The following is a 57,671-nucleotide window of genomic DNA, read 5'->3' as shown; positions in this document are numbered from 1 at the left end:
CGCGGGCGTCGGTGAGGGTGACGAGGTTGCCGGACTTGTCGTAGCCGTAGGTGAGGGTGCCGCCGCCGGAGGTCGCGGTGCGGGTGGCCAGGTGCCCGAGGTCGTCATAGGTGTACGTGCCGGTGCCGGTGGCGTCGGTGCGGGTCCCGACCCGGCCGAAGCCGTCGTAGGTGTACCCGACGGTGTGAGTGCTGTCCGAATAGGTCACCGAGGTGATGCGGTCGGCGTCGTCGTAGCCGTAGGTGGTGGTGATGTTCCGGCCGTCCTTGGCCGTGGCCAGGCGTCCGTACTTGTCGTAGCTGAAGGTCTGCCCGCCCAGGGAGCCGCCAGCCACCGGAGTGACAGAGGTGGCCTGGTGGGTGGCGGAGTCATAGCCGTAGGTGGTGCTGTCGCTGTTGCCCGGGTCGGTGGAGGTGGCGACGGTGCCGTCGCTGTTGTAAGTGACCTTGGCAGCAGCGGCGTTGGCGTCGGTGGTCTGGTCGCGCTGCCCGGTACCGGAGTAGTGGTAGGTGCTGCTGTTGGACTGCGCGTCGGTGGACGCCGAGGGCAGGTACTTCGTCGCTGCGGCGGTGTTGTCGTACAGAGCTGACTGCGACGAGCCGGTGGGGGAAGTCGTCTTGGTCAGCGACTCACCGCCGTTGGCGTTGTACTCGTTCGACGTGGTGGACGCGCCGGTCCCGGCACCGATGGTGCTGGTGGAGGTGTCGAAGTTCGCGGTGTAGGTCTTGGAGCGGACGTTGCCGTCGGCGTCGGTGGCCTTGGTGACGTGCGCGGTGTTGTCTGCGCTGAGGTCGTAGGTGGTGTGCGGCACCGTGGAGACCGACTGCGTCTGGTCGGTGTTCGGCGCGGCCAGCAGGGTCTGCGTGGCAGACGGGTACGACAGCCGGGTGACGGAGTCGCCGGGGGAGCCGGCGGCGGTGTTGTGCTGGGAGACCGAGGCCACTCCGCGGCCGCCGTACGCGAACTCCGTGATGCCGCCGCCGGGGTTGGTGATCGACGTCAGCTTGTGCGCGGTGTAGCCGAAGGACGTGGTGCGGTTAAGGGTGTCCTTGACCGAGGCCAGGTCGCCGCTGCTGTTGACGGTGTAGGTGACGGTGCGGACCGAGCCGTCCGAGGCGGTCTGCTTCAGCGTCGTCACATGACCCGACGCATTGGCGTACACACCGGTCCGCTGCGTGGTGGTGCCCCGCGTCGCCACAATCGAGCCAGGCAGTGCGCCGGAGTAGCCGAGCGTGGTGGCGTTGCCGTTGCGGTCGGTGATCTTCGTGAGTTTGCCGGAGGAGTCGAACGTCTGCTTGGTCTGGCTGGAGTGGTCGGTCAGCGTGTAGGTGCCGTCGCTGTTCTTGACCAAGTCCGCCTTGAACCCGCCCGGCGCGGTGAAGCCGGTGCCGGTGGACACGAACAGGCCCGTCACACCGGCCCGGCCGCGGTAGGTCACCGATCCTTCCTCATGCACCGTCAGCGAGACGTCGTACGGGGTGAGCAGCCACCCGTACCCCGCCGGAGCCGACGTCGAGGTGAACCCGGATCCCACCGACTCGCTGTTGTACGACGCGCCGAGACCGACATCGCCGTTGATCCCGGGCAGCGTCAGATCGCTGGTGGACACCAGTACATTCCCCGAGCCCACGTCGACCTGCGCCGAGACATGGTCGCCGGCGGAGAACGACAGCCGCGTCGCACCCGGCCGTGCACCCGCGCCCAGCATCGGCGAGACATGCGTGTCCTGAAGCGTCGTCAACGCCGAGCAGGTGCCGCTTTGGCAGGCCTGCACCTGCCAGTCGAACTCCGTACCGATCGGCATCGACACCGGCAGCGTCAGCCGGGCCACCGAGCCCGAAGCGACCGTCACCGTACCGCCGTTGACCAGATCCCACGCCCCGTTCGCGGCATACGTCCCCGCGAAGAACTTCGCCGTGACCTGCCCGCCCGACGGGCTCGACACCTTCGCAGTCAACACCGGCTTCACACTGTCCACCAGCGCAACAGCCTGCGTCGGAACATCCGGCGCGGCAGCCACCACCGGCGCCCCCGACGCGATGACCACCCCCGTGGTCACCACACCAACAACCGCTCCCCAGCGGCCGAACACACATCTACGCACCCGCAGCCCACCCCCGTCAGATTCAGCGCGCCGTCCGGCGGCACGCCTGAGACATCCTGAGGCAGGCCACGTACGGAACGTTGCCGTCCGGCAACTGATTGCGGAGCGTGATGGGGGTGGCGTTCGGTCATCTCGGGAACATTCCGGCGGTCTGCCAGTGATCCACGGGGCAACAGGGATCCTGCCGATGGAGGCCCGGCCCGCGGGAGTCATTGACCGGGGATTGAGCCGGGCAACGAGGAGGAGAGACCTTCCTCATGACATGACCCGCGTCATCCGGGGGAAAGCCCGCAGCCATCGGGGCGCCCCCACGCGGGCATCGAGTCCTCACCGCAGCCGGGCCGACATCGCGGGGCGGCCGAAAGATCCGTGTTATGGCCGGTACCGTCCTGCCGGCCACGGGCCAGTGGCCGGGCGCGCAGGTGCGGCTGCGGGTCAGCGCCACGGCGTGGGCGGGCCTGGACCGCGGGCACGGGATCCTGCGCGGGCGCCGGGCCCCGGGTGACTGCCGCCGGGACCGGCATCCACCCGGGCCGCGCCGTCGAGGTGTGGCTGCCCGGACCGGACGGACGCGCCGTCCAGGAGTTCGACAGCGAGGTGTTCGACCTCTTGGACGGCGGCCTGCTCAGGACCGGACACCCCGCCACCACGCCGCGCCGCGGTCGACACCTGGACGGCCGGACCGGGGGTGCATCGGCGGTCACCGCGGTCTGACTTTCCGGCGCCTGACGGATCGAAGGGGGCGGCTCCTGGTTGGCGACGTGCCCGGCAGGGGTGACGGTGCCCGGTGCGGGACGGGTTGTCCGGTACGAAGCGGTCATGATCCTTTCTTCGATGCGGCGTACGGTCTTCGCCTCCGGTGCCGCTCTGGCCGTCCTGACCCTGCCGCTCGCGGGCCCGGCTGCCGCGGCTTCCGTGCCCACATCCGGCACGGCGGGGGAGACGGTTTCCCTTCCGGTGAGCCAGGCGCTGGCGGCGCTTCCGGTCCGGGCGGAGGACCGCACCGGGTACGAGCGCAGCAAGTTCCGGCACTGGATCGACGCCGACGGCGACGGGTGCTCGACCCGGCAGGAGGTGCTGAAACGGGACGCGCTCACAGCCCCGGTCCAGGGCCCGCGCTGCGCGCTGACCGGCGGCACCTGGCTCAGCCCGTACGACGACATGTACATCGACGACGCGAGCAAGCTCGACATCGACCACCTGGTATCTGCACCTACGGCGAGCTGAGAACGCGATGTCCCAGGTACAGCTGTCGACGGCATGGCGCCCACAGAACTCGCCGCAGGCACGCGCCTTTCCGCTCCTCCTGACACTGGAGCTGTGAGCGCTGACGCCCAGGTTGGCTACCAGTGCTCAGTAATGGTGCCGTCAGCGTTGATCTCCTCGCGTACCGTCGCGGCGTGCCGCTTCCAGACCGGCATCTCCGCTTCCGCAGTCGCACGAAGCCAGTCTGTGAAAGAGGCATGGCTGCGGAAGGGAACGTCGCCGTTCATGCCCTCGGAGTAGGACCAGACCTCGGGGTCTGGCCCGGTGCCGCGCATGAACTCGAACTGGTAACCCTGATGCATGGTGAAGACGCGGTCAGTTGGTTCGAAGTGGAAGGGGGAGTCGTTCTCCTCGAGCAGCTCGCGGGCCGCCTCTCCCAGTCCAAGAACGCGGGAGTAGTAGACGTCTTCCCCACGCATGAATCGACCTGCGCCACCGCCGATCAGCGAGAGGAACTCTCGGTAGGCATCTGCCATCGGAACCTGCTGGTCACGCTCGACCGCCAGCACGGCCTCTGCCGGCAGGCCCCGGATCTGCTCGGGGCGGGCCGTGGTCCCATCGGTGATGGCGTGGACGACAGCGCGAACCCGCTGCGCCGCTGTAAGCCTTCCAGGTTCGTCCCACGCGGTCGGCCATCGCTCCGTCGGAGAAGGTACGGCTGAGTTCTCTTCCCGGCGTCGCTTCCACCACATCTGGCACCTCATGCCCTTTGACGACTCGGTCACAGGCTGTCTACCAGAGCGCGAGGTGCCTGGGTCCGTCAGGCCTCGTAGTGGGCCAGGCGCCTGCGCAGGTCCAGATTCTCACCTTGGGCCACCTCCAAAGCCTTGCGAAGCCGGTCAACCTCTGCCCGATGATCCTGCTGTTGGCGTGTGAGGCGCGCGCTCAGCGCCCGCACCGCAGCTGAGGTTGACCGATCTTCCAAGGGTTCTGTTGGCCTCGTCAGAGTCTGCCCGGCCTTGTCGCGGTGCCGTTCGATCTGGGCGCGTAGGTCCGGGCTTCGATACAGGAAGTCGGTGCTCACCTCGGCCTCCCGGGCCACGGCGGTGAAGCTGATGGGCCTTCCCGCCTTGGCCAGCTGGGCGAGGGCGGCGCGGGCCCGCTTCTCGGTTTCCTCGGTCCGGGCACGGATGGCTTGGCGGAGATGTTCGGGCAGCGGTGTCATGCGGTCGGCTCCTGCGGTGGGGTGGTGGCCGGCAGTTCGGGGCGGTCGGCCGCACCGGCTCCGCGTACCGCCCGCAGTTGCCCGTCCTCGTGGACGCTGACCTGGTCCAGGGCGACGAGAACCTTGGTCAGTGCGCGGGTCTCGGACAGGCGACCGGCGAGCCAGATGTTGTCCTCACCCATCGGCTCGCCGTGGCGAACGGTGAACTGGGTCTGACGCCGGGTGATCAGCGCCTCCGACTGTTGAAGCTGGTGTTGGAGTTCCTCGCGATGGCTGGCATCGGTGACGAACTTGTCGCAGCTCAGGCAGGCGTTTCCCTTCGAACAGACTTGCCGGGGCGGCAACATGCACCAGCCGTTCGGCAGAACCCGGTCAGCGCGCTGGTCCAGGTGCAGGAGGTCGTAGAGGTCGCTCGGATCGACCTCGGCGGTCCGGCCGTCACCTTCTTGTAGCGCAAGAACTCGCGCTCGGCCGTCACCGCCAGGGTCTTGGCGTAGTGCATGGTCATGGTCGGAGTGATGTGGCCCAGGTAGCGCATGACGACGTGGATCGGCACCCCGGCGTTGATCAGGTCGGTCGCCCGGGTGTGCCGGAAGGTGTGGGTCTTGGACACCTTGACGGGGCGGCCGACACTGTCGGTGATGGCCAGCTCCTCGGTCAGCACGCCAAGTCGACTGTGGAACGTCGCCGAAGCGTAGGGCCTCTTCCCGAGCCGGTTGTTCTTGGTCTGCAGGAAGAGATACGGCGGGTCCGTTCCCTCTGGGGCGCCCTGCGCGGCGATGAACTCGCGGGCCCACTTCTGCTGGAGACGGCCCCGGTACAGGTTGCAGAAAATGTAGGCGTCATCCCAATCGTCGAGTTCGACGTCGGCGCCGGCCTCGCACAGCGCCCACACCCAGTCCCCGTACAGCCGGTCCAGGGATGAGCCGACGAAGACGCGTCGGTAGCCGCTCTTGGCTTGCAGACCGTGCGGATGGTCCTCGCGGTGCACCACTTCGACCTGGGCGGTGGTACCCGTGCCGGTCTTCCAGTCCCGGTGCCGCAGCCCCAACGCCTCGCCCAGCCGCAGACCGGTCTCCTCCAGCAGCGTCCACAGCAACCGGTACCGCAACTCACCCGACCAGGCACCGACAACCGGATCCCACAACGCCTCCGACTCGCGCAGTGACGCCATCTGCCCTGGCAGAAGAACAGGGACGGGCTTCACCCGGACCCGGACCTTCACGACACTCGAATGCCGGCCCTGCTTGCGGGCCACATGCTCCAGGAACGGCAGATAGTTGCCCGGCCTGGCATGTACCGTCTCGTACAGACGGCCCGCGACCTCGACCCCACGTGCGGCCTGGTAGCGGTAGAAGCCCAGCACCGCCCGCACCCGACTCGCCACCGTCGCATCGGCCGCCCTCTCCGCGGCGCGCAGCGGGACGACGGCCTCCGCGACCCCACCGCGACGCAACTGCCCTACGAACGTGCCGAGTTCGGTCACGCCGACCGTGTCCCATCCCTGCGAGCGCTACTCCAGGAACGACCACCACAGCGCCAGGCCCCGGGCATAACTCCTGATCGTGTTCGGTGACCGGTCCGTCCCCCGCAGGTACTCCAGATACTGCTCAGCCGGCTCCGCGACCCGGAAGTCACCCGCGACCACCGTCCACGTCGGCCCGGCCCCGGTCGCCACCCGTTGGGTGCTCGCCACCACATCCCCCTGCCTGTCATCACTGTCAGCGGCAAATAGCCGCTGCACCGGATAACGCAACGCTCACAGAAAGGAAACCGGGCAATCGCCCTCTGTCACGGATGTCAGCGGCAGGCACGTGAGGGGGCGGATAACACCTGGTGCCGCTCGCCGAAGCCTGGGACAGCGGTGCCTCGGCCTGGACGCCCAAGGAACGACAGGACTACGCGAACGACTTGGGGGACCCGCGGGATCTGGTCGCGGTCTCCGCGAAATCCAATCGGTCCAAGGCCGACAGGGACCCGTCGCAGTGGCTGCCGCCGGCCGCCGGTTACCGCTGCACCTACGTCACCGACTGGATCGCCGACAAGACCCGGTGGGGCCTGGACATCGACACCGCCGAACAGGAAGCGCTCGCCCGCACCCTCGCCGACTGCCCTGACACTGTCATCACCGTGACCACAGCCCGGTGACCGCCGGTCTCTGGCCGCTGCCCTGCTTGAGGATTCGGCGGCGGGTCCTCCGGGCGGCGTAGCAGGCCGTGCCCTCCCGGTTCGGCGGTCGTTGGCCCGGCCATGAAAAAGATGATCATGCGCGGGGCGCTGACGGCCGCGGCGGTGGCTTTGGCCGCCACGGCCGGTGCCACTCCCGCCTTCGCGGACAACGACAGCAACTTCGGCAGCGGCGTGAACGCCGCGAACAACTGGAACTTCACCGCCGCCGCGGTGTGCCTCCAGGAAGTCGCGGTCGTCCCGGTGCTGGGCGACTACGTCAGCGACCACGCCAACAACTGCTCGAACGGCAACGTCATCGACCACACCGCGAGAGCCGTGCAGGGAGTGGAAGGAGATGTGACCAGCGACCTGACCGGCCACTGACACTGATCCGTTTCCGCCGGGCCTGGTGCGCAGCTGGGATCCGTCGGCCACCGTTCCCCTCACCTGACAGCAGCCCGTGAGGGGAACGGCGTGGTCGCCAGCGTGCCGACTACCGGCGGGCGTTCGGCCGGCGGTGGGTGCGGCGGCCGCGCCTGGGCTGGAGTTCGCGCAGGGCGGCGCGGATCTGTGGTGCGGTCGGTGCGGGGCGGCCGTGTGCGGCGAGGCCGTCGAGGAGGTTGTCGACCAGCCGCGTCAGGTGGTTGATCCTCGGGTTGCGCCTCATGGTCGTCTCCTTCGGTCGGGGTAGCGGGGGCCGGTTGCTGCCCTCGTCCATGGGCCGCCCGTGACAACCGGCGGCGCTTCCCGGTGGCAGTGAACAAATTCGAGGTGGATGTGACTGGTGTGACGTCCGGACGGCGGCCGCGCCGCAGGGCCTCCACGGCAGGCCACCCCTTGACCACGCCGCGCCGTGGTCGGCCGGCGCCCGCGTTTCTCCTGGACCGCTGGGGTTGCGGGGTGGGAACAGGTCGCGTACGAGGGGTGCGCGTGCAGGCTGCTGCGGCCCGCCGGCGGTGGCTGCTGGCGGGTCGGAAGGAGGGTCGCGGTGGTGGACACGGTGACGGGTGCGCGGCGGTGGTCGGCGGGGCTGGCGCGGGGTGCAGGCTGGGGAGACCTGCCGAGCGGCACGGAAGGGCACTGCTGCGGCGCGGCAAAGTACGGGGGGAGCGGCGAGGGCCGGGGTTCGGGCAGGTCAGCGGGCTGGGTCAAGTGCACGGGGTTCGGGTCGGACGGCACGGCGGGCCCCGGCTGGCGGCCGCCGGCGGCGGTCGTGTGCGCGATCGGCCCGTCCCGGGAGCAGGTGCGCGGGCCGGCTACCGCCGGTTCCCCATGGGTGTCCCCAAGCCTGTACCCAGGAGTGCACCCGACCCCTTCCCGCCCGGACGGATCGTTGCCCCTGGTCAGGCCCCTTGTCCCGAGGTCACCGGTGCTGCCAACCCCTCTGCCCTCCACCCTCCTTGGCCGCACCGATGAAAAGGAGACGGCGCGGCTGGGGCGGGTGGAAGGGCGCGAGGGGTCCACGCGCGGATTGGGCCTGCGGCGGGCCCTGGCCGTGCCGCTGGCCGCCGCTGATGCGCCGGCCGGCCAAGGGGGGCGCCGCCGGGCTGTCGGCGGCATCGGCGACCATGGACAGCCTCCACAGCCCGACGTCGCAGGGGAGGCACACGTGGCGGACACGGCAGGCCCGGTGACCAAGCCGGGGGAGAACAAGGCGCGGCGGCCGCGGTCGACGGTCCGCGACCAGGAAGACGTGCTGCGGGTACTGGGTGTGCTGAAGGTGGCGACCGCGACGCAGATCATGGAGCTGGTCCGCCCGCACCTGTCCGACAACAAGGCGATCCGCAACGCCCTGCTGGTGCTCCAGGCCCAGGGCAAGGTGCTCTCGGAGGGCAGCCCGGCGGGCCCGGCGGGGAAGTTCGGTGCGCCGGACCGCCGCGGTGAGCCGTCACAGAAGCTGTGGGGCCTGACCCCGGTCGGACTGGACTCCGCAGCCGCCCACCTCAAGCGAGAGCCGGACGTGATGGGCGGCCGCGCGCGGGGAGCGGGCACCGGGGGCGCTCCGCACGCGATGGCGGTCAACGCCACGATCGTGGCGTTCACGAGGGGCGGCAGGTCGCCGGGCGCCCCGGCCGGGATCGGCGGCGTCACCTCCTGGCGCACCGAGGTCCCGCACCCGCTGACGTCCTCGGGAAAGCGCAACGTCCGCGCCGACGCGGTGTTCCAGGACAAGGCCGCCGGACTGCCGCTGCTGATGGTGGAGGTCGACCGCTCCACCGAGCCCGCGCACGTCCTGGCGGACAAGGTCGGCGCCTACGCCGACGTCTACGCCCGCCGCGTCCGCGACCCGGCACTCCCCTCGAGCACGGGCCGCGGCGCAATCGGCGAGGCGAACACGGTGCCGTTCTGGACCACGCTCTACCCCCGCACCGGGCTGCCCGGCCTGCCGCCGCTGGCGATCGTGCTCACCGGGGCCGGCCCCACCGCCCTGACCAACCGCATGCGCACCGTGGCCGACCTCTCCCGCGAGCACTGGGCCGCGCAGAAACACGCCGACCAGGGCTACGGGCTGCACGGCTACGCATCGACCATCGACGAAGACTTCTACCTCAACTTCACCGGCAAGGTCCCGCTGGTAATGACAACCCTGGACCGTCTGAAGGAGCACGGACCCATGGGGCCGGTGTGGTTCCGCGTCGCGCAGGAACGCGGCGGTGAGCCCGAACCGCTGCTCCAGGCGCTCACCGACACCCACACGGCAGCCGAGTACCGCCAGCGCGAGAAGCAGCGCCAGCGCGCCGCCGAAGCCGAGCAACGGCACCGTGAGGCAGACGAGCAGAAGCGGCTGGATGACGAGTGGGCGCGCTCAGAATGGTTCGACACGCGGGAGCGCGAGATGAAGAAGCTCGCCCGCCTGTGGGACGACGCCGCCACCGGAGACGAGCGGTGAACCCCTGGCCCGCGCATGTCGGCCTGGTGACAGCGGCGGGGGCCGGATGTGTCACTGCCGCGACAGTGCCGCTGAGCTGCTCGCTCCAGCCTTCGCGTCCGCTCGGAGGAGGCCCTGGAGCGTAGCGGGGGCGTCAAAGGCCGTCCAGGTCTGCGACAGACAACCCGGTCCGACGATACGACCGGGACGCCCCGGCAAGGCCGCTGTACGGCCCTGTGGCCGGCTGATGGCAGCAGCCGAGCGTTGGCCGCTTCGTGTCAGCGGGGCACCGCTGGGAATCCGGTCGGTTAGTCGGCGGACACTTCCCTGACGAGACGTGAGGTCCAGTCGCACCAGATCCGGCCGGGGAGGAACGCGCCGCCGGCCTCATCCAGGTACTCGTTGACGTACGGGATGGTCGCGTCGCAGACCTCGATCCCATGGGTGAAGAAGCGGGTCTGCTCGGGGTCGGCGTGGAACTCCCACTTGGGGTTATAGGAGGCCGTGCTCTTGACGATCCGGGTGATCACGTGGGGCTCTTCGGTCGACTTGCCGTTGAGGAGTTCGCGGGCGTGCTCGATGTCCTCGCTCTTCGTCAGCTTGATGGTGAACTCCGCCTTCGTGACGTCGGTCATCACGAAGTACGCCGGGCCCGCGGCGGCCGCGCGGCCTGTCTCCTGCTGAGAGGCGCTGGCCTGGGAGGGCTGTGCCGCGGCGAGGGCGAGTACACCGACGGCGGCCAGTCCGGCCGCCTTGGTGAAGACACGTCGCATAAGAGTCCCCTAGATCGTGGGTCGCCGCGCCCATCGCGGACGACTACAAAGAGTATTCAATCAGTTACTCAAAGTCTTCTGGCTGATATCAAGGCTCGGGTCGCCGAGGGACGCTACCCGCCTACCAGCGCATGCCCAGCTCGGTCAGCTCCTGGCGCCGCTCGGGGCTGAGCTTGTCGGCCCGCCTGCGGGCGTTGTCGACGAACATGCCGAGCTTGTGTTCGACGCCGTCCACGACTTCTACAGCCTTCCTGGACGGCTGTAGGTGGCCCTCACGGGCGTGGAACTGCCGGGCCGCCGCCATGTTCGCGTTCCACTTGTCCGCCTGCGTACGAGATGCCGGCGGCCGCTCGTCAGGCCCGGCGGGGGACAGGTTGAGCATGTGCTCGAGTATGTCGGCTCACTCAGAATGGCGCGGTCTGCTGATCTAGATGCTCTCTGACCTGGAGCGCCCCAGGTTCTGAGAATTGTGGAGCAGACTCGAAGCATGGCGTCTGGCCAGCGCTTCACGATGTTCGTGATCACAGGCTTGAGGGTTGCTATGCCTCTGACCTGTGGTGCCCCAGGATTTGAGATGGTGCCCCGATCTTGGCGATGGGACGTTCAGGTGCAGGGTTCTTGGGTGGCTTCTTGAGCCTACTGGGCTGGGCCGGGGGAGTGTTGTGGGCTTGGCTCCCTGTTTTGCAGGCTGGGGCCGGGGCTTCAGAGGACTTCGGCGGGTACTTGGTGCGCGGTGAGGAGCTGGAGCAGTGGCTCTGCTTCGTCTTCGGGTACGGCCAGGGCGGCAAGGCGTCGTGCGCGGGTGAGGGCGACGTACCAGATCCGCAGTTGTTCGTCGGTTGCCGGGTCGCTGGTTGCCCAGCGGTTGATGTTGCCCGGGTCGGGGAGGAACAGGAGGACCGCGTCGGCTTCGTCCCCTTTGACCTGGTGGACTATTGCGGCCCGCATACCTGTGCCCGCGGTGGGTCTGGCGAGAGTGACAGTGCCGCCGAGGCGGCCTTTGAGACCTTCGGGCGCGGCTTTGGGTAGGGACGGCCACGCCTTCAGGGCCTGCCATACGTCGGCGGCCCAGTCTCTGTGGGGGGTGGGGAGTTCGTAGAGGAAAGCGAAGGAGGTGCGGTGCAGATGGACGAGGGGGATGCCGAGGTTGACGCAGATTCTTTCGGGGCTGCTGGTCTCCTGAGGGAACCAGTAACCGAGCAGAGTCCGGGAAGCCACCATCGTGGCCCGGGCGAGCTGGCCGCTGTCGATTCCAGGGGTGTGCACCACGGTGTGAGCCCAGGCCAGGGCGCTCAGGGCGTTGGCGCCCGGCCGTTCGCGGGTCACTCCGGGCAGGGTCGCGTAGCGGTGTGCGGTCAGTAGGCAGCCCTCGGGGAGGATGCTGTGCCGCTGGGCGTGGGCGCGGAAGACGTCGACGACTGGCTGCCCGCTGCGGGCGTGCTGGTGCTGACTGCCTCTGGCGGCGAACCGGGTAGGGAAAATGGTGACCGGGATGCTGTCCCGCCGCACTACTGCGGTGTCGGGCGGGCGGGAGCCGGCACGCAGGGTGCTGGCGAGCCGGCAGATCACGGGAGAGCTGCGTCGGTTGCCGGTCAGGCGGACCGTGGCGGCATTGATGCGTGTGGCGAAGTCCTGCAGAGCTTGGGGCTCGGCTCCACGCCAGGCATAAATGGCCTGGTCGGGATCGCCGACAAGGATCAGCGGTAGTCCGGCGTCGTGCAGGTGCCCGAGGATCGCCAGGTCGGCTGCCGAGCAGTCCTGCGCCTCGTCCACGATGAGCTCGGCGAACCGGGAGAGCAGGGGAGGCACCAGCCACTGGGCCTTGGCGGGTGTCCGCAGGTGCCACAGAGCCCGGTAGCGGGCCTCGTGGCCGGTGTAGTAGCCCCGCTGGCACCAGTGGTTCCGTGTGGTGAGGATGGCCTCCTGCCACGCCGTGCGGTTGTAGGCGCTGTCGGCGAGTGTCCGTTCGGTGTCGGCGTCCACGAGTTCCCACGCCACGCGTTCGTTCATCCCGTTGCCGGTGACTTCAATGGCCAGGGGAAACTGGCCGAGCAACATGGCGCGGTCGAGGCCGGTCACGGGGGCTTTGACAGCTCCCCAGGATTCCAGGAGCCGTGGTGCTGGGTCGGCCGGTCGCAGCGGTTTGACCAGGAATTCCCATACGAAGGAGTCGAAGGTCCCGATGAAGTGCGGGACTTGCACAAGGTCGCTGCGCCCCGCTTGGCGGCAGCGTCGGGCGATCTGGTCGCGTGCTACGCGTGTGAAGGAAATCAGTGCCCGGCCGGCGCGCAGCGGTACGGGCGTGGACTGCAGGTGCCGGGTGGCCACGACGTGCGTCTTGCCCGCTCCGGGGCATGCGGGCACGTAGGCCGGGGCGCGGACGCTGGCTGCGGCCGCTTGCTGGCCCAAGGCGGCGGCGCGGAGTTGGGTCTGCGATTGACCGTTGTCATCGTCCGCAGGCTGCCCGGTCTCGGGGGTGGTCATTGCTGTGCGGCCTGGTCTGTCGGCTCCTCAGCGGCGGGGGGAGGCCCTTGTGGGGCGTCGGTGCACAGGAAGCGGATGGCATCGGCGAGATACCCAGGAACTGTGAACGGCATGGCGCTGTCGTCGAGGACGTCGGCGAGTTCCTGGGCGAAGTGGCCCTTGGAGATCGGGGTGCCTGGCGGTTGTTGCCCGGCCCTGTCGGGGGTCCGTTTCTCCTTTTCGATGAACAGTTCACCGAAGGCCTGGGCGGGGTCGGTGCTGGCGATGACGGCGTTATCCCATCGTTTCTGGGAGTTGGGGGCGCATCGCAGGAACGCGGCGTGCAGAGCGTCCCGGTTGCCGGCGGACCACAGGGCGGGCTCCAGGGTGCGCGGTGCGACAGCCAGGTGCATTTCCCCGGGGGAGTCCCATTGCTGGGGAAGAGCGCGCAGGGTGGTGAGTCGTTCGGGTTCGGGGTCGCCCGGGGCGACGTCGGTGTCGGTGATCGCGGCGACCTTGCGGGCGAGGCAGATACCGTCGACCGGGGCCAGCAGCACCTTCAGGTACACCTCGAATCCCACGCCGTCGACGATTACCCGGGTGGTGCCGAAGAACCGCTCGACGGCCTCGAACGCAGCCTGCCGCTGGCCGGGCGTGGGGTTTCCGGGCGGCGCAGCCAGGACCCGTTTGGCCAGCGCCGGCAGGAGCAGCAGCTCGGATATCCCCTCGACCAGGAACGCGCGGGGCGAGAACAGCAGAGCGCTCTTGGTGGCGTCCAGGTAGCGGTCGAGATGCCGGATCTGGCGCCGGTCCAGCCCGAGTTGGGGAATGGGCAGTGGCCGGGCCTGCCACGTGCCGGATGCGGCCCGAGGGCACCGGGTCATGACCACGAGGTGCTCGACACTTGCTGCGGCGGACAGGATGGGGGAGTGGGTGGTCACCACGATCTGCAGGTGTCCCGCGGGCTGGGAGGGGTCCTCGACGGTGCGGTTGCGTGACCGCTCTGCGCGGCGCTGGAGGTACCGCAGCAGCAGGGTCTGCAGTTGCGGGTGAAGATGGGCCTCTGGCTCCTCCACCAGCAGTACGGTCAAGTCGGCCTCGGCGGCTGCGTCCAGTTCGGCCATGACCGTGGCGATGAACAGTGTGTTGGCGTAGCCCAGACCCGAAGCAGTCAAAGGAGCCGCAGCCGCGCCGGTGTCACCCAGCAGCACCCGCAATGACCTTGCGATCGACGAGAAGGTGGGTTCTGCCAGCGCCAGGTCGCTCGCCTGGGGATGTGCTCCTGCCGTCAGATCGCCCAACGGAATGTTGATCTTGTCGCGGACGGCTGTGACATCGACGTCGTCAGTGACCGCCTTGAGGCGGCCGCCGACGCGCTCGACGAATTCCTCCACGCGCTTGTCGTCCCCGAGCAACCCGCGCAGGATCATCCTCACCTGGTCCCCGCCTGCCGAGGCCAGCTCCCGCTCGGCATCCCGGAGCGCCGGCAGGTACACATGCCGCACACCGCCGCGCACTGCAGGCTCGCCCGTGACCGGCTGCGATGCCCCCTGGGCCCAGGCGCTGCTGCCACGCCGGCCACTGCCCTGCGGCGGCGTGTAGGACACCTGCCATCGCGCCCGCCGCCGGTCGGTGGGACCGCTCTCGTGGACAAGAGCTTCGAGATAGGCCCCACTCTGGCGGGGACTGATGTCGGCCACATCCAACTGCAGACTCGGACCGGGCATCTGCGCCGTGGCCGACCGCAGGACGTCGCTCTCCTCGAAGTACCGTGATCGTCGTCCGTCCAGCGGATCGGTGAGAAGCCGCAGTGCCTCGATGATTGTCGACTTGCCCGCGTTGTTCTCGCCGACGAGGACGGTGATGTCCTCGCGCAAAGGAACGCGGGCAATCTCGCACGACCGGAACCGCTCGATCAGCACCTCTGACACGTACACGCTGCGTCCCCCCGGACCGGTCAGGCCCCCATCGCGCAGGAGCGATAGGCAGCGGATCATGGTGCCGGGACTGATCCGGCACCGGTAGCGCTGCGTGCCCGACGGGGTCAGACACTAGTTCAGCGCCGCGTCGGCGGCGGGCTCCTGCGCGGGATGACTGGTCCTCATGATGTAGGCAGTAGCCCGCCGTTCGGCCGGTGCCGCATCCGCACCCGGCCCGGGAACGTGCGATGCCCGTTGTCAGCCGGAGCGGCGGGAGTTCGGGGCGCCGCCGCGCCGACCGGGCTTCGGGCCGGGCTGCTGAACCCGGCCGGCTACCACGCGCCGCGGCGGGCCGGGGCTGTGCTCCGTGGGAGTTGTCGGGATGCGCTCCTGGTGCCGTCAAGTCTCCGGCGGCTGGCGGGTGTTGTCTCGGATTGCGGGTGGCTGCCCGTCAGGTGGGGACTCAGCAGGCCGTAGAGACGTTCTTCCAATCTCCTGCCGGTAAGTGATCCACTGCAATTTCCGCTCGGGATCTGTTACCTGATCCACGGTCGCATTGAACTTCTCATCCAGCAGACTTCCTTTCCGCTGCCTTACGTGGTCCAGGATCAGGCTCGTCATGGGAAGGGCGAGACTCCCGGCCAAAACAATGAGAGCTACGGCCCACCACGGCGCTCCTGTCATGGATCCGGCCGCGGCAGCCGACAGTCCTGTCAGGGTCCCCTTGACGGGAGCAGAAGAGGGGAGGTTCACCGATGTGCCCTTCCGGCACATGGCGGCCCCGCCGCCTCGTGCCTGACAAGCCGACAGCGGCCGGCGATGACAAGGAGAGGCGGCGCGCGAGCGCCGAGGCGTGCGGGCACGCCAAACACCGGCGTGGCCCAATGCCATGCCGGTGCTCTTCGAAGCATGTATGCGAAGCGCCCAAGTGCAGGCGCGAACCCCGAACCGAGAGGTTATGCGAGTGTACTAGCGGGGGAGATACTAGGGTTTTTGGGCGCGGCCGGAAACTACTGCACGTTAATAGAACGAGCAGTGACCAGACTCCACGGCCTATTCACTAAATCTCTACCTGTGCGCTTTCGCTCTTCTCGGAACAGGCTGTCCGTCCTGTGCTGCGGACACGCCTGACGTGGGCTCAGTATGCCCCACGGGGACGGGCGTTGACGCACGACGAGCGAAAATGGGGGGTGGGGGTGCGAGCTGCGCGTCATGGCCTTCGGATCGGCAACAAGGGCCGATTCGGGTTTTGGACACACCGGTACTGCTGGCAGCATGGTTGCGCTAATTTTTGCAAGCGGTAAGCGGTAAGCGGTAAGCGGCAAGCGGCAAGTGCGCAGGTCACAGGCCTGGTCCTGTGACGTTGCACCGTAGATGGCCATGATCCAGGGCTGATGACCAAAGCTTTCACGCTGCTTGGCCTGCCTGAAGACCTCACCGGCCAGCGTCTGACGCTGCCCTGGAGTCCTGCTTCCCGGACATCGCTCGCCAGCTGAGCTGGTACTGCAAGGTGACCGTGCCACCGAGGAGACCATCGTTCGCGTGCTCGGCGAGCCGGGCGGGATACTACGCGCACCATGTCAGATCCGCTGGAGCGTCGGCCGGGCCGGGTAAGGGACTCAGGCAGCCGACCGCTCCACTACGCTCCTACCCCCGGCCACCTCGACGCGAAGGGCCTTGCTGATGCTTTCTTACCTCGGCCCGGAACAGCTCCCGGCAATGGCGTTCGCGTTTCCGGCCGACGCCGAACTGCCCAGCGCGGCAACCTTCCAGGAGATCCGCAACCAAGCTGACCTTCCTCGGCCGATGGGGGCTCGGCCGATGGGGGGTCTGTGGTGTTCCCCGGTTGTCCCCCGACTACCCGAAGGCGCTCCGGCAACGACCGACTGGACCAACTGGTGCAATGCACCCGAGCGGATTCCGCACCCCTTCCTCCACCAGAGTTCGGGACGGCCATACGACACCGCCGTCATCATTGAGCCGCTTCCCGGAGCACGGGTGTACCAGATCGACACGGCGGAAGACCTGGATCGTCTGTGCTCGACCTACCCGCTGCGCAGGCCGAGCCCGTTGTTCCCCATCGGACCGGACTGGGAGAAGATGACGACCGATGGACTCGCCGCTGTCTACGTGTCGGCCGCCGGGCTGGCCGCAAACGACCAGCGTTTCTTCGTGAGAGAGCCCTCGCTGTATGGCTGGGACTGCCCGAGCGTGCTGTGGCTGAAGCCGGCCTTCAGGCTGGGTATCGAGTGGCAGATCGCCTCGGCCGAGTGACGGCAGCGCCGCCTGCTGGAGCTCATTCGCGCGAAGCCGAGCCACCCAGCCCCAACAGCAAATTGCCGCCCCTGGCTAAGCGCCAGGTACGCCTGAATACCACCCTGATCCGCCCTCTGGACATAGCCACCTGGCCTGCAAACTTTGGACAGCTACGCAGCACAGTCACAGGTCTGCCTCGAAGCAAGTGGAGTTGCGGCTGGGGGCGCCGGCGGGGGCCGAGTCGGGACCGGATCCCAGCAAGGCAGCCAAAGGGCCCGGCGGCCACGCTGCTGGCCCCTGCCGCTGGCGGCTTTGGCCACCGGCGCTGACCTTCCGCCCTGAGCGTCGCCCAGATCAGCGGTCTTAGCCTTCGCCGACCCGCGGCCCGGCTGGGGAAGCCAACTCCTCAAGAGGGCTGTCCAGGTCTACCAGCAGCTCCGGTTCTTCCTGCTCTACGGGCAGTACGACGCGGCCTCCACCGTCGAAACCTTCTGCGGCCGATGATACGGCTTCGCCTCGCTCGCAGCCCGGGGGACTGGATCTGTAGCCGCTTCTTGGCCCTTCCAATTGGGCACGCGCCCGGAGCCACCGAGGATGTTCACCACCCGCGATGCAAGGCAGGAATTCCACGACGCCATGCTGAGCTGCTTCGCTAACGTGACCGGGTGAACCCTCGAACCACATTCATCCGATCGACGGGCGGCCCGTGTGACGTCTACCGCTTCCCTGTTCGCCTGCCGCGCTGAAGACGTGACCCTGGAACGCGTGCGAGAGCTGGTCGCCGTCGGCCAGCCTGAGAGCTTGACCTTGGAGTACAAGGAGAGCTACGCGCAGAAGATCCCCGACTCGGCCGCAGCGATGGCCAACAGCTACGGCGGGCTCATCCTGGTCGGCGTCACCGAACGCAACGTGCCCGACCGGATCACGGGCGTCCCGGAGTCCACAATCGTCCAGATCGTCAACGCCTGCCACCAGAAACTCGAGCCGCCCTGGGAGCCGGAGATCATCCCGGTCGCGTTGCCGGGCACCGACGGCCTGATGGTCCTAGTCGTCCGTGTCGACCCCGCGAAAGCGCCGCGCCCGCTACTGATCGGAGGCGCAGCCCCGATCCGCCTTCACGGACGCAACGCGGTCGCAGACCTGCCGCGTCTGACACAGCTGATCAGCGAGACCGCACCCCAGATGATGGCCACCGGCATGCGGCTGCCGCCGGCAGAACTTCCCCTCCGCGGCGACGGCCAGGAAGCAGCCGACTTCGTCGTGCGCACGGGCATGTTCGTGCCGGTCGATGCCTCGGCCACCTGGCGCCCGCTGTCCGAACGCGGCGTGCAGGCACTCGCCGCCGCCCTGAACGCCTCGCCCCTGTACCGGACCTTGCTCCACTGGTCCGCATCGCTGGGGACCGGAGGCATGAACCCGTTCCACCGGTCGGGCTTCAACCGCGCCCGCAACGTCCGCCTTCTGTGGCAGGGCGGGCCGGGCGGAGAGCCGCCCTTCCCGCTGGAGGCCATAGCCAAGGTCGACCTGCCAGCCGCCTACGGTGCTCCCGTCTCGCACCTGCAGGTCTCCCTGGAAGTCCTTGTGCGCATCAGCCACACGACCTCAGGACAGCCAGGCAACCTGCGCCTCTCCGTGGCACGCCTATACGAACTTGTCGACGCCCTGGCGGCCTCGCTGGTCGACCCACCGGTCACCACCGCGCTGGCCGCGCTCGCCGGCGTCGACCCCCTGGTGGTGCCGCAGCCGATCGGCCTGGACTTCAAGAGCAGCACCGACGTACCGGTTCTCCTCGAGGGCAACGGCCTGACCTCGATCCTGGATGCCGGCACCTCCCGCGGGGCCAGCCTGCTCGCCGATCCCGGTATCGACCAACGCGACCCAGCGGAGCGCCAGGCCCTCATCGACAGCTGGCTCCAGCAGATCAGCCTGGATGCCGGGTTGCTCGGCATGGAGAAGATCCTGGAGCAGCTCCACGCCAGTCCTTCCCACTAACCGGTCGCGTAGGGCGCCTGGCCCGGAGCGTTCATACTGCCGGCGCGCGGCGATGCCCAGGGGCCGGACCGGTCGGCGGACACAGCAGGGCGCGCGCCCCTGCTGGGCGCGCCAGGACGGCGCGGCGGATCTCGGCGTCGGCGAAGTCTGCGCCGCCAGGGACGGGGCAAGCCGGGGACAGAGAGTTACCGGGGGATCTCATCGGCATGGTTTCGCTCGGCGCATGCCGGAGGACGGCCGGATCTGCTGACGGCCCGCCGGGTGTCGGTGCCTGCTTCTAGGCTCGGTACCACTGCCGGTTTTGGGGAGGCTTGGTGCTGGGTTACTCGTTAACGCCTGATGTTCCGCTTGGTCCGTTCGAGGGCACGCGGGTGACGGTGTACGCGGCCGGGGGCAAGCAGGCGAAACTGCACGCCGTAAGGAAGTGCAGCTATCTGCGGGGACGCGAGGCGGAGGCACTCCGGGTGCTGCTGGATGCGTCGGTGGTCGGCAGGCTGTGCACGCACTGCGCAGCCGGCGGACCTCGGGTGCGGCGGGAGACCGGCCTCGGGATTTTCCTGGAGGCACTGGGCGGCCTGGGCCTGCTGTACCAACTCGGCTCCTATATCGGGGCGGACGAGAACGAGGACTGGGACCACGAGGAGGTCGAGGCGGCCGCCACACTGCTGCACTCCGCACCGCCGGACCCTGATGTCGAGGATGACGACGATGCTGATGACGTCAGCGAGGCCCGCCAGGAAGCTGAACGGCTGCGGGACGGGGTGCTGGCCGAGTGGCGCAGCGCTGCGACGAGCCTGCACCAGGCCCGGCAGGCAGTCCTTGCTTTTCCCTGGCTCGGGCAGTGGGCCCAACCGCGGCTCCTGGTGAAAGAGCAGTATCTGGCTGCCCTGCGCGGCCAGGGGGCGCTATTCGTTGATCGGGCGGGACTGCTCACCGCCGCCGCGGTGGCCGCCATGGAAGACCCGCAACTGCCCTACGACGACGAGGCGTTCACGGTCCTGGGCACGGCGGCCGACATCACCCGCGGACTGCGTTCACTGTGGGGGAGATGGCAGCGGGAGGCCGCGGACGGCTGGGACCACCCGGACAAGCACTCGTGGATCGTCCACTACCTCTTCGACGGCATCAGCAGCAGGCGCAAGGGCCGCGACCAGGCACTGGCCGGCGCCGAGGTCCTCCTCGCTACCTGGGCAGACCGCGCGCAGCAGACGGCCGCGTCCGCCGGGGCTGCCCCGGAGGTCCTCGTGTCCGTGACACTTCCCGACGCGGCAGAAGAGGAGCCGCACGCGCGCGGCCGAGAGTGGCTCGACAGTCTCGGTACATGGGAGTTGGGGGTGCTGGTCAGCTACCTGGAGGACGCCGACTGGGGTCGTGGCATGGTGACCGTGCGCGTCCCCGAACTTATCGCCGACCGCCTGCTCGACCGCCGTTCGGCACTCGCCTGCACACCACACCAGGCCGCGCCCAGCAGCACCGCGGACGCGGACAGCGACCGGCCCGCGACCGCAGCAGATGGCCCCATCGGTCCGGGGATCTTCGACGACACCCCCATCGCCGACCGCCGCCCGGTCACCGCCGCCCACCTGCAAGCACTGCGCGCTGCCTCGGGCAATGCCGACCAGCTCTATCTGGTCTTCTCCGCCGAACAGGGAGCCGAGGTAGTGCCCCTGAGCGCTCTGGAGAAGCGCTGCACGAAGGGATGGCAGGGAATCATTGTCGCCGGTGCGTCCGACCTGCCGGATCACCTGATCGAACCGTGGAAGACCCCCACAGCCGACGAGCCCGATGACGCATCCGACCAGGCGCACCCCTCCGCCGCGTATATCCGTGACCACAGTGATCCGTCCTTCGGCGGGCATCTTGGCGTCGACGATGGTCTACAGGCCATGGAGCGCCGGTCGTACTCCGACCGCGACCGGGAACACCGCCTTCGCTGCCTGGCCATGGCACGCGGCGTGAAGGACCTGCGCACCCTCGACGGCGGCTACGACAGGGACGGCCGCCGTTCCCCCGCCTTCCCGTACGCGGTGTGGCACGGCCTGCTTGCCATGTCCACCATCGACCTCAAGCCGTTCCGGGCCCCCAGCGAGGATCGCTGGAGCAGCGGTTCCGGTATTCCGCTGGCCCCCCTGGCCGATGTCCAGATCTACACCACCAACGCCGACCCGCTCGTCCAGGGCAAAGGCCATTCACCGGATTGCCGGCACGCTGGCGACCGCGGCGTCAGCCGCCACGACGACGTGCTGACACTCGGGCAGCTTCTGCGGATCGAGGGTATGCACTGGTGCGGCAAGTGCGGCGGCTACGCCGTCCGTCGCCTGACCTCCGGGCAGGTGTCCTACTACCGGGCCGCACACCGCCTGCACTACATCGCCACCACGCTGCGCGGTGAGAGGCATCGCACCCGCTACCCGCTCGACACCAGCACGCTGATATCCGAGCTGGATGAACTGGCCGCCTGGCGCCTGGAGGATGTCGGTACCTCCGTGACGGTCGCGGACACCTGGCGGTGGAAGGAGATCGTGGACAGCCTGAGCGCCAAGGCACACGCATGGGATCGGGACCAGGCACCGCAGTAGATGACGGCGGACCGTTCTGGCCGGGGCGGGGGAATGCCTGCCGGCCCTCGCTGCCTGAAGGCGGAGCCTGCGGGAACAGGCGCTCTACCGGCCGCAGCAGACGGCAAAGCCGCCAGCGCTGCCCCTGGACGTCTTCTCCGCGCTGACGAGGAGATTGAACTGCTTCGGGACGCGTCGGCCCCGGATTGTCGCAGGTGGTTCGTAGACTCGCAGCCATGACCGAGAGCACCTACACCGCGGCATGGGTTCCCTATGAACCGGGCGTCGACTGGGACGAGCACGCCGGGCGCTTGGCGGCGGATTGGGTGCGTGAGCAGGCAGCCGGGCTGGGGGTCAAGCCTGTGCTGGTCACCGAGTCCCAGGCCCAACAGACGATGGGTCCCGATGTGATCAGGGCATTTGCTGCTGCCCACCTGACGGTCACGCGCAAGGGCGGGACAGCAGGCGGATATTGCGGGGCTGTGCTCGCATACGTGCCTGATTTCCCCGACATGGACCTCGCCAGGCAGCATGCCCGCGGGTACGCGATGGCCGTGGTCGAGCACTCCGCGACGCCGATGATCGGCTGGGCGATGCAGACCGGCGCCCTGGACCTGCGGACAGGCCGCATCACCCAGGACACCCGCACCTCCGACCAGATCACCGCCCTCAAGGCCCTCTACACCAACGGCAACAACGGCTGGGCCGATGACTTCGGGGCCGCGGGAGCCCGACGGGTCCTTGCCGAACTGCCGACCGCGGACAGGCCTGACCGGGATGTGATCGCCGGATACATGACCGCCCGAGGCAAGCACGTCGAGGCCATCACCCGGCTGATGGCCATCGTCGACGGGACGCCGTAGGACACCGCAGGTCACCGGCTGAGGACGCGAGGTCCTCACCGCCGGCTATTCGACGGCAGGCGTTCCGGGAAAATCACCGTCGGCCGGCCACGCCGGCAGAGCACCGCGGTGCGGCTCGAGACGGTGCAGTTCCCGCAGGCTACGGACGCGGGCGGCCGCCTCGTGGAGGGCCTGCTCGGGCGACCACATACGGAAGCCGCCGAAGCGCTCCGCCATCTGCTGTGCCTTGTTCAAAAGGCGCCGTTCACGGGTGACGAAGCCCAAGCCCCCGTACCGGATGGAGATGGAGACATGCATGGCGTCACGGATGTGATTCCTCCGTGCGGTCGTCCGGTCCGCGTTGGGGAAAAGGACGGCGAAGACGTCATCCATGCGGATGCGGTCCTCTTCGCTGCCCCAGACAGCAGAGTCCCAGCGAGAGTGCCCCCACACCATGGGCCCGAGAGCTTCCGGGTACTCGGCGCTGGCCTCGGTGAGGTCCGCCCATTTCTCGGCCGGCGCGTCGGCGAGTTCCGTGTCCATGGTGTCGGTCCGCTGGAGGTTGATCCACCCCTCTTCGCGGAGGCGCCTCAGGCATGCGGACGCGTCATCGGCGGCATCGATGATGTGGGTGTCTATGTAGAGGGTGAGCCCGGTGAGGTTGTACGGCTTCGGAGCAGCGGTCATGCAGGGAACCGTAGGCCCCGGTCGTCCGGCGGAACCGGAGAACCAGCTCAGCCCGTTGCGCTCGCCGACGTCGGTCTGGCCGTATGCGGATGAGAAGTGCGCTCTTCGCCGGATGCAGTCACGAAATGATGGGCCGTCACTTCTTGACCAGCAGTTTCAGGGGTCACGCCGGTGCGGGGGCCGTTTACGGCAGGCCTCCGAAATCCTGGTCGAAAGCCTCAGCGATTCCGGGCTCGCTGACAGTGCGCCTGAAGATCGCGGTGGCGGTATCCAGCCGCTCCGCCCGCTCAGCGTCGTCCACCAGAGCGGCGACGTACGAACGCATCGTCAGACCGCGCGCCCGGGCCAGAGCCTCCAGCCGGTCCCGGGTGGCTACGTCGATCTTGAGCGTCGTGTCTTTCATGCCTGCCAGTATGGCGCTGGGCACTTGGCGGAACGTGCTGCGGGCGATGTCCCGGCCGACTCCTGGTGGGGGGCACCCCCTTTCGGGCTCTTCGGCGTCGGCCCGGGCGGACATCTGCCCGGCGTGCATGCTGCCCGCAGGCGACGACGGTGCCGGTGACAGGAAGAAGCCGAGTACGAGGGCTGCGCCGGTCTCGGCGATGGCCCCGCCAAGAGGCGGGAAGCGGTCTGGCTACTGGGGCGGTGCGTAGTCGCGGCCGATGTTGATGTCGTCGAGGAGTTCACGGGTGATGGCCTCGGACTTGTTGTCGATGGCTTCCTGGGCTGCCTGGCAGATGAGGTGGTTGAGGCTGTCGATGTAGCCGCCGGTGCGCTGGTGCAGGTACTCGCTGAGGCTGACCAGGCTGCCTTTGGCGTGCTTGAACAGGCGCAAGTCGTCGTCGAAGGCGCTGACGACGCTTTCCCACTGCCCGGGGTCCTTGGGGCTGTAGGGGATGCGGTTGACCCACAAGATGGGCAGTTCGCTGTCGTAGCTCGGGCGCCTGCCTGCGGATGTGACGGGCAGGGCCGCGCGCCGGGAGTCGTTGCGGGCGTCCTGGACGATGTCGCTCGCGCCGGTACCGCAGTAGATGAGCGTGGCCTGAGTCTGGTCCTGCAACGCCTGGAAGTAGTCGAATGCGGTACGCATTTCCGCTTCCCGGATGCGTTCGACACCGTCGATGAGGACCAGCCGTGTGCTGCTGTGCCGCATGACATGGGTGATGGCGATGGTCATGTCGGTGCTGCGGTAGTCCTCACGGCCCCGACCGGTGGGGCGGGTGTGGTCCAGGCCGAGGTATTCGGCAAAGGGCAGGGACCAGTGCAGGGTGCTGTCACGGTTGGCCGGGACGTTGACGTAGAGGACCGGGATCCGGTCGGGATCGGGGCCGGACATCTGCTCGATCAGGCCCTGGTGCCCGCGGCCGATCAGGGCCAGCAAGGTGGATTTGCCGGCGCCGCGCTCACCGTCGATCACGATGGTGAGGGGCCGGCCGACGGAGCGGGACCGTCCTGCGCGCAGCATCCGCCGGGCGTCGAGCAGGCCCCGGCGTAGTCCCGGGGTCATGACCGGCAGCATCTCCGTGTGGTACGACATCCGCCGGTCGTCTGGTGGTATGCGTTTTAACCAGACGTCTGCTTGACATATGCAGCAGATAAGGGGTCACATACGGGAGTTGTTGATGCCCGAAGGACGGGTGTTGCGCATGGGATCTGATGGCCGCAAGCGGACGTCCTTCCTCCGGTGCTTTCCGCGGAGTGATGGCGACGCTCGCGCCGACCTGCCCATAGGCAGGGCCCGTTGCCGGACCTCTGAAGCGAGAACGTGGAGGGTTCCTTCCCGTCAGACCCGCGGTGCGGGTGGGCCCTTGGGGGTAACGGCTCTCAGGCTGTGCCAGCCGTGGTCCCGAGGTGGCGATTCGTGGCGACCGGCGTAGCGATGCGTGATGACTGCAAAATAGGCAGCAGTTACGCTGTTTTCTGCTTGACGATTACGGGTAAGAAGGGTGTACTGGGTTCACTGCAAGAAGCGGTGCGGGACCGTGGGAACCCGTGGGAGAACCGGGGGGCTGCAGGCGGCGGGGTGCCGGCCTGCGGCCGGCAACCCGATGTGGGGAGGGGCATGCCGCGGGGTGTGGCTGCCGTGTCCGGGTTGTCAGGGGGGAACCGCCACATGCAGGCATGTGGCCCGTCTCCGTGCGCGGTTGGGCCGCGTGCGGTGCGACGAGATTGAGGGAAGCGTAGAAGATGACTGCCAGTACAGCATCCACCCGGCGTGAAACAACCACCGCAGAACGCGTGACGGTCAACCTCAGCGCCCGTTCGTCCGCGGCCCTGGAGACAGCGTCCGGCCTGTCGGGCGACACCAAGACCGACACCATCAACCGTGCCATCCAGGTCTACGCCTACCTCGAGGAGATGGCCAGCCGCGGCGGGGAGCTCTACGTGCAAGAGCCCGGCGAAGCCTCGCCCGTACGGCTGCGCTTCTTCTGATCCCGACGGCAGTCCTGGCACGTCAGGCCGCCGCGGCCACGCCCTCACAGGGGCGTGGCCGCGGCGGCCTCGTCGTGGCGCCGACCGTAGTGAAGGAGCGCGCTGGCAAAGAGCGTTGGCGCTGTTGACGTCATTGCAGTGTGTGGGCGCGACCTTCGATTCATCCGTCTCCGAACGTCGCTGTGGGCGACGGTCGGCGCGACCTTGCGGGGTATGTCTGCCCTGTAAATCGGAGATGCTGATGAGGGCGAAGGGGGCCAACGGTGCGTGATTTCGGGGTGGGAGAGTCGGTGGTGCGCAGGGATGTGCTGCATGGCGGGGGTGTGTGGAGCGAACTGGCGCTGCGGGTGGTTGCCGACACGGGGGAAGCATTGGTGACCGCCTGCATGCCGGGAGCTGAGGCACGGCTGCCTACCTTGTATGCCAGATCCCGCCGTGTCGGGGGTGAATCGGTACGGGCTGAGGCGTTCGCGGCGATGGCGGCCGGACGGTGGGAGCTGGAGCACGGCGTGTGGCAGGAGACCGAGCTGCTGCTGTGGAAGCCGCCCGGCGTGTGGTTCAGCATCAACGCCTTCTACACCGCTTCGGGGATGCGCAACTGGTACGTCAACTTCGAGCGCCCGATGGCCCGGACCACGCGCGGGTTCGACACGTTCGACCTCACCGTTGACCTGGTGATCGACCCCCACCTTGAGCGGTGGCACTGGAAGGACGAAGACGAGTACGCGCATGTCCGCCGCCTAGGCATCGTGACCGACAGCGAGCACCGCGCGGTGGACGCTGCCCGCGCACAGGTCCTGGCGATGCTCGCAGACCGCTCCGGCCCATTCGCTGATGCCGCCGCCTGGAGGTCCTGGCGGTGGAACCCGCAATGGCCCGCGCCGCGCTTGGGTACTGACCTGGCGTAAGCCAGAGGCCGGGAGCGATCGGTGCTAATGCCCGTGTGACGCTCAAACCGCAGGCGTTCCACCACGGTTGGGTGCAAGAGAAGACTGAGGCTGCCGAGCGGGGGTCGAGTGAGCAAGTGGGGTCCCGTCCCCGGGGCCCTTGCGCTTTGCTGGGTACAGGGGGGTGCTATGGCAGACGACACGGATGTTCTCCTCGAGCTGTGGAAGGGCCAGCGTGAGGAGGCCCACCAGATGGAGAACCAGCGGGCGGCTCTCACGACGGTGGTGATTGCCGTTGCCGCCGCGGGATTCGGCTTCCTTGCGCAGCAGGGAACCCTTCGTACGTCCTCGCTCGGGATCACTATGCCGATGTTCTTCCTCGGAGCATTCGGCGCCGTGGCGTGCGCCAAGTACGCAGAACGATGGGCGGTCCACTACGGGCAGGCCAGCGCTCTGCAACGAGCAGTGGAGCTGCGGCACGGATCGCTGAACCTGCCTGCCCTCGTCGCGGCGAATCGAGCAGAACACCTGGCGGAGTTCCCGCGCATCGCGAAGGTGAAGATCTGGGTGCTCTGGGTCGGACTCCACACGGGAATCTCCATCGGCGGACTGGTCTTGAGTCTCCTGGTCCTGGCGTGAGGGCATCGAACAGGCTGCTGTTCCGAAGATCAATCCCGATGGGACTGGGCGTATACGGCAAGCGCCGTGGGCTCACCTCGACCACAAGCTGGCGGCCGACCGCCTTGGCGGGCCAGCCCGACCAGGGGCACCGGCTTCACGTACCGTCCGCGTGCGGAAGGCAGCCCCCCTGGCAGGTGCCGTCCTGCGCATGGCAGAACGGGCAGGCACTCTCCCAGACAGCTGGCTGCTCTTCCTCGGCGTCCGCGCGTGACGTGGCGGACGGGAGAGAGCAGCGGGCGGCTGCGGGGGGAGCGTGGTGGGGGACCGGCGCGGTATGGGGTGTGGTGACGGTGCACTGGTGGCACAGGTCGGCCAGCCGCCAGGTGCCCGCGCTGGGACTGCGGACCAGGGCGAGCAGGATCGGCCCGGAGCAGCCGCGGGTACGGCCGTGCCAGGGGCAGCCGCGGCGGCCGCACTGGCAGGTGCGCAAGTGCGGGGGCGTGACGTCACGGCGGGCGTGCCGGGCCAGATGACGCAGAGCGGCAGTGCGAAGCGCCCGGTCGGGGAAGCGCGGGAGAGGCCCGCACGTGTGGCACACCGCGGCCGGCGCCGCGAAGCGCGTGCAGATGTCGACCGTCCAGATGCGCTGGGGAAGGGAATCGGCCCGGACGGGCTCCATTGGGTGTCCTCCTGACTCGTCGTGCCCGCGGCGGTCGGCGCCGGGATGCGGCTGCCGGGTGATCGGCACCGGAGCGCCGACACCGTAGTGCAGAGCCCTGCCCTTGTGCAGAGTTCCCTCGCCTGCCAGCAAGTAGGGCAGAGGTCTGCACTGACAGTGCAGTGGTCTGCACCATCGGATGGACGGGTGACGATCTACCCGCCCGACCCGGACTTCGACGCCCTCCGCATGGAGCTGGCGCGGCGACGGGCGGACCTACGACCAACTCGCCGAGCGCACCGGCCTGTCCCGCCGCACGCTCATCGAAATCGAGCAGGGCCGCACCATCGGCACCCTCAACACCTGGCACGCCCTCGCCCACGCCCTGGGCATCTCCTTCGACCAGCTCCTCGGCAGCATGTGCGCCGGCCACGAACCGCCCGGCCCGCCCACCGTCTAGAACCCGCCTGCGCCGCGGCGGCCGGCACCCGGGCAGGAGACGCGGTGCGCGGTGTAGCCGAAGCGGTGACTGGAAGCGAATAGGTGTCCGGACGTCAGAACTCCCGTGCGGATGATGCCGTCCGGGCGGGGGACAGGTGCGGCCCCGGTCCGCAGGACGCGGCGTGTCGGCTGACATCTTCACCGCCATGCACCCCGCGAACGATCCCCGCCGCCGGTGGGACGGCAGCACACCCCGCTCCCACCACCCCCGCGTCCTACGGGTGGCCGCCGGCAGCCCCAGCCGCCTGCTGCGCACCGCCCAGACCAGTACCTGCCGCCACTGCGGCAACCGCATCGAGTGGTACCCCCGCGCCGATCACCAACGCCCCGTCGCCCTGCACCCTCGCAAACTGCCCGCGGCCGCGGTCCCATCCCGCTGCCGCTGGCACGTCGGCGCAGGCATCGCCCACCCGGCCGGCGACGGCAGCACCTGGTGCCGCATCCCGCACCATGTCCTGTGCCCCGGCCGGGAAGCCGACCCCGTCCTGGCACCGCACCTGGCCCTGCTGCGCCGCGAACTGGCCGTGCGCACCCGCCGCCTGATCGACACAGGCGCGTTCACCCCACTACCCGCCCACGCCCCGCTACCGTCCCCCGCTGACCGTCGCCCGGCACGCCCGGTCGTGCAGATCCTCGGCATCCGCTACCTCGCCCGCCACCCGGTCGAGGACATCCGCTGCGTTTGCCAGACCCGGCGCCGCGCCCGCTGCCCCCGTTCCGTACTTGCGCCCGGCCAGCCCGCAGGCACCTGGTCCCTCCAGCCCGCCGCAGCAACCACCTGCCGTGGACAACTGGCCCTGCCCGAGACGGCAATCGCCGTCTACGACCTCACCGCGCTCCCGTACACCGAGCAGTTGCGCTGGCGCACCCAACGCTGCCCGGCCCACGCCGCCACCAGTAGCGCCGCCGACCTCGCCCTGGCCGACTGGGAGCCCTTCGACCCGTTCACCCACCGCCAGCACACCCACACACGTCTGCCCGCGCCCGCCGACCGGCCCGGACCCGCCCACGTGAAATCACGACTGCTCCCACCGCGCCCCGGCCTCAGCGCAGTGCGGACCCCACGCACCACCGGGCACGCCCGGGGAACTGCGACCTCATCGTCCAGGGAGAGCACGTGACCACCCCGACCGATGAACAGGCCGCCGCCTTCGACGCCTTCCGCTCCGGCGAGCACCTCGTCCTGCAGGCAGGCGCCGGCACCGGAAAGACCACCACGCTCGCCCTGCTCGCCCACGGCACCACGCGCCGCGGCCGCTACCTGGCCTTCAACAAAGCAATCGCCCTCGACGCCGCTATGCGCTTCCCGCGCACCGTCACCTGCAAAACCGCACACGCCCTCGCTTTCGCCCACACCGGCCACCGCTACGCCCACCGCCTGTCCGGCCCCCGCCAGCCCAGCTGGCGCGCTGGCCAGACCCTGGGCATCACCAAACCCCTGCGCATCGGCGACCGAGACCTGTCGCACAACGCCCTCTCCGCGACCGTGCTGCGCACCGTCACCCGCTACTGCCACTCCGCCGACCCCGCTATCGCACCGGGCCACGTCCCCCGCCTGCGCGGTCTCGAAGCCTGCGACCTCCACCGCCAACTCATCGACGTCCTGCCATTCGCCCACAAAGCATGGGAGGACCTGCAGCGCACCGACGGCACCGTGGTGCGCTTCGAACACGACCACTACCTCAAACTGTGGGCACTGTCGCAGCCGGTCATCGCGACCGACTTCCTCCTGCTCGACGAAGCCCAGGACACCAACCCCGTCGTCGAACAGGTCTTCACCGCCCAGCGCGATCACGCCCAACTCGTCATGGTCGGCGACTCCGCCCAGGCCATCTACGGCTGGCGCGGCGCCCGCGACGTCATGACCGGCTTCCCCGGCACCGTCTTGTCCCTGTCACGGTCCTTCCGCTTCGGCCCCCGCCTGGCCGACGAGGCCAACCGGTGGCTGGCCATCACCGAAGCACCCATCCGCCTGACCGGCTCGCCCGCTATCCCCACCGACCTCGGCTCCGCCGCCCGCCCCGATGCGGTGCTGTGCCGCACCAACGTCGGCGCCATGGCAGAAGTGATCACCCTCCTTGGTCAAGGCTGCTCCGTAGCGCTGGCCGGGGGAGGAGACGCCTTGCGTGCCCTGGCTACCGCCGCCCGCGACCTCAAGGAAGGCCGCCGCACCGGCCACCCGGAGCTCTTCCTCTTCCGCTCCTGGGGAGACCTTCACGACTACGCCGAGCACGACCCTGCAGGCGGCGACCTCCAGCCCTTGGTCGACCTCATCGACACCCACGGCCTCGACACCCTCCTGGCCGCGCTGGGCCAACTCGCCGACGAGCCCCACGCGCAGGTCACCGTCTCCACCGCGCACAAGGCCAAAGGCCGCGAATGGCCTGCCGTGAAGATCGCAGACGACTTCCGCCCACCGAAGGACACCGACACCCGCGATGAGACCGGGCGCCCCGTACCCGGCCCCATCGACCTTGACGAAGCACGCTTGGCCTACGTCGCCGTGACCCGCGCCCGCACCCTCCTCGACCTCGGAGGGCTGGGCTGGATCCGGGACCACCCCGACGGCACACCGCCGTTGGATCCCTGTCCTGCGCCGACCTCACCTGCACCGCTGAACGTCTGACGAGTGCCATCGAGGCTCGGTCGGCAGGAACGCGCCGGATCGTCGGCAGGTCGCCGGGTGGACAGTGCGATGTTCACGGCAGCTGTGCCCGCGCCCGTGCCCCCCTGCGTGGATCTCCTCGCCGGAGTCAGCCGCAGACCCCTTTGGAGGAGTTCCGTGCCCGGGCTTTGCCCAGGGCCGGTAGCTTGCCGGTGATGCTGATCGCTCGGCCCCAGCGGCGCGATCGTCCTCATCGTCGGCGTCTGCCCGGTGCTCCGCGGCGCCACGCCATCACCGGGCCGTGCTGCCGACCGTGGGGGGGCGCCGGTGAGAGGCGGGGCCGGCCGCGCTCATTGCCGTGCGCCGGTCAGTTGATGATCGAGTTGAAGAACATGATCGCGGCGGCGAAGGCACCGCCGCCGGTCAGGACGCCGCCTGCGACGGTCCCTCCGGCCAGGACGGCCAGGGTGCCGGCGCCGAGTGCGGTGAGGGCGCCGAGCAGGAGGATGATGGCCGAGCGCTGGTCGAGGAGGGGTCCGCCGGGTTGGCTCACCGTCAGCTCCGTTAGGTCGGGGACGGATTGCCGTCCCGTTGGTGTCTGGTGCTGAGGGTGTAGGGGGCGGGACCGCATCTCCCCACGTGTGACATGGATCACGCTAATTCGGGGGAAAAGCCGGCTCCGGAGCGTGGGGAGAACGCCGCGGGCGCGCCTATGACCCTTGAACGTGAGGCCGACCCGCAGCATCTTGGGAACCATCGCGAGGCAAGGGAGCCACCGTGCTGGATGAGACGACGGACGACAGCGCTCCCGCCGGTCATGACCCAGTACCCCTGGACCAGGACCTGCAGGACCTGCCGTACGTGCCGGGCGCGGCCTTGCGCGACTTGGAAGACACGCTGACAGGGGCGGTCGGCGCGGAGGACGCGCAGGCGCGCGCCCGTCGACGGCAACACGAAGCCGTACTCGTCGAGCAGATGCGGGCGGATGGCTTCGCCGGCCCCCGCTACGACCGGATGATCGCCCGGCTGACGGAGTACAGCTACGGCGTCCTGGTGGCGTGGAACGGCAACAAGACGATCTTCAGGAAGTCCCGGCAAGCCGGCCGCCCGGTCCCGCCGGAGAAGATCACTTACGACTGGGACTCCGATGAACGCCGGGACGTCGCAGTCGACACGATCATCAACGGCGCGCGGATCTTCCGCGAGCATGGCCTGGTCCGGGGGCGATGGCACCCCGACGGCGGAGCGGGGCTGCCGACATACTTCGTCGGCGCGGCCGTTCTGGCCTTCCGCCCGGTTTACCTGCGCTGGTACAACGCCCGGGAGGAAATGCGGGCCGCACTCGAGGCCGCCCGTGGCGAGAGCCCGGGCAGCCTGCTGGCCGGAATCCCCGACCAGCGTGCCACCGATCCGCAGGACGCCGCCGAGTTCAGTGACCTGATCGCCCGACTCGCCACTGCCAACGGACAGACCCGCAGTGGCCTGATCTTTCACACTCAGGGATACACCCAGCGCGAAGCGGCAGTGATGGTCGGGCTGTCGCCCCGGGCGTTTGAGGGACGCATGCGGCGACTGCGCCGCAAGATCGACATCGACCCGGGGGAAGAGGGAGCACGATGACCGTCCGCAACGAGCGGCTCGAGGTTGTGGCCGCGACCGACGAATACGACGACTTCGATGCCCTGCTCGATGCTTCCAGCCTGGGCGCTCCTCATGTCGCCGCTGTACGCGAGACCGTGCCGGAGACGATGCGCGAGCACCTGCGGGCCGCCCTTGCCGCCTCCCGCAACGACCCGGCCGGACCGGGGCTGCGGACCGGGATGTCCGACGCATCTGGCGCCCCCCTCCCGCAGACGCAGATCGACGCCGCCGACCCCGCACTGGACGACGAACACCTCGTCGGGCCCGGCTTCGGGACTGACCGCTCCACGGTCACGATGGAGGGTGTGCGCAACGCCGGCGATCGGAACCAGGCTGACGTCTCGTCCGACAACGGGGAGCCCCCGCCGGTGACCATCACCTTGTGGTGCACCACGGGATCGGGCAAGACCGAGAGCTTCGCGAGGCAACTCATCGACTGGATCTTGGACGACGTCATGGCATGCCGTCGTCGCGTGCGGGTCGTCATGCGCGACTCCACCTACTTCGACAGCGTGTGGTCCGCTTTCCGGGACGCGCCGGAGGGCCGCGGCGCGGCGAAGTTGGTGGCTGACCGGAACCGCGATGAACTGGTCCGCGAGTTGCGCCTGGCGCGCGCGGAGGCCGGCATGACCCAACGCGAGGTTGCCCTGGTGCTGGACTGGTCCCTGTCCAAACTGATCCGTATCGAGACTGGCGCGCTGCTGGCGTCGCAATCCGACCTGCGCCAACTGCTGGACTTCTACGGGATCAAGGACGCTCCGCGCGAGCGCATGCTCCGTGGGGCTGAGCGTGCTGCGGCTGGGCGGACGCGTTGGTTCGACAAGTTTCCGGTGGACGCTCGGCCGCTGCCGTGGTGGCTGTTCGAAGGAGGACAAGACGAGCAGCCGTGCGACCTCGAGGGCTTCGCCCGGGTCACGGCGGTCCGACAGCAGGTGGGGCGAGGCGATGACGTTGCGTCCGGCCGCATGGCCGGCGGTCCCGGAAGCGACCGTCGGGAGGACAGCACTTGGCTGCTGCCGACGCATCTGTTTTCTTCCGGGAGCGCGCGGGGCGACAGCACCAGCCGGCCGACACGAAGCAGCACGATGCACAGGAACGTGCTGGAGGTCGGGACAGGACACTGGCACGAGGACCTCGCACTGCGAGCGGGCACCTGGTCCCGGCGCGCAGAGCACTGGCTGGGCTCTGTCCGAGACCGACTGGGACACTGCCCCCACGAGGCCACGGTGCGAGGATCCCTGACCTTCGATGAGCTCTGGGGTCACAAGCTCGTCCGCGCGTATCTGGCTCTGCTCACCAGCCCGGAGAGTGCGGCGGGCATCGCTGTCCTGTCGGGCGACGGGAGGCTGGATACCGGGGGACTCGGGCCTGCGAACCAGTGGCACGCTGCCCGACGACACCAGGGGAACGGAGCCGAGGCGGCATGGGCAGACCGGGCGGCGGTCCCCGTGCCGTACCGGCGGCAGGCGGCTGCCATAGCGGCGTATGTCGCCGGCGCCCTGGCCGAACCCGAGAGCGTGTGGGCAGCGGCGAGCAGGGCCCGCTGGCCGTCCGGGGTCGCCGATCCGCGAGTACGAGGTGACAGCCCCTTCCTCCGGCCCATGGCGGTCATGGGCTTGCCACCGAATCTTGCGGCGCACTCCCACGCGCGGTGGCCCGCCGCAGGAACGCCTCCCGAAGCGTTCCGCTCTGTCGCCCTCACACACACCTGGGACGAGCACGCCACCGGCACGCAAACCGCCCGCGGCGCTGAGCGGCTGTGCGCGCCGAGGGAACGCCGCCAATCCCGGCGTCGGCGCGACATCGACAGTGAGATGACGGCGCGGTTGCTGAACGGGCGGGGGCATACCGAGGGGATCCGGGTCCGACTCCTCTACAAGGCCGCCGATCCCTACGCGGTGTGCCTGGTCTTCGGCACCTCCCGGGGTGAGGTGGTGTGGAATCTGTCCCGGGATCTCCTGGCGGAGGCGCTGGAGCGGCGAGCGGGAACCGGTGACGTGATCGCCTGGAGCCAGGACGACAGCCACAGCTCTGCGGAGGATCGCAGCACCTTCTTGATGCTGCGGGCACAGGGCCGCATCGCCGTGGTGGCGGTGCCCCGCGAGCGTTTGCGCGCGTTCCTCGCACGGACATGGGCGGTCGTCGCAGCAGGGGGGGAGTTTGAGGTGTGCGCGGTGGAGATGCAAAGCATCGAGCAGGATCTGTCCACCGCTGCCTGGGCACCGGACCGCAGCTGACATCCATCCGCATCGGGGGAAGCAGAGTCAGCCGTGGCCGTACTGCCGGGGACCAGACCGGTGGTCACCGCGGAGCGTGACCGCCTCCTGGGAGTACACTCCAGCCCCTGCCGATCGTCGCGGCACCACAAGGCGGTCACGCAGGTGAGGCGTTAGGGAGATCGCGCCTGGATTGCCGGCGGTTGACTGCTCCGGACCGTGACGCCGCGGGAGCGGCGGCCAAGGGCCGGGGCCGTCGGTCAGGCAAGCCAGTCCATGGCTTTCATCGCGGCGACGACCAGCCGGCTCGCGTCGGGATGCGTCGGCGTCCTCAACTTGTGAGCCATCTTGTCATCGCCACCCTTGAGCAGGGGTCGGTCGAGGACCGCTTCTACCGCTCCTTGAAGGAATCAGCCGAACGCAGGATCGAATGGTCCGTACGGGAGGACACCGAACCCGACCACCGCGCCTGGTGACGGGACATCGCCGCCTCGCAGGCGGCGGGCGCCCTGCGAGACGGCTTCGCCCGAAGGTACAGGGCCAGGGCTCGTCAGCGCTCCTTCCAGGCGCTGTCCCGAACAGCCCCGCACCGGTGCCCCGGCCGTCTCCTGTCCGCCCACGACCGTGAAGCGCGGGTCGGCAACGGCACTGTCGGCAGGACCGAGGCGGTGGCCGGTCACTGTGTGCTGCCACGGCCTGGCCGGTCTGCCCACGCCGCCTGGCCGTGGCCACCGCCACGGCGGTTCTGCCAGCCGCTGTCAGCGGCTGGATCCATACTGGCCGATTAAGCCACAACACGCGGTCCGGTCAGTCCCGTTGGTACAGGTCGCACGCTGTGTGGAGAAGACAGGGGCAATGCGGCCCTTGGAGGGGAGTGCCATGCTGGTGACGTCGGTTGAGATCGAGGCGTTCCGCAACATCACGAACAAGCAGACCATGGATGTCGACCCTGAAGTCACGTGCCTGATCGGCAAGAACGAGTCAGGCAAGACGACGATTCTCAAGGCTCTGCATCGGCTGAACCCAGCCAACAACGCGGACGACTTCCACGTCACCACCGACTACCCGCGGCGGCACCTGTCCAGGGACCGACGCTCCAAGAACCTCGACAGGCTCGCCCCCGTGACGGCCACGTTCGCGTTGGAAGCCCCGGATATCGACGCGATCGAGGAGGTGGTCGGCGTACGCCCGCCGGCAGGTACCTACGTCACGGCGTCACGCAGGTACGACAGCAGCCTCCGGGCCGAGGTCTACTGCGGCCTGGCAGATGTCCTGAGCCACGTCTTTGAAGAAGTCGGTATCGACAACACCGACGACCGCGAGGGCATCGCCCGGGACTGCCTGAGCATCACACAGGTGAGCGCCGCGGCGAAGGCATGGGCCAAGGAAGTGGGCGGTGGCACCAAGACCGCCCGAGTCAAAGCGATCGAGAAGGTGCCCACCGAGCTCGCCCGCTACGCGCAGTACGTCGAAGACGACCTCACCAGCGAGCAGCATGAGCAACTGATCGAGTTGCTTCCCCGGTTCTTCTACTTCTCCACCTACGAACTGCTTCCCGGCGAGTGCGACCTCCACGCGCTTGCAGAACGTACGAAAACCCGGCAGTGGGAACGCGGAGACGAGACCATGACGTCCCTGCTCCGTCTCGCCGGCGAGGGACCGGAAGACTTCCTGGACGAGGACTACGCCAGCCGCAAGGCCGAACTCCAGGCCGCCAGCTTGGACCTGAGCGATCAGGTCTTCGAGTACTGGAAGCAGAACGACGCCCTCACGGTCGTCTTCGACACCGACTTGATCCCCATGCCACCGGACCCCAACGGACAGCCGCAGAACCACCACCGGCTCCTGAAGATCGAGCTGCGTGACGACCGTCACGGCGGTGTGGAGACCAACTTCTCCACCCGCTCCACCGGCTTCCAGTGGTTCTTCTCCTTCCTCGCTGCGTTCAGCGCCTACCGTGACACCGAAGAGCGAGTTGTGGTCCTGCTCGACGAACCGGGCACCAGCTTGCACGGTGAAGCCCAGGGCGACTTCCTCCGATACGTCTACGGAGAACTCGGACCCAAGCAGCAGGTCCTCTACACCACGCACTCCCAGCACATGATCGACCCCACGCGGTACGAGACCATGCGCGCCATCCATGACCAGGCGACTCGAGAAGACTCGGGCCTGGGCGTGGTCATCACCTCGGTCAGCCTGTCCGCAGACCCCAAGACGATCCTGCCGGTGGAGGCGGCACTGGGATACTCCGTGTCGCAACACCTGTTCCTCGGAGCCGGCCCCCTCCTGGCGGTGGAAGGCAGCAGCGACTTCATCTTCCTCATGCGCATGTCGGACTACCTGATCAGCCAGGGCCGAACCGGCCTCGATCCGCGACTGGCCATCATCCCCGTCGGCGGCATCGGCAATATGCCTGCGTTCGTCGCCGTCATGGGACGCCGACTGTCCGTCCGCGCGCTCATCGACGGAGCCGAGACCACCAAGGTGACCACCAAGGTCCTCAGCGCTGCCCAGGCTGCCAATGTCGACGCCAGCCACATCACTGTCATCGGTCAACTCGAAGGACTCCCGGAGACGGCCGACATCGAGGACCTGTTCTCCGCCAAGGACTACCTTTGGCTCCACAACAAGGCTACCGGGGTCACCATCAACGAGGCAGACCTGATCAGTCCGGACAAGCCTCTCCCGATTCTCAAGCGCATCGGGATCGCGCGAGAAAAGCAGAACAAGCCCCGGGACTTCGATCACGTCGGACCCGCACACCAGCTCACCCGCGACAGGGACGCTTTCTTTGAGCAGGTCGACGACGAGACTCTCGACCGCTTCGAGACAGTCTTCCAGAAGCTCACGGCCTGACCCTGCCGACAGCGGGAGGCCCCGGAACTCCTCAGCGCAGTCCCGGGACCCCACGCATACCGGACCCGGCCAGCATGGCAACCCCCGCAGGCAACTGGCATCACGCCCACTCCATCCCCAGCTCCCGCAGCGCCTCCACCTGCCCAAGGAGAGCTTGCCGCGGCGCGGCGGCTTTGGTGTTGGAAACCCACACGCCGAGCTTTACGACCACCGGCTCAGCTTGGTCGTCGACGGTGATCTGTTCGCTGAACCGCGGTACCGTCCGGCCTGCGCCTTCCCGCTCGCCCCATTGGGACTGGGTTGTCAGGCCACGCTCGAACGCCAACCGCGCCTTGCCCGCCCCCTTGCCCGCGGTCTTCACCGCGGGGGCGGCAGATGGCGCATGGGCGGGGCCAGAATTAGGAATACGAAGAAGGTGCGGCCGTGCCGCCTTGGGCGGTAGAAAATGGCTGTGCAGCAGTCGCTGCGGCCTGGGTGGTGGTCAGCCGCCATACCTGGCCCGGAACCACCACGCGAGGAACGCGACCAGGGAGGTTCCCGCCCCGTAGGACAGGCCCTTCAGGAACTGATGCGCCATGATGCGACGGCGTCGCGCCAGACCGGACGCTGCCCCGCGCATCCAGCCGCTGAGTGTTCGGGCCGGGTGTGACCGCGGACGCGCGGGATCAGGGGACTTCACTGTTTGACTCCTCGGCGTGATCGGATATGCGTGTCCTGGCAGATCCGGTTCGCGGGGCACGATGCACCGTGCGTGGAGCCGGTTTAGGGCACATATACAGCGTGTCGATCACGGCCCGTTCGGGCTAGGACAAATGTCCCTCCTGCGCCTCGGGAGTCTGACTTCGCCGACGCAAGCCTTTACGGGTATTCGGCCCTGACCGCCTCGTCCAGGAAGAATTGCCAGTTGCTCGCGACGTAGCGGACCAAGTCGACGAAGGGCGTGCGGCTTTCCACCAGTCCTACGTCAAACTCCATGAGACCTGCATACATTTCGGGGATCAGTCTGCCAACCGTGCGCGGAGCGTAGCCGGCAAGCCGGCCGATCTCTTCCCGTGTGGTTGCACCAAGGGCGACGGCTCGCCAGATGGCTCTCTTGTTCTCTTCCTGCATCAGGATCCCGCTGGTGGTGCGGGCGTTGTCAGCCGGTAGGTAGGGGTTGATGACGGGGTCGACGTATGTGCGGCCGTGGGCGGCTTCCCGCGCGGTCTTCTCGAGGATGTCCAGTCGCCCGTTTCCCGGACTCTTGGAGCAGTAGCTGCGTACGCCGAGGTTTTGATAGGCGTACAGGAGGTGGAGCCGCCGGTTGGCCTCGCCGGATGTCCAAACTACTACCGGGACCGCAGGTGTACGGGCGTGCAGGCTGCGGATCGCGGTGAGGCCGCTGATCAGCAGGGTGTCCTTCCGGATCGAGAGATTCTCGGAGCGTCTGAGAGCGTCGAAGGACCTGTTCAGGTGCTCGTAGAGGAGATCGACAATCGCTACGTCGAATTGCTCGGTGTCCAGGAGCGTGTCCAGGTTGACTGGGTCGTGCAAGGTCGTGACCTCGTGGCCGTACTCGCGATGCAGCTCTCTGCTCACGGTGCCGGCCAGGAGGTCTGCATCCTCGATGAGCAGGATGCGTAGCCCATGTCTCATGTTGCCTTCTTGCTTTGCAGTGGAATGGTCAGTTGCATGACTGTGCCGCACGTGTCTGCGCTGGGCGCGGTCAGTTCGCCGCCGATAGACCGGGCGGACGAACGCAGGCGGTTCAAGCTGCGGGCCTCGTCCTCTAAAATTCCGTCGGGCAGGCCCGGACCATTGTCTGCAACCTCTATGGAGATTCGGTGGCGACTGATATGGCAGGCGATGTCGACTGCCGTTGCGCCATGGTTGGCCGAGTTGGACAGAAGGTCGCCCAGGCTGCGCGAGATGAGGATGGCGACCGGCCGGGCAACGGATGCCGGGCCCACGCGCGGGGTGGAGCCGATGTGCAGCACGCCGGAGAACGTGCGGATGCGTTCGCTGAGGAGAGTCGCTAAGGGCACCTGTTCCCGAGTCAGGAGCAGCTCGACGCGATAGTTGCTGACTGCTTGCTCGAGTTCGTTGAGCTTTTCCTGGACGCGTCGCGGGTCGTTGAGGTCGGCACGGATCGACGCGATACCGGACTTCACGTGGGAGTGGATGAAGTCGAAGAACTCGGCGAAGTTGTCCTGCTGGACCTCGATCTGCTTTTCAGCGGCGGCCACACACATCTTACTGATGGCCATGCCGAGGATGTAGCCGACGGAGAGCCACATCACCGAGATCGCTGCCGAGGCAACATACAGACCTCGAACTTTACCGTTGTTGGCATAGACCAGCAGAAGGAAGACCAGGAAGTAGGCAGCGAGCGCTGCCCACTCGACGCCGCGCCGCCACCGGATGACGCTCGGCGGCGGCCAAGGATAGTAGGCGACGAAGAGCCACATCGGGGCCGAGTAGTTGCATCCGGGCACGCACAGGATCGATCTGCCATATGTCCCCGCATCGGACATGACCATGAGGAGTCCGTTGATGAGCAAAGTCTGCAAGGGGTATGCCAGGGTCCACCATCCCCCGCGGGCCAAGGGACCGTACCCGGCGAAGTAAAGGGGAGCGAGCGCCAGATGGACCACGGCCAGGATGGCCACGATCGTATTGCCGTTTCCTCGATACGGATCGAAGATCGAACTGACGAACAAGGTCATTGACTGGAACACAGGCCCGGACCATTCAAGATTCCCGACCATGTATCTGATGGTGGTTCTGCTCAGCTGCTCGCGGTCCGCTAAGCGACGGATCTCTGCATGAGTAGTCAAGGCACCTTCCAGGACGAGACAACCACTCTCCGCGGTCGCACCAGGTAACCCAGCCCTACAACCAAAGAACTTTGGGTGTCCGACGATGTTGGCACACCCATGTCCGGCAAGGAGGGACAACTGTCCTTTATCCCAAGCGCGTTCCCCAGCGACTCTGGTGAAGCCGCGTCAGACCTACCCCGGGCTGGCACCCCGATCGGCAACAGTTACCGGAGGACTGATGGAACGCATGCTCGACACCTCACTGCGCACGAAGGTCGCGGGCCCGTCCGGGCCTCGCTGGGCGAACTACCTCGAGTTCCTGCACAACCCCTCCCGCTACCTCTTGCGGCGCATCGCGCCGCTGCCCGGCGAAGGCTTCATCCCCCTCAGCGGCCGCAACGCCGCTGTCACGATCGCCCGCGGCCAGGAGGCGGTGAAGACATTCTTCACCAACAACGAGGCCGTTCCCCGGGCCGGCGGGGGTATTTTTACCTTGCCCGCAGGACAGGCATGGTCCGGCATGTTCGACACGGTCCTCACCGCCAACGGCCCCGACCACCGCCGACGCCGCAAACTGATTGCACCAGCGTTCCACGGCAGCCTGATGGACTCCTATCGCACCGTCTTCGCGGACACGTTTGCCGCATCGAAGTTCGCCGATCCCGCAGCCGGCACGTTCGACCTGGTGACGGAGTACCGCCGCATCGCCCGGATCAACATGCTCGTCTGCCTGTTGGGCCTGCCCCCCACCCTTGCGAACCTGCGCCTGGCCAACGACGTCACTGACCTCCTGAGTTCCATGTTCAACCCTGCCGTGATCCTGTTCCGGCTTTACAAGGCATGGACTCCCTACGGGCGTTGGGCAAAGCGGGTCGAACATACCTACCTGGCCCTGACCAGTCTCATCGAGCAACGGCGGCTCGAGTCGCCTTCGTGGGACGCCCTGTCGGTGCTGTGCCACACGGTCGATGAAGCGGGCAACCACCTCACCACCGCAGAGATCGCCGGCGAGCTCCATGGCATGTTCGCGGCCGGCTACGAGACGACAGCGAGCGCCATGATCTGGTCGACGCTGACATCAATGAGTCGACCTGACCTCGTGCCTGACGGCCTGGAAACCATTGTCAAAGAGACACAACGGATGCTGCCTTCCGTGGCTCTTTCGCTCCCGCGCCAGGCCCGCACTGACATCTGCCTGAGTGACTCGACCGGTGCGCCCGCCAACACGGTGGCGTTCGTCTCGCCCCTGTTGGAGCACCGCAACCCGGACGTCTTCACCGATCCCAACCGCTTCGTCCCAGAGCGCTGGGCAAGCTTCCGGCCGTCGCCCTATTCCTTTTTGCCCTTCGGGCTCGGGAAGCGCCGCTGCCCTGGGGCGGGCTTCGCGGATGCGCAGGTGCATACGACCCTCTCACTGCTCTTAAAACAGTCCGGATGGACGCTGCCACACACGCGGATCGGCTTTCACACCAAGAGCGGCATCATCTTGATGCCCGACCGCCCCTTGCCCATCCGGCGCAGCCATGGGCAGCGGTTGGAGCGAATCACGGGCCCGCTGAAGGCGATCTGGCAGCCAGCTCGATAGCGGCTGCGTACTGCGCAGATGGCCCCTAGTAGTTGCTGTTCGCGGTCACGCCGACGGGCCAACCGGTCGTCGGCGACCCGTCCCAGGGGGGCGCAGTTCTGGGGCTGGCGCCTTGGTCGAAGCGCTCGTGATCAACTGCTGCTGTTGACGGTGCCGCAGGCGAAGCACAGAGGGGTGAAGACCTCAGGAGCAGCACGGGTGCGAGCTTCCAGCACGACGGTAGGTAGGCTGCAAGCTGGACATTCTTCGACTGGCCAGTCCGCGCGCTGTTCGTCCCACTGAAGACCAAGTCCGATGCCCACGTAGAAGGAGGCAAAGTTTTCAGCGTCGTGGTGTTCTTCTGTGCAGAAGAGGCATCTGATGTCAGACGCAGAGCCGACCGTGACGGCGAACTGGCCGCAGTCAGGGCATTCCACAGTGAGGTTGCGATGCGGTGCGAGTACGGGCCGAAGGCGATCCATGCGGACCTTGATGATGCTTCGGATGCCGCCGAGGCGTCGAAGGATGTCCTGTTCGATAGCGAAGGCGTCGTGAGGATCGTCTGGGCCGGCGTCAGGTGCGTCGTCGTAGCTGAGTTTCGGTATGAGCTCGTCTCTTAGGAAGTTCAGCAGGAAGTCGAGGATACTGGCGGCGCGGGATTCAACAGCCAAGGCGGGGGCCTTCAGGCCGTAGTGCTGGAGGGCGTTGCGCCACCTGGCGAGCTTTTTCAATTCGTCTTCGATGCTGCCAGGGATTTCGACGCCGATGATGCTTCGGAGTCGTGTGATCGTCTCTGTTGTGCTGCAGCTTTCGAAGTCCCCGTTCTCAAAGCGGGTGCGGTCCGCGGTCCCGGGGTTCTTGTAGACCAGACTCCAGTGCTCCTGCCGAAGACGGGCCTTCAGCATTACCTCGGCGGCGGCTTGGAGGTGAAGCACGGCATACTTCAGATCCCGTGGCTGAGGTTCTCCGCTCAGGCGATCCACCACGTCCTCAAGGTAATCCAGGGCATTGAGTACAGGTGGATATTCCACATGAGGGTCGCTAGTAGTCTCCTTGGCCACGGCGAGAGCCTACCTGTCGGCGCGCGGCTGAGTGGCCACAGATGAGTCTCTGACCGGAGGCCGCAGGCAGCCCGCCGCGGCGGCGGGGGAGGGCCTGCGAACTCGGTTCATGGTGGGCGTATGGCAGGTGACGCGGGCGCATCGCCGGCGGATCTCTCTCACCGTCTTGTGGGCGTATGGGCCGGAGGACTTCGCGGACTTCGACGCCCACGCCCCGGGCCTTCTGCGCTCCAGCCTGACGAGTGGCATCGCCTGTGCTGCCTCGCATCGACCTTCCCGAGCTGCTGCTGGAAGTCCATCACAAGCCGCGCCTGCCTGGTGGCACCATGCAGTGGCATGGACGCATCCCGGAACCCTGGGTACCTGCGCAAGACCGCCGAACCGGTTGTCGAGTTCAAGGCGGCGCTCGAGGCCTTCCTCGGCTTTCACCTGGAGACGAAGGATGCTGGTTCCGGCCACGGGTTGATGCCCGCGGTGACCCCGAAGGACGGTGTGTCAGACGAGACTCTCCGAGCTGCTGGCGATCGTCTTCTTCGACCGTGCCGCCGCCGCAACGCCGGGCGTGAGCTTCCCCGCCGACACCCCAGTCGATTGTGGACTCCGTGCGTTCGACGGAGCTGATGGTTGCTCACGCCGGATCCAGGCAAGCCAGGCGCGTCAACCTGGACCGGCCGCCCACATAGCCCGAGGCGATGGGGCCTCAGCGCGACGCCTCGATGGCGCGCATGATGAGCGCGCGGGCGTCGGTCCCGTACACGGCGTGCGCGGCCAGCTCCGCGAATGCCGCGGCGTACTGGGAGGTCTCCGCGGCTTGCGTGATCGTCAGGTACCCGGACACCAGCTCGACGTTGGCCTGCGCCGAGTCGTAGATCCAGAACCCTTCTACCGGCATCCGTGTGCGGTCCGGCCTGGCGGGGATGACGCCGAGACTCACATTCGGCAGCGCGCCCACCGTGATGAGGTGCCCGAGCTGCCCGGCCAGCACCTCGGCGCCTCCGATGCCCGACCGTAGGACGGATTCTTCGAGCAGGAACGCGAACGTCTTTCCCGCTTGGTGCAGTACCTGCTGCCGTTCCATGCGTGCTTCCACGGCGGCCTCGACGTCGTCGATCTCGACGCGTCGGCGCTGCACCGCGCGCAGTACGGCCTCGGTGTAGGCGCGGCTCTGGATCAGGCCGGGGATGAACCACGACGAGTACGCGCGGAAGCGGGTGGTGCGCTCGAACAGCGGACGTACGGCTGCCTGGGCGTGGTGCAGGCCGGAGCGCTCCATCCGCCGCCACTCGATGAACATGCCTTCCACAGCCCGTAGCGATGCCACGAGATCCGCGGCCTGGTCGTCGGCGTCGCAGGCCTGGCACCAAGCGTGGATGTCCTCGACGGACGGGGCGCTGCGGGCGTGCTCGATGCGGGAGACCTTCGAGGGGTACCAGCCGCACTCGGTCGCCAGGTCGCGCCCGGTCAGCCCGGAGTCCCGTCGGATCTCGGCGAGACGATCCGCCAGGACCTGCCGGGCCTGCTGGACCCGGGAGTACGCAGACGTTGCCATGGTGGTCAGGCCGGTCGGTACTCCGCGTGCGGGATGCCGTGCTCCCATACGGCTTCGAACGCGTCGGTGGCGGTCTTGGCGAGGGCGGGATCGTTGATGTACTCGCGGCCGTCTTCGGCGAGTTGGCCTTCCCCGGTGAAGTGGTGGAACAGAACGGTCTCGTCGTCGAACACCCACACGTCGGTGCCTGGCACAAGGAGGTGCGCGACGCGCCGCCGGGGCACCCAGCGGACTTCCTCACCGGCTGCGACGTTGCCGTCGGTCAGGTCGTGCTCGTACAGGGCGTACGGGTGCAGGGGCTCGGACACGATGCGGGCCCGCCGGACGGTGACGCCGCGCCCGACCGCCGCGGAGACGTACTCGTGCCAGCCGTTCCACCAGGATGCGCGGTCCTCGAGCTGGAGGCGGTGCCCCTGCTGCCAGGCGAGGAACCCGGGGTCGTCCAGCATGTAGCTGTCACGGGTCTCCAGATGCAGTGCGGACCGCCGCGCGCTGGCGAGGGCTTCACGGGCTGGGGGTTGCACTCGCGTCTCCGTCCGGGCGGGGGATGTACTGCAGCATCTCGGCGGGCAGCCGGATCATCGTCTCGTGCGGCGGGATCGCCGTGGAGTGGCCGGGAATTGACCCGACCTCCCGTGCCTGCCGGACGGTGTCCTCGTCAGCCTTGTACGACTGGATGATCAGATCTCCGGTGATGTCATCGAGCCAGATCGTAGGGGATTCGTCGGTGGGCGTGTTGCTGATGATCCCGAGGAACTGTAGAGCCATGGGGACGTCGCCTCCGAGTGGATTGCGCGGGATTCCACCGACTGTCGCTGCCCCGCTGACAGGCGTCAAGGGCACCTTCCTGCACAGACGTTGATGCAGACAGGCGGCCCGCTGATTGTCCGCAGAATCCCGCAGAATCTTCTGGAACACCTCTGACGGTGCCCCTAGCGTCGACAGGGCGCCCGCTTCGCGCCGAACAACGTGCGGCGGGCAGTAACCAGCCCCGCGTACGTGCAACCGGCCTGGGGCGCGGGCACGCCAGCGAGGGGCGCAGCATGCACGAGACCACCGAGCCAGTAGCTGGCCGCGGCGAGGATGGCTTCAGCCACCCCGGGCTCACCATCCGCGTCCGCCACGTCAACGCGCACGGCGAGGAGACCGCGTCGCACCCAGCCATCCGGCTTCCGGCCAGCGCGCCGCCGGCCACGTCCATGCGGCCGCCGTGCCGCTGTGGGCTGTGTGGAGGTGGCGGCGGCGTTCTGCGCCCGGCCGGCGCCCGGGGCGCATGGTGAGCGGCCACTGCCTCGACACCGGGGACGGGCCGATCCAGATCGACGCACCGGGGCCCCCGGCGAAGGACGCCGCTTGGGAGACGTACCAGGGCCACCGCCGCAGATGTCCGCAGTGCCAGACGAGCGTGTGGCGCTGCGCGGACGGCAACCGGATGTGGAACGGCTACATCAAGGCTTCCTCGTGAGGTACGCACACCGCCAGGCGGAGTTCCAGCCTGGCAGGGACGGCCAGGCCGACGTCCGCCCGGGCACAAAGGGCCTTGTCGGCAGGCGACCGGCCGTATCCGCCGGGTGGTCCCGCACAACGGGACGCGACGTGCGGATGGTCGTGCACGCCTGTCCCCGCGCTCGCCATACCCAAGAGCACACCGAACCCTTCACCGAGCAGGAGGACCGCACGATGACCACAGCAGTCCCCACCCGCGACCCACGAACCCTGCCCAACACACCCGCTGGATCCCGCATCCGCGACCCGAAGGAACTGCTCAACGCCGTCCAGCCGCACATCCACCACCTGACCCTCAACGTGATGGACAGCGGGATGGCCCTCTGGGACCGTGAGGTCGCGCTGCTGCTGCGCGACAACACCATGGTCCGCGACATGGCCGAACGGATCCTCGGTAACGCCGTCATGTACACCATCGCCTCGATCGAGCACCCCGACGTGCACCTGGGCGTCGGCAAGCTCGTCGACATCGGCGTCCACCAGCTCATCCTCGACACGCCCGTCTGGTTCGCCATCTGTGACCGCTACAACGGCGGCCGGTACAAGCACCACGCCCCGTTCATCCAGCGCCGCAGCGACGGCCTGTGCCTGCGCACCGCCGACTTCCTGGCCTCCATCGGGTTCCAGGTCGACGAGGAGTTGTGGGCGACCGACGGCGCCGAATGCTCCCCGTGCGACAACAAGGTCCCCGACAGCCACTGATCCCAGCCGCTGTGCCCCGCCTCGTCCGTGCCCCCGGGCATCATGGGGCGGGGCCCACCTTCCCCGCCCAGCAGAGGACACCAGATGCCCGCCCAGCACGACATCGCCGCAGAGACCGAACTGTGGGATGCCTACGCCCACAGCGCGTTCAAGGACGACGCCGAGCCGATCTTCCACTGGACGCAGTACGCCGGACACGGCCCCGGCCCCGAGCTGCTCGGCGACCCGGAAAGCGTGCTGGAGATCGGCTGCGGCACCGGCCGGGCGCTCGCCCACCTGGCACAGCGCGGCACCAAAGCCGCCGGCGTCGACATGTCCCCGGTCATGGTCGCGAAGACGGCCGAACGGTGGGGACACACGGGCGCACAGTTCCACTGCTCCGAAGTGCTGGACCACCTCCGCAGTGCCACCGAGACCTACGACGCGGTGTACTCGATCTTCGGCGCCGCATGGTTCGCCGACCCGTCCAAGCTCTTCCCGCTCGTGCGGCAGCGCCTCAACCCTGGTGGGGTATTCGTCTTCTCCCAGCCGCCCGCCATCCCCGGCGCCTACGGTCCCCAGGGCATGTACAAGGGCGGCTTCGCCGGGAAGGCGATGTTCACCTACCGGTACAGCTACCGGTCGGCCGTCTGGGAGCGCCTGTTGACCCGGGCCGGCTTCGCCGCGGCTGAGGCGCGGGTCCTGGAGGCCCCGGAGCCTGGACACATCGGCACCCTGCTCGTACGGGCGACAGCCCCCCGCTGAACCGCACCCCCTGTCCTCGCGTGCGACAACCTGCACGCGCCGAAGGCGAAGCCCCCGCCCGGCTCCCGCCCGGCGAGGGCTTCGTCAGGTCCAGCTACTCGGCGCGCTCGGCCTCCGCCCGGCGCTCCGCCTCGCACCGCTGGCAGTGCTCGCACCGCTTCGCCCCGGTGGTGCCCGGCGCGAGCGCCTGCCCGTGCACGCCGCCCGGGTGACCGCACCATCCGCAGTCGAAGTGACCCATGGGTGACCCCTTTCGTCGCGGGGAAAGGCGACTTGTGCCCCTCCCTTGCCCTTTCGCGGCCGTCATACCCGGTTGGACATCATCCGCAGGTCAGAGAGCCTGGATGTGGCGCACGGGCGCAACCCGCGGACCGCTGTCCCCTCTCGGACAGGGCGCTGAACAGCACCGACGGCCTCCGCCGTTCGTCATCTTCGGCTGCTCCGGCCTTTGTTGGTAGCTGGACCCGGGCCACGCTCACTGCGGCCGGGCGTGACGCGGACAACGTCGCCTCCGGAAGTAGCGCCCGTACAGGCCATGCCCTCGCAGTGGAATCGGCATCAGCACGCACCGTCGGCGAGCAACTCGGGACCGAAGCGCTGTTCAAGCATGGCGAGCGCCTTCGCCTGCTCGCTGTGAGCGTACGCCCGTTGTTCAGGGGTGTAGGAGAACGCGATGGCCAGCTCGTACGCGGACGGGTTGGCCCAGAGCGGGACGACGGCTTCGGCGATCTCCCGGGCGGCCTCCACCCAGTCCGCAGTGGCATCCGCCGGGACATTGAACAGCGGCGCGAGAGAGCTGGCCGGATAGGGGTCCTGGCGCAGCGGCCCAGGAGTGCGGGCCAGCTCCAGGGCAAGCTTGCGGAGGTGTTCGGCGGGGCAGGTCCCGTCGCAGCCCTCCCGGAGAATCTCCTCCCCGGGTTCACGCATGCGTCCTGTCTCCTCTGCGGAGGCGGTGAACGTGCCGTGCACGCTCAGGCAGTTGCTCCCGTCCGAGCCGAATCGCTGGACGACCTCGCCGTCCCGCCACTCGTACCCGGCGCCGAGCACCACCAGGACCTGATGGAGCGCCTGGGTGCGATCGGGATATGCGCAGGGGAAGCTGCGGATGAGATCGGCCAGGGTCTGGTCAACGCTCGCCACAACGGCACCCCTCCTAGGGCTGCGGTCCCATCCGCCCGGCCATCCGCGCGGCCTCCTCCAGGGTCACGAACTGCACCTTCTTGCGGAACGCCCCCTTGACCACGAAGAACCAGGAGAACTTACCGTGCGGCCCGATCTCCCTGCACTCGTACAGCCCGTTACCGGCAAGGGGCCACCCGTACGGCTCGCCGGTACGGCGGAGGAAAGTGCGGGCGTAGACCTACCTCTTGTTCGTCCCGCGGATTCTGGCCACCCACCCGACCGGAGTGTGGCAGATGACGCGCCGCGGGGTGATGGCCACCTCGGGGAAGGGGGCTGCCGGATCTGCGGTGGTCACGTCGAGGGGTACGTCAAGCGCCGCCAGCGCGCCCGCCCGGCCCGTCGTGTGCGGGCAGCGCGGCCACGCCAGAAGAGAGCGGGCGGCGTTCCGCACCACGACGACCGCCTGGAACAGGGCTCCCTTGCTGTTGTGTTCTCGCCGCCGCGGTGACAACCCGACGGCACCGTGCCCGAGTTGCGGAACGGCTCTCTGTGGGTGTCGGATCGCCGAAGCAGCACGTGCGCGGGGCCGCGGCTGGCGGCTCGATGGCAATGAGGTGCAGGGGGCGGGCGTATGACGGGGTGGACGGAGTTTTCGTGGCGGCGCCGGGTGATCCCGGTCGGGGAGATGCCCGGTCTGAACCGCTACGGGTGGCCGCTGCCGATTGAACGCCGGGGTCGTCCTGTGGTCGGCACGCTGGCAGACCAGCGGCACGTTCCAGTTCTGGTCCTGCACGGTGAGCGGGGGCTGGGCAAATCCGTGGCCCTGAAGCAGGAACAGGCGGCGCTTGCCCACGACGGTGCCTGTGCTTCCCGGGTCGATCTGGGGGCCTGCACAGATGCCGGTGAAGCGGACAGGCAGTTCGGTCGGGCCTTCCTGCGCCCGCCTGGAACCCAGGGCTCCTGGCATGTCCTGCTGGACGGCTTGGACGAGGGGCTCAACGAGTACCTGGCGCTGGACCTGAAGTTGGCCACTCACCTGGAGGGACTCGGTGCTGCCGAGCGTGCGGATCTGCGGCTGCGGATCTCCTGTCGCACCGCCCGCTGGCCGGCACGTCTAGAGGACGCGCTGCGCCGCCTTTGGCCAGACGACCAGACAGCGGTCATGAGCCTTGCCCCGCTCAGCCGTGAAGACGTGGTGATAGCCGCCGAGGCGATGGGCGTGACCGACACTGAGGAGTTCACCACCGCCCTGCGACACCGCGGGCTCATCGCGCTGGCAACCAGCCCGATCACCCTGCGGCAACTCCTGCGCGGCTACACCGACACCGGCGCGCTGCCGCAGACGGTCGGCCAGGCCTATCGTGATGCGTGCCTGTACCTGTGCGCGGAGACACGCCGTCCCAACTCGGCGCAGCAGCTGCATGCCCAGGCGGCACCGGAGCACCTGCTCACGGTCGCCTCGCGCGTTGCGGCAGTGCTGCACTTCGGCCCTTACACCGTGTTGTCCGACCAGATGGACCGTTCCGGGGCACCGGCCGGCGACCTGCACCTGTCGTCGCTGGTCGGCGCCGAGCCCGGGCCTTTGGGTGGCACCGTCGCGTGCACGACCAGCGAACTGCGGCAGATCACCGAGTCCGGGCTGCTCGTCCCGGTGGGGGAGTTGCGGTGGACGTTCGCCCACCGCAGCTACCAGGAGTACCTGGCCGCACTCTTCCTGCGGGCCCGGACGCTGGCCCCGCCGGCTCTGCGCGAGCTGCTGTGGATCGGCAGCGGGAAGAGCCGGCACGTCCTGGAAGCACATCAGGAAGTCGCGGCCTGGCTGGCCGCGGACGACGACACCGTCTTCGAGGACCTCCTGCGCGATGATCCGCTGGTGCTGCCCCAGGCCGACTTGTCCGCGCGCCGCTCCTCGGACCGAGCCCGGGCCACCGCAGCCCTGCTCGCCCTGCTGGCGCAGGACGACACCCTGCGACTCGACCCCACTCCGTTGCACCGCCTGGACCATCCCGCTCTGCCGGACCAGCTTCGTCCGTACCTGACGCCGGCCACCGCACCCCATCTGGTGCACGCCGCGGTGAGCATCGCCCAGGCCTGCCGCCTCGACCAGCTCAACGACGCCCTCCTCGACGTGGCCGAGGCCGCGGAAGACCTGCCAGGCGAAATACGCCGAGCCGCTGTCGAGACCGTCACCGCCCCCGACGCACCGCAACTGCTCCGCCTCCGGCAACTGGCCGAGGCCCCCTCCCCGGAAGTGGTTGCGGCAGCCCTCGAACACCTCTATCCGGCACATCTGAGCGTGACAGAGCACCTGGCCCTGTTCCGCGATCCGGCACACATCGGAGGCGCCTACCTGCACCGCCAGGCCCTTCCCGAGGGCCTGGACACAGCCACGATCAGGGAAGCGGTGACGTGGGCCGGCACGGTCGTGGGCGATCCCGACACCAAGGCCAGCCGCGCCCTGGCCCTGGGTGTCCTGACCCGCGCTGTCACCCTGGCCGAAGACGCCTCCATTCCCGCAGCCGAGATCCTGCCACTGCTCGGCGATGCTTTCCTCGGCATGGCCGCGTGCGAGGACGACCTCTACCACCACCGGCTCCAAGACCACCTCAGGGCGCTGGACACCACCCTCGCGTCGGCCGTGTGCACCAGGCGCCGCCTGACCCTGCACCTGCTCGCCACCGCCGGACCCGGGCAATGGTTCATCCTGCTCGGAATCTTCGGGGCAGGACTCCTGCCCGCGGACGACGTCCTGTACTGGATGGGGCACTGGGACCTGCTGGAAGGATTTCCCCCGCAAACGGTCCGCACGGCGGTGCGGTTCGGACCTCCGAAAGACGCCCTGCAACGACAGCGGGCAGATACCGCCCGGGCCGCACACCCCTCCCTTGCCGAGCTCACCGCCTGGTGGGACGCGCCACCAGCCGAACCCCCCAGGCACAGGCGCACGGAGGAAGAACGCGAACACCGACGCCGGCGCCACACCTACGACGAGTCAGCCCTGCGCGACGCCCTGCACACCGCACGCACCGCTGACAGCACCCTGGCCCGCGCGGCGTGGGCCAGGGTGCTGAACCAGATGCAGCGCACGCCGGACGGCACCCAGCCCCGCCCCTTCGAGCCGCTGCTCACCCTGGCGGCCACGGCGCCCTCCCGCCCCGACCCAGACAGCGACCTCGGCCGTCTTCTCACCGAGGCTGCTCTGCACACACTGCGCACTACCCCTGTGGCGACCGCCGACGATCTCGTGGCAGACGGGGCGGACGTCTGGCGGGTCCCCGAGCTCGCCGCCTTCGCCGTCGCCGGCGATCCCTCGCAGATCTCCCACGATCCAGACAGGTGGGGCGGCTGGGCCCTGGCCCTGTCAACCCTCCACACCCATGACCAGGCATCGCAGGACCTGAAGCGCGACCTCCTCCGGCGGTGCCCGCAGACTGCCCAGGACCGGATCCGGAAACTCCTGCCGACGCTCCTGGACGACGTCACCGAACACACCGTCCGCACTATCGCGCGCTCCCTCGCCCTCTTCCCCCACTGCCGACCGGCATTGCGGTCCTGGGCCGAAAAAACGCATGGCGACCCGGAACGCTGGCATGCCGTCCTGGCCGAACTGTCCACCGCAGGCGACCATGACGCCACCGACCAGCTGGCGGCGGCCGTCCGCGAGGATCCCGCCGATCATGAACCTGGTACCCCCGCCAGACTGCGCTGGACGCTGGCCTGCCAGACCCTCCTGCACAACAGGAACCTCACGGTGTTCTGGCCGGACATCAGCAGCCGCCTCACCGATCCCGTCCTTCTCACCGACTTCCTCCACACAACCGCCCAGAACCCGCAGGCCGCATACGGATGGCCGCCGGCACTCGGCCAACTGCCAGAAGACGACCTGGCCGGCCTCTACCGGCTCATCTGCGAACAGGACGCTCTCGCCCCGCTGCGCAACCGACCGTGGCGTACGGGCTTCGTCGGAGGCGACGACCGGGTCTCCGAACTCATCCAGGCTCTGCCCGAACTCATCGCCAGGAAGGAATCCGCCCAGGCCGCCACTGCCCTGGACGACCTCGCCGCCAGCTACAGCGACGTGCCCGCCCTGCGCAGGCTCGCACGCCTCACCGGCCGCATCGCCGCCGCATCCCTGGCCACCCCCGTTGCGGCCAAGGAGTTCATCGCCCTGGCCGACAACCACAGGCTCCGCCTGGTCCGCGACGAACACCAACTGCTCGAGGTCGTCCTGGAATCTCTCCAGGCCCTGCAGCACGACGTCCAGGGCGACAACGGAACCGCCGTCAACCTGTGGAACAGGGACACCGACCGTTTCACCGCAACCACCAAGTGCTGGCCGTGCTGGGAAGACGATCTGTGCGACGCCGTCACGGCCTTCCTACGCCGCGACATCGGCACCCGCGGCATCATCATCAACCGCGAAGTGGAGATCAGGCGCTCAGGCCTGCCCGGGCAACGCACCGACATCCACATCGACGCCCCCGCCTGTGACGGCAGCGACCAGCCTGCCCTGCGCTTGATCATCGAATGCAAAGGCTGCTGGAACGACGAACTGAAGCACGCCATCCCACGCCAGCTCGCCGCCTACCTCACCCAGCCCCGGACAGCCGGCCTCCTCCTGGTCGGCTACTTCGACTGCACGCGCTGGAACCACCAGCGACGCGACTGCCCTGCAACCGGCCACAGCCTCCAGAACATCACCGACACCCAGAAATCCCAGGCGGCCCGGCTCAAGGACCGGTTGCTGCTGCCGGTCGACGCCTTCGTCCTCGACTGCCGCCTCCCCGGACCAGAAAGCGACTGGCGCAAAAGCACAGCAACCTGACCACCCAAGGGAACGCCCCACAGGGATCATGTGTCTATGAGCACCTCGGCCCGCCCCGCACCCCCCACCACCAACCAGCCCGGCCCTGCCGAACGAGTGGGGTTGTTCCGGCGCCAGGCCGAGGGCGTGCACAAGGCGGCGCGTCATCTGCACCGCCCCGGAACACGGGCCCTGCTGGTGTCAGCGACAGGTACGGGCAAGACACTGATGGCGATCCGGATCGCCGACGCGCTGGACGCGAAACTGGTGCTGTTCGTGGTGCCCACCCTCGACCTGGCCGCGCAGACCGCACTGGCGTGGCGAGCCGACGGACACACCGAGCACATGCTGATCGTGTCATCGATGAACGCCTCCGGCCATGACGCGCTGGCAGCAGCTGCGGTGGGGTCGACCGGCGACTTCCGCACACTGGCCGGACTGATGGCGGTGGTGGGGGACAGGCACGACCAGATCCCGGCGCTGACGGTGATCTGCACCTACGACTCGCTGGACAAGGTCGAGCAGACCAAGCACTCCCGCTTCCAGGTACCGCCGTTCGACCTGGCGGTCATGGACGAGGCACACCGGATCGCGGGGCGGCCGGACAAGAAGTGGGCGGTCATCAACGACGCCAGGCGCATCAAGGCGGACCGCCGCCTGTACATGACGGCAACGCCGCGGATCTTCGCCGCACCGGACCTGTCAGAGTCAGCGAACGTCACCCGCCCCCACCTTTGGCCCCCCGCCGGACAAGATGTCGACGCGGCAGCGAACAGCATGGACAACGAGGCCGTCTACGGGAAGAAGGTCTTCGAGTACCCGCTGGCCCAGGCGATCGCGGACGGGAGGGCCGCGGACTACCGGATCGTGGTACCCACCCTCACCGACGCCGAACTCCGCGCCCGCCTGAACCTGCCCGTCCCCGGCGACACAGACGCAGCCAGCGACAGCGCTCCCGCTGCCGACAATGCACTGCGCACCACCGCCCTGCACCTGGCCGTACTCAAAGCCATGGTCGAGCACGGGCTGCGCCGCGTCCTGGTGTACTTCAACCTCGTCGAAGACGCCAAACGCTTCGCCCGCGGACTCGGCCACACCCTGCGCCAACTGCGGCGCACCGCACCGGAGTTCTGCCCCGATCCGGACTCGCAACTCTTCTTCGTCCACGGGGAGCACACCCCGCAGCAGCGCGCCAACATCTTCAAAGACTTCGCCGAAGCACCGTGCGCGATCCTGGCGAACGCCAAGCTGATCGCCGAAGGCATCGACATCCCCTCCGTCGACGCGATCGTGTTCGCCGACCCCACCCGCAGCGTCCGCCGCTGCGTGCAGGCCCTCGGCCGCGCCCTGCGGATCGACGTCAGCGGGAAGACCGCGAGCCTGATCATCCCCGTCTACATCCCGCCCGGCGCCGACCCGGCCGACATCCTGGGCACTGCCTACGAGCCGGTGTGGGCGATCACCACGGCACTGGCCAGCCACGACCACCGCATCGCCGAACGCCTCCCCGACAAGGCCAACCGCCTCCCGCCAGAAACCAGCCAACTCATCCAGCACCGCTGGCACTTCGACTTCACCGTCCACCCAGAGCGCATCGCCCGCGCGATGGACCTGGCCACCTTCGACCCCCGCGACGCCACCTCCCGCCCCCGCCGAGAAGGACTCGCCGCCGCCCAGGCCTTCCACGACCAGCGCGGCCACCTCGACGTCCCCGCCGACTACACCGACCCCACCGGTTACAACCTGGGCACGTTCATCACCGGCATGCGCGACGCCCGCACCGCAGGCCGCCTCGACGCCGACTGGAGAGCCGAACTCGACGCGCTCGGCATGATCTGGGACAAACACCAGGCATCCTGGCGCGCCAACCTCACCCTCGTCGCCGACTACCACCACGAACACGGCCACCTGGCGATCCCCGCCACCGCCCCCGGCGGAGCGTTCCTCGCCGAACAGCGCTCCCTGGCTGCCCGCGGCGACCTCGGCCCTGCCCGCACAGCCGACCTCGCAGCCCTCGACCCGGGCTGGCGCCTGCCCTACGGCCCGGACTGGCACCGCAAATACCACCTCCTGCGCAACCACCTCGCAGCAGGAAATGACCCAGCCGCCCTCACCGGCGACAGCCACATCGGCACCACCAAGATCGGACCATGGATCCACCGCCAGCTCACCACCTTCACCACCCTCGAAGTAGGCCAGCAGAACCTTCTGACCGCCATCGGCATCACCCCCGACACCCACCCCCTGCCCCAGCGCTCCGAACGCCGCAGCTTCGCCCAGACCGTCCAGATCCTGGAGCTGTTCCTCCACAGGGAAGGCCGCGCCCCCACCGCCCGCGAAGAGATCGTCGTCGACGGCCGGACCGTCAGGATCGGCCCGTGGCTCGCCAAAGCCCGCACCAAACACCGCAACGGCCAACTCCCCGAAGCCGACCGCGCCCTGGTGGCCGAACTGTTCGACGGCGACTGGACCGACGACACCGCTCCGCTCGCCGTCCGGACATAGCTGAAACGCCGTCGCATCCGGGCAGCCAGGCACTGTGGCGGAGAGCGGCCGCAGAAAAGAACCCCCGCCAACCGGTGGCACCCGCGCTGCCAACACTGGGCTGGCGACCCCAAGACACGGCAGAGACAACACCAACTGCCCTCCCAACAGCTACGACCCCACGGCGACAGCGACAGCCCAACAACCGCACCGCGGACGAGAACGTGTTTGTGTACTCGACGAACCGATGTCAGGGTCGGACGGCAGTCCGACATCAGCGCTGGCACGGGTCTGAGAGGAATGGGCGATGACGCAGGAACAGGACTTTCACTTCCCCGTGATCCGCAACGGGATGGACTACCTGGTCAGTGTTATGGAGTCGCTGACACCGCCAGTCCAAGCGCGAGACACGAAATACGCCGTGCTTCACCTCCAGGCTGCCGCCGAGGTACTGCTGAAGTGGCCCCTGATCCAGCACGACTGGCGGCTGGTAGTCCTCCCAGACGAGAAGACCGGGGCGATCTGCGACGAGACGGCCTTTCGGCGCGGAGACTTTCGTAGTATCAACCTGCGCCCTGCCGTACAGCTGCTGAAGACCGAGCTGGACATTGTGCTTCCGGGCCGGACGGTACGGGCGATCAATCGACTGGCCAACAACCGCAACCGCCTTCAGCACCTCGGGATGTCAGGATCCCAGGCGGCAGTCCAGGCCAGCGCAGCGAAAGTACTCGACTTCCTGCTCGACTTCATCCGCGACCACCTCCGCGACTACCTGGACCCGGAGGACACCGAACACGTCGACCAGCAGATGGGCCACGTACGCGGCAGACTCAACAGCGTGCAGGTACTGATCGATACCCGAATGGCCAGGATCCGAACCGAGCTGGCCGCGGCAGCCGGACGGGCGGTTGAATGCCCCATCTGCGGCCAGGACGCGATGACCGTCGACGAAGACAACCGCACAGTGGCATGCCGGTACTGCCGTGCCAACTGGGCGGACCCCGGGGCGGCTGCCGGAGACTACGCCTGGGGAGTCCTCAATCTGTCCGAGTACGAGCAAGTCAAAGACGGCGGATGGCCGCCTGTTCGCAACTGCCCCGAATGCGATGACGTCGCCCTGGTACCGGGCACCATGCTCGCCGGCGCCAAAGACGATCCGACGTTCCTGTGCTTCGCCTGCGGAGAAGCATTCAGCAACCTGGTCACCTGCGAGGGCGGATGCGGCACCTTCACGGCGGACACGGACACAGGGATGTGCCCCGAATGTCTAACCGCGCGGTTCGAACGATTTTGAGACCTACGGTCGGACTCGGCATCCCGCCGAGCTGAGCCACCTAGACGGACGGCCTGCGTCCGCACCGCAAGCCTGATAGCGCGGACCGACACGGCCCAGTGTACCCACCACCCTCGGCCCACTATCGAAGTCGCAGAGCTGAGCAATTGTCACGGCGCCGGCTACAGATATCCGACCGCTCCCACATGCCGCGGCCCCCGGCACACCCGCTTCACGGAGGGCACCGACCGCCCCCTACCCTTCCCCGTACCTGGCAGGTTTCGTACCGGGGGAGGCACGCGGAGAAAACCCGGAAACTGCGGAACTTTTACACGAAGGAAGCACACCACCGAGCCGACCCGTAGCCTGCCAAGCCCGCGGAGCGGGCTCCAAGGGCTCGAGAGGCGAAGCCGGAGAGCCCGAGACGGGAAGCGAAGCGCCCCGTCTCCACACCCGGCAAGCCGGGTGACCCATCACGAAGTGATGGGGTTTCAACTGGCAAGCGAAGCGCGCCAGTTTGAGCCCCGCGAAGCGGGGCGTCCCGTTCAAAAGCTGCGCAGCAGCTTTTAACCCGCTCCGCGGG

General features: G+C 68.3%; 49 protein-coding genes and 1 pseudogene (1 of these 50 running past the window's edge). 26 read left to right on the top strand and 24 right to left on the bottom strand.

The window, feature by feature from the left end; all coding sequences use genetic code 11:
• A protein-coding gene (locus ACZ4EF_RS20705) for an RHS repeat domain-containing protein (protein ID WP_467505894.1) crosses the window boundary here: on the bottom strand, positions 1 to 1,960 show its 5' portion. Its footprint begins 440 nt before the window's first position; the window shows 1,960 of its 2,400 coding nt (coding positions 1-1,960); its start codon is at positions 1,958 to 1,960; its stop codon lies beyond the left edge, outside the window.
• Between the two features lie 645 nt (positions 1,961 to 2,605).
• Between ACZ4EF_RS20705 and ACZ4EF_RS20700 the strand changes: the two genes are divergently transcribed.
• Both ACZ4EF_RS20700 and ACZ4EF_RS20695 read left to right on the top strand, forming a co-directional pair.
• Entirely contained in the window at positions 2,606 to 2,818 is a 213-nt protein-coding gene (locus ACZ4EF_RS20700) for a hypothetical protein (RefSeq protein WP_391053013.1), read from the top strand.
• Positions 2,819 to 2,923: 105 nt separating this feature from the next.
• Positions 2,924 to 3,331, top strand: a complete 408-nt coding sequence (locus tag ACZ4EF_RS20695) for a hypothetical protein (RefSeq protein WP_355343426.1) — start codon at positions 2,924 to 2,926, stop codon at positions 3,329 to 3,331.
• Between the two features lie 116 nt (positions 3,332 to 3,447).
• Here the strand turns inward: ACZ4EF_RS20695 and ACZ4EF_RS20690 are convergent, their stop codons facing one another.
• From ACZ4EF_RS20690 to ACZ4EF_RS20670, 5 genes are all read right to left on the bottom strand, one after another.
• Positions 3,448 to 3,879 carry an SMI1/KNR4 family protein gene (locus tag ACZ4EF_RS20690; protein ID WP_355343423.1) on the bottom strand — a complete coding sequence of 144 codons (432 nt, stop codon included), beginning with the start codon at positions 3,877 to 3,879 and terminating at the stop codon, positions 3,448 to 3,450.
• 251 nt (positions 3,880 to 4,130) lie between these two features.
• Positions 4,131 to 4,535, bottom strand: coding sequence for a DUF6262 family protein (locus tag ACZ4EF_RS20685; protein ID WP_401312305.1), 405 nt, complete (start codon positions 4,533 to 4,535; stop codon positions 4,131 to 4,133).
• A complete protein-coding gene (locus tag ACZ4EF_RS20680; protein ID WP_467505890.1) occupies positions 4,532 to 4,717 on the bottom strand; it encodes a hypothetical protein in 186 nt (61 codons plus the stop codon). The genes ACZ4EF_RS20685 and ACZ4EF_RS20680 overlap by 4 nt, the downstream gene beginning before the upstream one ends.
• A gap of 119 nt (positions 4,718 to 4,836) precedes the next feature.
• Entirely contained in the window at positions 4,837 to 6,021 is a 1,185-nt protein-coding gene (locus ACZ4EF_RS20675; RefSeq protein ID WP_467505888.1) for a tyrosine-type recombinase/integrase, read from the bottom strand.
• Between the two features lie 27 nt (positions 6,022 to 6,048).
• A complete protein-coding gene (locus tag ACZ4EF_RS20670) occupies positions 6,049 to 6,231 on the bottom strand; it encodes a site-specific integrase (RefSeq protein ID WP_467505886.1) in 183 nt (60 codons plus the stop codon).
• A 140-nt stretch (positions 6,232 to 6,371) separates the two neighbouring features.
• Between ACZ4EF_RS20670 and ACZ4EF_RS20665 the strand changes: the two genes are divergently transcribed.
• Positions 6,372 to 6,683 carry an HNH endonuclease family protein gene (locus tag ACZ4EF_RS20665; RefSeq protein WP_401312296.1) on the top strand — a complete coding sequence of 104 codons (312 nt, stop codon included), beginning with the start codon at positions 6,372 to 6,374 and terminating at the stop codon, positions 6,681 to 6,683.
• Positions 6,684 to 6,800: 117 nt separating this feature from the next.
• On the top strand, positions 6,801 to 7,088 hold the full coding sequence (locus tag ACZ4EF_RS20660; RefSeq protein WP_401312293.1) for a hypothetical protein: 288 nt from the start codon (positions 6,801 to 6,803) through the stop codon (positions 7,086 to 7,088).
• Between the two features lie 109 nt (positions 7,089 to 7,197).
• Here ACZ4EF_RS20660 and ACZ4EF_RS20655 read toward each other — a convergent pair whose 3' ends face one another.
• Entirely contained in the window at positions 7,198 to 7,371 is a 174-nt protein-coding gene (locus tag ACZ4EF_RS20655; protein ID WP_467505883.1) for a hypothetical protein, read from the bottom strand.
• A 942-nt stretch (positions 7,372 to 8,313) separates the two neighbouring features.
• On the opposite strand from ACZ4EF_RS20655, the gene ACZ4EF_RS20650 reads away from it, so the two are divergent.
• Positions 8,314 to 9,594: a replication-relaxation family protein gene (locus tag ACZ4EF_RS20650; RefSeq protein ID WP_467505881.1), complete on the top strand. Its 1,281-nt coding sequence runs from the start codon at positions 8,314 to 8,316 to the stop codon at positions 9,592 to 9,594.
• A gap of 287 nt (positions 9,595 to 9,881) precedes the next feature.
• Here the strand turns inward: ACZ4EF_RS20650 and ACZ4EF_RS20645 are convergent, their stop codons facing one another.
• The 4 genes from ACZ4EF_RS20645 to ACZ4EF_RS20630 all read right to left on the bottom strand — a co-directional run bounded on the left by ACZ4EF_RS20645 (position 9,882) and on the right by ACZ4EF_RS20630 (position 14,731).
• Complete coding sequence (locus ACZ4EF_RS20645) at positions 9,882 to 10,346, bottom strand: BP74-related protein (protein ID WP_467505879.1); 465 nt, start codon at positions 10,344 to 10,346, stop codon at positions 9,882 to 9,884.
• 121 nt (positions 10,347 to 10,467) lie between these two features.
• Complete coding sequence (locus ACZ4EF_RS20640; RefSeq protein WP_467505877.1) at positions 10,468 to 10,728, bottom strand: helicase associated domain-containing protein; 261 nt, start codon at positions 10,726 to 10,728, stop codon at positions 10,468 to 10,470.
• A 320-nt stretch (positions 10,729 to 11,048) separates the two neighbouring features.
• The gene (locus tag ACZ4EF_RS20635) at positions 11,049 to 12,830 is read right to left on the bottom strand and encodes a UvrD-helicase domain-containing protein (RefSeq protein WP_467505875.1); all 1,782 of its coding nucleotides are present in this window, start codon (positions 12,828 to 12,830) and stop codon (positions 11,049 to 11,051) included.
• Positions 12,827 to 14,731, bottom strand: coding sequence for an ATP-dependent nuclease (locus ACZ4EF_RS20630; protein WP_467505873.1), 1,905 nt, complete (start codon positions 14,729 to 14,731; stop codon positions 12,827 to 12,829). The genes ACZ4EF_RS20635 and ACZ4EF_RS20630 overlap by 4 nt, the downstream gene beginning before the upstream one ends.
• A gap of 1,680 nt (positions 14,732 to 16,411) precedes the next feature.
• On the opposite strand from ACZ4EF_RS20630, the gene ACZ4EF_RS20625 reads away from it, so the two are divergent.
• The 4 genes from ACZ4EF_RS20625 (at position 16,412) to ACZ4EF_RS20610 (ending at position 22,397) form a co-directional block, all read left to right on the top strand.
• Positions 16,412 to 17,002 (top strand): hypothetical protein, encoded by a 591-nt coding sequence (locus tag ACZ4EF_RS20625; protein ID WP_467505871.1) that lies wholly within the window; start codon positions 16,412 to 16,414, stop codon positions 17,000 to 17,002.
• A gap of 747 nt (positions 17,003 to 17,749) precedes the next feature.
• Positions 17,750 to 18,976, top strand: coding sequence for an AlbA family DNA-binding domain-containing protein (locus ACZ4EF_RS20620; protein WP_467505869.1), 1,227 nt, complete (start codon positions 17,750 to 17,752; stop codon positions 18,974 to 18,976).
• A 314-nt stretch (positions 18,977 to 19,290) separates the two neighbouring features.
• Positions 19,291 to 21,555, top strand: coding sequence for a hypothetical protein (locus ACZ4EF_RS20615; protein WP_467505867.1), 2,265 nt, complete (start codon positions 19,291 to 19,293; stop codon positions 21,553 to 21,555).
• Positions 21,556 to 21,770: 215 nt separating this feature from the next.
• Positions 21,771 to 22,397, top strand: a complete 627-nt coding sequence (locus tag ACZ4EF_RS20610) for a hypothetical protein (RefSeq protein ID WP_467505865.1) — start codon at positions 21,771 to 21,773, stop codon at positions 22,395 to 22,397.
• A gap of 45 nt (positions 22,398 to 22,442) precedes the next feature.
• Here ACZ4EF_RS20610 and ACZ4EF_RS20605 read toward each other — a convergent pair whose 3' ends face one another.
• From ACZ4EF_RS20605 to ACZ4EF_RS20595, 3 genes are all read right to left on the bottom strand, one after another.
• Positions 22,443 to 23,063, bottom strand: coding sequence for a hypothetical protein (locus tag ACZ4EF_RS20605; RefSeq protein WP_467505863.1), 621 nt, complete (start codon positions 23,061 to 23,063; stop codon positions 22,443 to 22,445).
• A 184-nt stretch (positions 23,064 to 23,247) separates the two neighbouring features.
• Positions 23,248 to 23,466, bottom strand: coding sequence for an antitoxin MazE7 (locus tag ACZ4EF_RS20600; RefSeq protein ID WP_467505861.1), 219 nt, complete (start codon positions 23,464 to 23,466; stop codon positions 23,248 to 23,250).
• Between the two features lie 231 nt (positions 23,467 to 23,697).
• Positions 23,698 to 24,600 (bottom strand): AAA family ATPase, encoded by a 903-nt coding sequence (locus tag ACZ4EF_RS20595; RefSeq protein ID WP_467505859.1) that lies wholly within the window; start codon positions 24,598 to 24,600, stop codon positions 23,698 to 23,700.
• Positions 24,601 to 25,250: 650 nt separating this feature from the next.
• Between ACZ4EF_RS20595 and ACZ4EF_RS20590 the strand changes: the two genes are divergently transcribed.
• From ACZ4EF_RS20590 to ACZ4EF_RS20565, 6 genes and pseudogenes are all read left to right on the top strand, one after another.
• Positions 25,251 to 25,496, top strand: coding sequence for a hypothetical protein (locus tag ACZ4EF_RS20590; RefSeq protein ID WP_365392470.1), 246 nt, complete (start codon positions 25,251 to 25,253; stop codon positions 25,494 to 25,496).
• A gap of 263 nt (positions 25,497 to 25,759) precedes the next feature.
• Positions 25,760 to 26,404: a ribonuclease FAU-1 family protein gene (locus ACZ4EF_RS20585; RefSeq protein ID WP_467505857.1), complete on the top strand. Its 645-nt coding sequence runs from the start codon at positions 25,760 to 25,762 to the stop codon at positions 26,402 to 26,404.
• Positions 26,405 to 26,572: 168 nt separating this feature from the next.
• Positions 26,573 to 27,022 carry a hypothetical protein gene (locus tag ACZ4EF_RS20580; protein ID WP_467505855.1) on the top strand — a complete coding sequence of 150 codons (450 nt, stop codon included), beginning with the start codon at positions 26,573 to 26,575 and terminating at the stop codon, positions 27,020 to 27,022.
• Positions 27,023 to 27,869: 847 nt separating this feature from the next.
• A pseudogene (locus ACZ4EF_RS20575) lies at positions 27,870 to 28,122 on the top strand (helix-turn-helix transcriptional regulator).
• A 163-nt stretch (positions 28,123 to 28,285) separates the two neighbouring features.
• Complete coding sequence (locus ACZ4EF_RS20570; RefSeq protein ID WP_467505853.1) at positions 28,286 to 29,284, top strand: DUF6083 domain-containing protein; 999 nt, start codon at positions 28,286 to 28,288, stop codon at positions 29,282 to 29,284.
• Complete coding sequence (locus ACZ4EF_RS20565) at positions 29,281 to 30,789, top strand: UvrD-helicase domain-containing protein (protein WP_467505851.1); 1,509 nt, start codon at positions 29,281 to 29,283, stop codon at positions 30,787 to 30,789. Before ACZ4EF_RS20570 ends, ACZ4EF_RS20565 begins: the two co-directional genes overlap by 4 nt.
• Before the next feature lie 346 nt (positions 30,790 to 31,135).
• Here ACZ4EF_RS20565 and ACZ4EF_RS20560 read toward each other — a convergent pair whose 3' ends face one another.
• Positions 31,136 to 31,321, bottom strand: coding sequence for a hypothetical protein (locus tag ACZ4EF_RS20560; protein ID WP_467505850.1), 186 nt, complete (start codon positions 31,319 to 31,321; stop codon positions 31,136 to 31,138).
• A 224-nt stretch (positions 31,322 to 31,545) separates the two neighbouring features.
• Here ACZ4EF_RS20560 and ACZ4EF_RS20555 point away from each other — a divergent pair, with 224 nt between their 5' ends.
• From ACZ4EF_RS20555 to ACZ4EF_RS20540, 4 genes are all read left to right on the top strand, one after another.
• Positions 31,546 to 32,388, top strand: coding sequence for a hypothetical protein (locus ACZ4EF_RS20555; RefSeq protein ID WP_467505848.1), 843 nt, complete (start codon positions 31,546 to 31,548; stop codon positions 32,386 to 32,388).
• Positions 32,385 to 34,646, top strand: a complete 2,262-nt coding sequence (locus ACZ4EF_RS20550; RefSeq protein WP_467505846.1) for an SsgA family sporulation/cell division regulator — start codon at positions 32,385 to 32,387, stop codon at positions 34,644 to 34,646. The genes ACZ4EF_RS20555 and ACZ4EF_RS20550 overlap by 4 nt, the downstream gene beginning before the upstream one ends.
• A 317-nt stretch (positions 34,647 to 34,963) precedes the next feature.
• Positions 34,964 to 35,101 carry a hypothetical protein gene (locus ACZ4EF_RS20545; protein WP_467505844.1) on the top strand — a complete coding sequence of 46 codons (138 nt, stop codon included), beginning with the start codon at positions 34,964 to 34,966 and terminating at the stop codon, positions 35,099 to 35,101.
• Between the two features lie 403 nt (positions 35,102 to 35,504).
• On the top strand, positions 35,505 to 37,481 hold the full coding sequence (locus tag ACZ4EF_RS20540; RefSeq protein ID WP_467505843.1) for an AAA family ATPase: 1,977 nt from the start codon (positions 35,505 to 35,507) through the stop codon (positions 37,479 to 37,481).
• A 100-nt stretch (positions 37,482 to 37,581) separates the two neighbouring features.
• Here the strand turns inward: ACZ4EF_RS20540 and ACZ4EF_RS20535 are convergent, their stop codons facing one another.
• The 3 genes from ACZ4EF_RS20535 to ACZ4EF_RS20525 all read right to left on the bottom strand — a co-directional run bounded on the left by ACZ4EF_RS20535 (position 37,582) and on the right by ACZ4EF_RS20525 (position 40,186).
• Positions 37,582 to 37,842 carry a hypothetical protein gene (locus ACZ4EF_RS20535; RefSeq protein WP_467505841.1) on the bottom strand — a complete coding sequence of 87 codons (261 nt, stop codon included), beginning with the start codon at positions 37,840 to 37,842 and terminating at the stop codon, positions 37,582 to 37,584.
• A 497-nt stretch (positions 37,843 to 38,339) separates the two neighbouring features.
• A complete protein-coding gene (locus tag ACZ4EF_RS20530; protein ID WP_467505839.1) occupies positions 38,340 to 39,116 on the bottom strand; it encodes a hypothetical protein in 777 nt (258 codons plus the stop codon).
• Positions 39,113 to 40,186 carry an ATP-binding protein gene (locus ACZ4EF_RS20525; RefSeq protein ID WP_467505837.1) on the bottom strand — a complete coding sequence of 358 codons (1,074 nt, stop codon included), beginning with the start codon at positions 40,184 to 40,186 and terminating at the stop codon, positions 39,113 to 39,115. The genes ACZ4EF_RS20530 and ACZ4EF_RS20525 overlap by 4 nt, the downstream gene beginning before the upstream one ends.
• Before the next feature lie 331 nt (positions 40,187 to 40,517).
• Between ACZ4EF_RS20525 and ACZ4EF_RS20520 the strand changes: the two genes are divergently transcribed.
• Positions 40,518 to 41,864 (top strand): cytochrome P450, encoded by a 1,347-nt coding sequence (locus ACZ4EF_RS20520; RefSeq protein ID WP_467505835.1) that lies wholly within the window; start codon positions 40,518 to 40,520, stop codon positions 41,862 to 41,864.
• A 131-nt stretch (positions 41,865 to 41,995) separates the two neighbouring features.
• Here the strand turns inward: ACZ4EF_RS20520 and ACZ4EF_RS20515 are convergent, their stop codons facing one another.
• The 4 genes from ACZ4EF_RS20515 to ACZ4EF_RS20500 form a co-directional block, all read right to left on the bottom strand.
• On the bottom strand, positions 41,996 to 42,904 hold the full coding sequence (locus ACZ4EF_RS20515; protein WP_467505833.1) for a hypothetical protein: 909 nt from the start codon (positions 42,902 to 42,904) through the stop codon (positions 41,996 to 41,998).
• Between the two features lie 700 nt (positions 42,905 to 43,604).
• Positions 43,605 to 44,453: a helix-turn-helix domain-containing protein gene (locus tag ACZ4EF_RS20510; RefSeq protein WP_467505831.1), complete on the bottom strand. Its 849-nt coding sequence runs from the start codon at positions 44,451 to 44,453 to the stop codon at positions 43,605 to 43,607.
• A gap of 5 nt (positions 44,454 to 44,458) precedes the next feature.
• Positions 44,459 to 44,977, bottom strand: a complete 519-nt coding sequence (locus ACZ4EF_RS20505) for a DUF6879 family protein (protein ID WP_467505830.1) — start codon at positions 44,975 to 44,977, stop codon at positions 44,459 to 44,461.
• Positions 44,958 to 45,221: a hypothetical protein gene (locus ACZ4EF_RS20500; protein ID WP_467505828.1), complete on the bottom strand. Its 264-nt coding sequence runs from the start codon at positions 45,219 to 45,221 to the stop codon at positions 44,958 to 44,960. The genes ACZ4EF_RS20505 and ACZ4EF_RS20500 overlap by 20 nt, the downstream gene beginning before the upstream one ends.
• A gap of 505 nt (positions 45,222 to 45,726) precedes the next feature.
• Here ACZ4EF_RS20500 and ACZ4EF_RS20495 point away from each other — a divergent pair.
• From ACZ4EF_RS20495 to ACZ4EF_RS20485, 3 genes are all read left to right on the top strand, one after another.
• Entirely contained in the window at positions 45,727 to 45,918 is a 192-nt protein-coding gene (locus tag ACZ4EF_RS20495) for a hypothetical protein (protein WP_467505827.1), read from the top strand.
• Positions 45,919 to 46,133: 215 nt separating this feature from the next.
• Complete coding sequence (locus ACZ4EF_RS20490; RefSeq protein ID WP_467505825.1) at positions 46,134 to 46,661, top strand: hypothetical protein; 528 nt, start codon at positions 46,134 to 46,136, stop codon at positions 46,659 to 46,661.
• 84 nt (positions 46,662 to 46,745) lie between these two features.
• A complete protein-coding gene (locus tag ACZ4EF_RS20485) occupies positions 46,746 to 47,405 on the top strand; it encodes a class I SAM-dependent DNA methyltransferase (RefSeq protein WP_467505823.1) in 660 nt (219 codons plus the stop codon).
• Between the two features lie 94 nt (positions 47,406 to 47,499).
• On the opposite strand, the gene ACZ4EF_RS20480 is transcribed toward ACZ4EF_RS20485, so the two are convergent.
• Together ACZ4EF_RS20480 and ACZ4EF_RS20475 are read right to left on the bottom strand one after the other, a co-directional pair.
• Positions 47,500 to 47,646: a hypothetical protein gene (locus ACZ4EF_RS20480; RefSeq protein ID WP_467505821.1), complete on the bottom strand. Its 147-nt coding sequence runs from the start codon at positions 47,644 to 47,646 to the stop codon at positions 47,500 to 47,502.
• A 317-nt stretch (positions 47,647 to 47,963) separates the two neighbouring features.
• Positions 47,964 to 48,545, bottom strand: a complete 582-nt coding sequence (locus ACZ4EF_RS20475) for a hypothetical protein (RefSeq protein WP_467505819.1) — start codon at positions 48,543 to 48,545, stop codon at positions 47,964 to 47,966.
• 613 nt (positions 48,546 to 49,158) lie between these two features.
• Between ACZ4EF_RS20475 and ACZ4EF_RS20470 the strand changes: the two genes are divergently transcribed.
• The 3 genes from ACZ4EF_RS20470 (at position 49,159) to ACZ4EF_RS20460 (ending at position 57,109) form a co-directional block, all read left to right on the top strand.
• A complete protein-coding gene (locus ACZ4EF_RS20470; RefSeq protein ID WP_467505817.1) occupies positions 49,159 to 53,352 on the top strand; it encodes an NACHT domain-containing protein in 4,194 nt (1,397 codons plus the stop codon).
• 36 nt (positions 53,353 to 53,388) lie between these two features.
• Positions 53,389 to 55,836, top strand: a complete 2,448-nt coding sequence (locus ACZ4EF_RS20465; RefSeq protein ID WP_467505815.1) for a helicase associated domain-containing protein — start codon at positions 53,389 to 53,391, stop codon at positions 55,834 to 55,836.
• A gap of 286 nt (positions 55,837 to 56,122) precedes the next feature.
• The gene (locus tag ACZ4EF_RS20460; RefSeq protein WP_467505813.1) at positions 56,123 to 57,109 is read left to right on the top strand and encodes a hypothetical protein; all 987 of its coding nucleotides are present in this window, start codon (positions 56,123 to 56,125) and stop codon (positions 57,107 to 57,109) included.
• Positions 57,110 to 57,671: the final 562 nt, after the last annotated feature.

Source organism: Streptomyces sp. NPDC025721, assembly GCF_055558595.1.
The sequence above is the reverse complement of the archived record's forward strand: the minus strand, read 5'-3'. Positions and strand labels throughout refer to the sequence as shown.

Excerpts from the sequence above, each read along its gene's own strand:
- ACZ4EF_RS20530 (WP_467505839.1), bottom strand. The coding sequence starts at position 39,116 with ATGAGACATGGGCTACGCATCCTGCTCATCGAGGATGCAGACCTCCTG.
- ACZ4EF_RS20600 (WP_467505861.1), bottom strand. The coding sequence starts at position 23,466 with ATGAAAGACACGACGCTCAAGATCGACGTAGCCACCCGGGACCGGCTG.
- ACZ4EF_RS20480 (WP_467505821.1), bottom strand. The coding sequence starts at position 47,646 with ATGGGTCACTTCGACTGCGGATGGTGCGGTCACCCGGGCGGCGTGCAC.
- ACZ4EF_RS20550 (WP_467505846.1), top strand. The coding sequence starts at position 32,385 with ATGACCGTCCGCAACGAGCGGCTCGAGGTTGTGGCCGCGACCGACGAA.
- ACZ4EF_RS20525 (WP_467505837.1), bottom strand. The coding sequence starts at position 40,186 with ATGACCTTGTTCGTCAGTTCGATCTTCGATCCGTATCGAGGAAACGGC.
- ACZ4EF_RS20490 (WP_467505825.1), top strand. The coding sequence starts at position 46,134 with ATGACCACAGCAGTCCCCACCCGCGACCCACGAACCCTGCCCAACACA.
- ACZ4EF_RS20625 (WP_467505871.1), top strand. The coding sequence starts at position 16,412 with ATGCTTTCTTACCTCGGCCCGGAACAGCTCCCGGCAATGGCGTTCGCG.
- ACZ4EF_RS20470 (WP_467505817.1), top strand. The coding sequence starts at position 49,159 with ATGACGGGGTGGACGGAGTTTTCGTGGCGGCGCCGGGTGATCCCGGTC.
- ACZ4EF_RS20685 (WP_401312305.1), bottom strand. The coding sequence starts at position 4,535 with ATGACACCGCTGCCCGAACATCTCCGCCAAGCCATCCGTGCCCGGACC.
- ACZ4EF_RS20655 (WP_467505883.1), bottom strand. The coding sequence starts at position 7,371 with ATGAGGCGCAACCCGAGGATCAACCACCTGACGCGGCTGGTCGACAAC.
- ACZ4EF_RS20590 (WP_365392470.1), top strand. The coding sequence starts at position 25,251 with ATGACTGCCAGTACAGCATCCACCCGGCGTGAAACAACCACCGCAGAA.
- ACZ4EF_RS20465 (WP_467505815.1), top strand. The coding sequence starts at position 53,389 with ATGAGCACCTCGGCCCGCCCCGCACCCCCCACCACCAACCAGCCCGGC.
- ACZ4EF_RS20640 (WP_467505877.1), bottom strand. The coding sequence starts at position 10,728 with ATGCTCAACCTGTCCCCCGCCGGGCCTGACGAGCGGCCGCCGGCATCT.
- ACZ4EF_RS20680 (WP_467505890.1), bottom strand. The coding sequence starts at position 4,717 with ATGGGTGAGGACAACATCTGGCTCGCCGGTCGCCTGTCCGAGACCCGC.
- ACZ4EF_RS20510 (WP_467505831.1), bottom strand. The coding sequence starts at position 44,453 with ATGGCAACGTCTGCGTACTCCCGGGTCCAGCAGGCCCGGCAGGTCCTG.
- ACZ4EF_RS20485 (WP_467505823.1), top strand. The coding sequence starts at position 46,746 with ATGCCCGCCCAGCACGACATCGCCGCAGAGACCGAACTGTGGGATGCC.
- ACZ4EF_RS20610 (WP_467505865.1), top strand. The coding sequence starts at position 21,771 with ATGACCGAGAGCACCTACACCGCGGCATGGGTTCCCTATGAACCGGGC.
- ACZ4EF_RS20540 (WP_467505843.1), top strand. The coding sequence starts at position 35,505 with ATGCTGGTGACGTCGGTTGAGATCGAGGCGTTCCGCAACATCACGAAC.
- ACZ4EF_RS20645 (WP_467505879.1), bottom strand. The coding sequence starts at position 10,346 with ATGCGACGTGTCTTCACCAAGGCGGCCGGACTGGCCGCCGTCGGTGTA.
- ACZ4EF_RS20495 (WP_467505827.1), top strand. The coding sequence starts at position 45,727 with ATGGTGAGCGGCCACTGCCTCGACACCGGGGACGGGCCGATCCAGATC.
- ACZ4EF_RS20660 (WP_401312293.1), top strand. The coding sequence starts at position 6,801 with ATGCGCGGGGCGCTGACGGCCGCGGCGGTGGCTTTGGCCGCCACGGCC.
- ACZ4EF_RS20520 (WP_467505835.1), top strand. The coding sequence starts at position 40,518 with ATGGAACGCATGCTCGACACCTCACTGCGCACGAAGGTCGCGGGCCCG.
- ACZ4EF_RS20635 (WP_467505875.1), bottom strand. The coding sequence starts at position 12,830 with ATGACCACCCCCGAGACCGGGCAGCCTGCGGACGATGACAACGGTCAA.
- ACZ4EF_RS20605 (WP_467505863.1), bottom strand. The coding sequence starts at position 23,063 with ATGACCGCTGCTCCGAAGCCGTACAACCTCACCGGGCTCACCCTCTAC.
- ACZ4EF_RS20595 (WP_467505859.1), bottom strand. The coding sequence starts at position 24,600 with ATGTCGTACCACACGGAGATGCTGCCGGTCATGACCCCGGGACTACGC.
- ACZ4EF_RS20580 (WP_467505855.1), top strand. The coding sequence starts at position 26,573 with ATGGCAGACGACACGGATGTTCTCCTCGAGCTGTGGAAGGGCCAGCGT.
- ACZ4EF_RS20695 (WP_355343426.1), top strand. The coding sequence starts at position 2,924 with ATGATCCTTTCTTCGATGCGGCGTACGGTCTTCGCCTCCGGTGCCGCT.
- ACZ4EF_RS20500 (WP_467505828.1), bottom strand. The coding sequence starts at position 45,221 with ATGGCTCTACAGTTCCTCGGGATCATCAGCAACACGCCCACCGACGAA.
- ACZ4EF_RS20460 (WP_467505813.1), top strand. The coding sequence starts at position 56,123 with ATGACGCAGGAACAGGACTTTCACTTCCCCGTGATCCGCAACGGGATG.